This is a genomic window from Pelagibius sp. (assembly GCF_028289705.1).
Lineage (GTDB): Bacteria > Pseudomonadota > Alphaproteobacteria > Kiloniellales > Kiloniellaceae > Pelagibius.
Map to the genome: position 1 here is coordinate 1 of NZ_JANQOI010000035.1, position 50,174 is coordinate 50,174.

Below are 50,174 nucleotides of genomic sequence, written 5' to 3' on the forward strand. Positions count from 1 at the left end.
GACTGTCGTCCCGGCACTCGTTGCCGGGGCCCATTGTCATGGCTAGCCATTCGTGCGGTCGTAGAGATTATCCCAGTCCGGATTGCCGCGCGCTGATGCCATTGGGTCCCGGGGTCAAGCCCCGGGTCGACAGCCTTGTCTATGGTTGGTGGGTTTCATGTCCTGACGACAGTCGAGAACGCTATAGGCCCTTCTCGGACCGTCACCCGCGGACCTGCGCGACCGACCTTATACGAAACCGATGACTGTCGTCCCGGCACTCGTTGCCGGGACCCATTGTCCTGGCTAGCCATTCATGCGGTCGTAGAGATCATCCCAGTCTGGATTGGCGCGCGCTGACGCCATTGGGTCCCGGGGACAAGCCCCGGGACGACAGTCTTGTCTATACCTGGCTTGTCTATAACTTGAGTGTTGCATGTTTTCACGGCACCGGCCCGCTACCCCACCCGACCACCCATAGGATACCGGTGCAGGGTGGCCGGGTGGGGAGTGGGCCGGAACCGATTCGACGTAAGTCGAAAGCGCTATAGAACGGCCGCTACACGTCCTCGATGACCAGCCGCGACAGTTCGCCGGCGGCCCGGTGCAGGTGGTCGAGATTGGCGTAGGCCCGGTCCAGGGTCAGGCGCTGGGTCGGCGCGTGGAAGGAAAGGGTGGAGAGCAGCCGGCCCTGGTCGTCGCGGATCGGCACCGCCAGGGCGATCATCCCCTCCATGAACTCCTCGTTGTCCTGGGAGTAGCCCCGCGCGCGGGTGCGCTCGATCTCCTCGTTGAGGCGCGCGCGGTCGGTGATGGTTCTGCCGGTGCGCGCCTCCAGGCTCGCGGCGCCGAGGTAGCGTTGCAGGTGCGCCGCGTTCAGGGTCGAGAGATACATCTTGCCGCTGGCCGTGCAGTAGAAAGGCACATGGGTGCCCACCGGAAGCTGGATGCGCAGCGGCCACTTGGTCTCGACGCGGTCGAGGTAGATCATGGCATCGCGGTCGGGCACGGCGATGTTGCAGGTCTCGCCGATCTCCTCGGCCAGGGCGTTGAGCACGGCCAGGCGGGCGGTGCGCACCCTTAAGGAGGAGAGCACGTTGGTGGAGAGCTTGCGCAGCCGCCGGCCGGGCGTGTAGGAGCGCCCGTCGAGTTCGCGCTGGAGGAAGCCCTCCGCCTCCAGGGTCGCGAAGAGCCGGTGGATCGTGGGCTTGGGCAGGCCGATCCGACCGTTCACCTCGGTCGGCGTGACCGGCACGCCGACCTGAGCGATCTCCTCCAGGATCAGCAGCAGGCGCAGATTGGTCGGAATCGTGTCGCTCTTCTGCTCTGGCTCGACGATGGTCACCTTTCTCCTCCGTCACCCTCAACGATTCGGCAGCAGGATCGTCGTCAAGTCAGGCGTCATGGCGACGATGAACCAGACTGCAATCAGCGAGAAAAGATAGGGCACCGTATACCTTAGCAGGCGGAAGTAAGGAACGCCCGTCACCCCGCTGGCGACATAGAGATTGAGGCCATAGGGCGGCGTAACGAAACCGATGGAGGCGCCGACCAGGAAGATCACCGAGAAGTGGATCGGGTCGACCCCGACCGAGGCCGCGATCGGCGCCAGGATGGGGGCAAGGATGATGGTGACAGGCAGGCTCTCCAGGATCATGCCGGAGACGAAGACGATCGCCATGGCGGTGAACAGGACCGCGTAGTAGCCGCCCATGCCGGTGACGAAACCGCCGATCACCTCCTGCGCGCCGAGCAGCGAGAGAATCTGCTGCATCACCACCGAGACGGCGATCAGCGGCGCCAGAATGCCGGTGATCTGGGCCGAACGCATGGTGATCGCGGGAATCTCGGTCAGCTTGAAGCCCTCGACCACCAGCATCTCGCTGTAGCTCTTTTCCACGGGCGGCCGGTTGGGGTCCATCGACCCCATCATGCGGTAGAGCGGCAGCGAGATCACGCCGACGATGATGCAGAAGCCGACGGTCACGCCGGCGGCCTCGGTCGGCGAGAATTTGCCCGTATAGATCCCCCAGAGGACCAGCCCGATGGCGAAGAAGCCGAGCCAGGCGCCGAAAGCGGTCTTCAAGACCCGGTTGAACTGAAGGGAGATCAGGTGTCCCCAACCGTTCATGCGGCAGATGATCCAGCAGGCAAGTTGCATGCCGAAGACCATCATGGCGCCGGGAATGATACCGGCAACAAAGAGATCGGAGATCGGCAGGTTGCACAGGTACTCGTAGACGATGAAGATGAGCGACGGCGGGATGATGATGCCGACGGTGCCGCCGGCAGCCGCCGTCGCCGCCGAGAAGCGTTCGTCATAGCCGCCCTTAACCATCTCCGGGTGCAGCATCGATCCGATGGTGGCGGTGGTGGCGGAGTTGGAGCCCGAGATCGCCGCGAAGAGGCCGCAGGCGCCGATGCTGGCCATGGCCAAGCCGCCGCGCAGCCAGCCGAGGCAGGAATAGGCGAAGTCGGAGAGTCTTCGGGCAATGCCCGACTTGTTGATCAAGTCACCCGTCAGAATGAAGAGTGGCATCGCCAGCAACGCGAAGCCGTCGGTGAAAACGTCGGACAGCGCGGCGCCCACGTTGTCCAGTGTCATGCCGAGTACGAAGCTGCAGCCGATCACCCAAAAGCCGATGACCAGAAAAACCGGCACGCCGAGCATGAAGAAGATCGTCACGCCGATGGAGATGAGGGTGACCCAGGTTCCGTCAGTCATAGCGCGCGCCCCTATTCGCCGCCAATTACGGCTTGCTTGAGCAAGGGCTCACCGGAACGGAAGTTGCCGATGTCCTCGAGCAGGTTTTCCAGAACGCGCGCGGCCATGAGAACGAAACTGATCGGCACGGTGAGGAGGAACCACCACTGCAGCACATTGTCGGTGCCCAAGAGGATCTGGAAATTGGCGGCCGAATTGGCGGTGACGCGGGCCGCGGTCACAACGACGATCCAGCAGAAGGTCAGCCAGAGCACGGCATCCAAGGCCAGACAGAACATCTGGCCGGCCCGCGGCATCTTGAAGCGGAATTCGTTGAAGGCCAGATGGGTGCGCAGCCGAACGTTATAGGAGCAGCCGAACCAGGTCATGATCAGGAAAAGGAAGGGTGGGAGGGTGGTCGACCAGGGCACCTGCTCGTTCAGGACGAAGCGCCGGAACACCTCGACGAAGATGATCGCGCCGATGATCAGGTAGGTCCAGACCATGACACTGCGCTCCAGGTGCCGGTCGACCAGCGGCACGAGGCGGTAGATTGCAAGAACCGCTGCAGCCCCCAGAAGCGTGGCGACCAACCCGATCAGCCAGGCTCCTTCCTTGCGCATCGCTTCGCTGATCATCCAGGCGTCGTTCGTGAAGAAGGCGCTGAAGATCGCGCCGGATTCGGCAAGCAGGGACCCCATTGGTTTTCCTCCAGCGGCGCCGGTTCATGCCGGCTTCCGTCGCTTATTGAGACCGGGCGGCCGCTTGCGGCGACCGCCCGTCATCTTTGCCGAGAATCAGGCTGAACGCCACCAGCGCCGCGGCTCGACGTTCTCCGGCAGCATGTCGGCCGGAATCTCGCGTGCCACCTTGTGGATCTCGGTGTAGGTGTCGAGGCCACCGGACCAGTTGTTGAGACGCTCGCGCCACTGGGCCCAGGGCTCCGGATTGAATTCCGGCGAGCACATCTCTTCGGCCATCTTGATCTGGTCAGGCGCCAGGAATGCCGGACGCACATCGTTCTCGGCGAAGATGGTGCCGGGCAGCTGCGGATCGGAGAACCCGACCGTTTTCACCAGTGCCGCCTCGTTCGCCGCCTGAACGTGAACCTGCGCGAGATAGGCCGATTCCATCACGGCGTCCTGCAGATGCGGCTCCAGGCCATCGAAGACCTTGGCCGACATCGCGGTGTGCTCGGTGCCGCAGAAGAACTTCAGATCGACCGACTGGGAAACCACCGGCGCCATATTGGCGTAGGCGACGGCCGAGGCCCAGGTCTCGGCGCCGTCGATCAGGCCCTGCTTCAGACCGTCGAGGGTCTCTTCCCAGGCGACCGGCACCGGATTGAGGTTGAGAAGCTGCATGGCGATGCGGCCAAGCTGCGTGCCGGTGACCCGGTTCTTGGTGCCGAAGAGTTCTTCGAGCTTGGTGACCGTCGGCTTGTCTTTTGCGTTGAGGCCCAGCTGGATGCCGCGCAGCTCGGCGTGGGAGAAGAGGAACTTCAGGCCGTGACGCTTTTCCAGGGGATCGCGCAGGACCTTCTGACTCGCCGGGCTGTAGAGGAAGTAATACTGCGAGGCCCGACCCGGGAACATGAAGGCATAGTCGAGGATGTTCAGATAGGGCGCGCCGCCGGCGGAGTTCTGAGTCGAGGCGGCATAGATGTCGACGATCCCCAGCTGGGTCTTCTCGACACAGGAAAGCTGGCCGCAGATCTGGTTGTCGCCGATGAACTCGACGCGGATCTCACCCTCGGTCCGCTCTTCCAGATCGCGCGAGAATTCGAGACAGCCGGCCCGCTCGATCAGCAGGTTGCGGGCGTTGAAGCCGGCCGCGCCGAACTTGAGGGTGTGCTTGGCCTCCTTGGCAAAGCGCTTCTGATAGGTCGACTCCGCGGCGCGGGCCAGCGAGGTGAAGCTCACCGCGCCGCCCAGGCTGCCGGCGGCCAGGAGGGTCGAGGTGATACCGAACTGGCGCGTGAGCTTCAGGAGATCGCGGCGCGACACGCCCGTGAGATTTTCCGAGACCTTCATGAATTCCTCCCGTTCTGATTTATTAAAAATGAGACTTGTAGTCTCAAAAAAAGCATACTACGGTTAAGAATGCAAGCGCGAAAGCGCCAATTCGGGAGGGATTAACATCCAATGGTTGAGCTGGAGGCCGATTATATCGTTGTCGGTGCCGGGTCGGCCGGCTGCGTCCTGGCCAACCGGCTGAGTGCCGACCCCTCGGTGCGGGTGATTCTCCTCGAAGCCGGCGGGCGCGACCTCAACCCCTGGATCCATGTGCCGGTCGGCTACTTCAAGACCATGCACAATCCCAGCGTCGACTGGTGCTACATGACCGAGCCGGACCCGGGGCTGAACGGCCGCCGTCTCGACTGGCCCCGGGGCAAGGTCCTGGGCGGCTCCTCGTCGCTCAACGGGCTGCTCTATGTCCGCGGCCAGCGCCAGGACTACGACCGCTGGCGCCAGATGGGCAATCAGGGCTGGGGCTGGGACGATGTCCTGCCGCTGTTCAAGCGCGCCGAGGACCAGGAGCGCGGTGCCGACGACTACCACGGCGTCGGCGGCCCGCTGACGGTGTCCAACATGCGCCTGAAGCGGCCGATCTGCGATTCCTGGGTCGCCGCGGCGCAGAACGTCGGCTATCCCTTCAATACAGACTACAACGGCGCAGAGCAGGAGGGCGTCGGCTACTTCCAGCTCACCGCCCGCAAGGGGCGGCGCTGTTCTTCGGCGGTTGCCTATCTCAATCCGGTGAAGAAGCGGCCCAATCTGGAAATCGTCACGCGGGCGCATATCAACCGGGTGGTCATCGAAAGCGGGCGGGCCGTCGGCGTCGCCTATCTCGACCGGGCCGGTCGGGAGCGGATTGTGCGCGCCAAGGGCGAGGTGATCCTTTCGTCCGGTGCCATCGGCTCCCCTCAGATCCTCATGCTCTCCGGCATCGCCGAGGCCGAACACCTGAAGGCGCAGGGGATCGACGTCCTGGCCGACCTGCCGGGCGTCGGCAAGAACCTGCAGGACCATCTGCAGGCGCGCCTGGTCTACAAGTGCAACGAGCCCACCCTGAACGACGAGGTGCGCAGCCTCTACGACAAGATGCGGATGGGCCTGAAGTACTTTATGTTCCGCGCCGGGCCGATGACCATGGCCGCCAGCCTCGCCACCGGCTTCCTGAAGACCCGGGCAGAGCTGGAGACCCCGGACATCCAGTTCCACATCCAGCCCTGGTCGGCCGACAGCCCGGGCGAAGGCGTGCATCCCTTCTCGGCCTTCACCATGTCGGTCTGCCAGCTCCGCCCCGAAAGCCGGGGCGAGATCCGCCTGAAGGACCGCGACCCGAGGAGCTATCCGGCGATCTACCCGAACTATCTGGCGACGGAAACCGATCAGCGCACAATCGTCGACGGCGTGAAGATCGCCCAACGGATCGCCAAGCAGGCGCCGCTCTCCAGCAAGATCGCCAGCAGCCATCAGCCCGCCGCGGCGGTGGAGAGCGACGACGATCTGCTGCAGTGGGTGCGCGACACTGCGACGACGATCTACCACCCCACCGGCACCTGCAAAATGGGCCCTGACCCCCAGGCTGTGGTCGATGCCCGACTCAGGGTTCACGGAATCGGCGGGCTCCGTGTTGCCGACTGCTCTATCATGCCGGAGATCGTCTCGGGCAACACCAATGCGCCGGCGATCATGATCGGCGAGAAGGCCAGCGACATGCTGCTCCAGGACCGCCATGCCTGAGTGCTGGCCAGAGCCACGCGGCTGGCTCCATAGGGCCGTTTCATCTGGCTCTTGGGGCCGGTCGGCCTCTGCCGTATATCATGGCCGCAGAGGCCGCGGGCACGGGCGCGGCCGTGGGGCTATGGGTACGGTAGGATTTTATGGGGCGATGCCCGGCAGCCGAGTGTCTGCCGTCCGCCCAGCGACACCACATTTCGCCGCAACGCTGGCCTGGCCGGGCCCGATACGCGGCGGCGCTATTCGACACCAGGGTTTGCGCGCAGGCGCGCGCAGCGGTTCCGCAGGGAAAGGATCTCAGAGATGAAAATGACCACGGAAGAAGCCTTTGTGAAGGTTTTGCAGATGCATGGGATCGAGCACGCCTTCGGGATCATCGGATCGGCGATGATGCCGATCTCGGACCTCTTCCCGGCGGCCGGCATCACCTTCTGGGACTGCGCGCACGAGACCAACGCCGGCATGATCGCCGACGGCTACACCCGGTCGACCGGCAAGATGTGCATGGCGATCGCCCAGAACGGGCCGGGCATCACCAACTTCGTGACGCCGATCAAGACGGCCTATTGGAACCACACGCCGATGCTGCTGGTGACGCCCCAGGCCGCCAACAAGACCATCGGCCAGGGTGGCTTCCAGGAGATCGAGCAGATGGCCCTCTTCGAGGACATGGTCTGCTATCAGGAAGAGGTCCGCGATCCCGCGCGCATCGCCGAGGTGCTGAACCGGGTGATCGAAAAGGCCTGGCGCGGCTGTGCGCCGGCGCAGATCAACGTGCCGCGGGACTACTGGACCCAGGTAATCGACATCGAGCTTCCCCAGACGGTGAAGCTGGAGCGGCCCTCCGGCGGCCGCGAGGCCATCGCCGCTGCGGCGCGGCTGTTGTCGGAAGCGAAGTTCCCGGTAATCTTGAATGGTGCCGGCGTCGTCATCGGCGGGGCCATCGGTGCCTCCAAGGCCTTGGCCGAGCGCCTCGACGCGCCGGTCTGCTGCGGCTATCAGCACAACGACGCCTTTCCCGGCTCCCACCCGCTTTCGGTCGGGCCGCTGGGCTACAACGGCTCCAAGGCGGCCATGGAACTGATCGCCAAAGCCGACGTGGTGCTGGCGCTGGGCACCCGGCTCAACCCCTTCTCGACGCTGCCCGGTTACGGCATCGATTACTGGCCGAAGGACGCCACCATCATCCAGGTGGACATCAACGCCGACCGCATCGGCCTCACCAAGAAGGTCACCGTCGGCATTCAGGGCGATGCGAAACAGGTGGCCGAGGCGATCCTCGAGCAGCTCTCCGATACGGCGGGCGATATCGACCGCACGCCGCGCCGCGAAATGATCGCCGAGACCAAATCGCGCTGGTTCCAGGCGCTCTCCTCCATGGACCATGAGGACGACGATCCGGGCACCAACTGGAACGAGCGTGCCCGCAACCGCGAGCCGGAGCGGATGTCGCCGCGCATGGCCTGGCGCGCCATCACCGCGGCCATGCCGCGCGAAGCGATCATCTCTTCCGACATCGGCAACAACTGCGCCATCGGCAACGCCTATCCCTCCTTCGAGGAAGGCCGCAAGTATCTGGCGCCCGGTCTGTTCGGGCCCTGCGGCTACGGCTTCCCGGCCATCCTCGGCGCCAAGATCGGCTGTCCCGATGTGCCGGTGATCGGCTTTGCCGGCGACGGTGCCTTCGGCATCTCCATGAACGAGATGACGGCCTGCGGGCGTAATGACTGGCCGGCGATCACCATGGTGATCTTCCGCAATTACCAGTGGGGCGCCGAGAAGCGCAACACCACGCTCTGGTTCGACGACAACTTCGTCGGCACTGAGCTCAACCTCGGCGTCGAATACGCCAAGGTGGCGGAGGGCTGCGGCCTGAAAGGCGTGCAGGTGCGGAGCATGGACGCGCTGACCGAGGCGCTGAGGACTGCGGTCAAGGAGCAGATGGAGGACAACGTCACCACCTTCCTCGAAGTCGTGCTCAATCAGGAACTGGGCGAGCCCTTCCGCCGCGATGCCATGAAGAAGCCGGTCTCGGTTGCCGGCATCAGCCGCGAGGACATGCGCCCGCAGCAGGTCGCCTGAGGAAAGCAGAGAGCGGCGGCCGATGTATTCGGCCGCCGCATTCTCCTGAGGCCCTTTCAGCCGGGGACGAAGATGTGCTCCGGCTCCGTGAAGCCCTTCAGGTCGAAACGGCCCCGGTCCGTTAGGCGCTCGCTCGCTTCGGCGGCGGCACCGGCGCTGAGGCGCACCGCGCCAAGCTCCGCGTCCTTGATGTTGCAGAGGCGGGCGGCGCGGTTCACCGGTGCGCCGATCACCGTGAAGTCGAGGCGCTCGACCGCGCCCACATTGCCGAAGACCACTTCGCCGAAGTCGATGCCGACCCGGTGGCGGAGAGCCGGCGAACCGCCGTCGGTCTTCTTCGCCAGGGCATCGGTGGTGGCCAGCGCCGCCGCCAGGGCGGCGTCGCAGGGGTTGGCATAGGCCTCGGTGTCGCTGGGAAAGATCGCCAGCACCGAATCGCCGATGAACTTCAGCACCTCGCCGCCGCGCGCCAGAATGTCGCTGCAGACCGTGTCGAAGTAGCGGTTCAGCAGGTCGATGATCTCCCGCGGCGAGGCTGCGGCGTAAAGCGTCGAGTAGTCCGCGATGTCGGAGAAGAAGACGGCGCAGCGGATCACCTGCAGGTCGCCGCGGTGGATCGAGCCGGCCAGCACCTGCTGGCCGGCGCGCCGGCCCACATAGGCATCCAGGATGTTCCCGGCGACCCGCTTCAGCGCATAGATCTCCGCCAGCCGCGCCAGCGGCACGGCGACCCGTTCCAGCGCGGAGATCTCCTCCACAGAAAAGCCGGTCGGCCGTTTTGTGGCGAATCCGACCACATGGCACTTGCCGTCGGTGAAGGGCAGGGGCAGGGCGAGATAGTCGGTGAAGCCCTCGCCGTGAAGCTCCTGCAGAAGGGGAAAGGCGTCCTCGGCGGGCCTGGTCTCGAGACGCTGGCGGAAGGCGGCACGGCTCTCGATGACCTGGTTCACGGGACTGTTCAGATAGATGGCGTCGCTCGGCGTGCCCAGCGGCGCCTCGGAAATTCGCACCCCGCGGCCTTCCTCCCAGAGCATGCGCCGGCCGTGAACGTTGGGATGCAGGGTGCTGACCAGCACCGACACCCGCGCCACCGCGACGCCCGCCGCCAGCAGCCGCTCACAGAGCCCCAGCAGTACCGCATCGGGTTGCGCGGCGCCAGGCGCACCGGCACGGAGCCAGTCTTCTGGGGACTGGGGCGTTGCTTCGCCCACACCAGCGCGAACCGTCATGGCTTCCAAGATCTATCGACCAGCATTTGGACCACTGAATCTAGCATCGGGTGGCGGTCAATGTGCAACACCGGATGTACCTGAATTGGTCCGGAGAACTGGTCGTAGGATGTCGGGGAAGACGAGCGAACGGAGACTGCCGGAGATGTCGATCTGAATCAGGGATCGCTCGACATCTCCAAGGCAGTGTAATGGGATCTAGCTGCCGGAACCGACAACGACTGCCGGTCGGGCCACCGAACGGTTCACTACGGCGACGTTGGTTGTGGACGCCGTTCCGATCTTCTTCTTCGCCTTGTCCTCCGCCGTCACGGTGACGGTGAGGGTCGTTCCCGCGATGAGATTCCTTAGCGCAATGTTATGCACCCGTTCTGCGCTTGAGCGCAGGAAGCCGTCTTCGCCCTCGAAGGAAGGAGCGCGGACGACATCCGCGCCCGTGATCGAAACCAGATACTTGTGGGGGGCGATCTTGTTCTCGTCTTTGTCTTTCTTGCATCCGCTGTTGCGCTTTACGGCCACAGCGAGGGTCCCTGTACCTTCGGCACCGATTGGGAGAACCTTGGTGCTGGTCGATATGAGATAAGGCTGGCAGTCCGTGGCTTTTTCTGTCTTCTCAGTGAATAGAACATTCTTGATGACAAGCTTATTGTCTGTGACCAGCCCAGAACCGTTCGCGGTTTTCGCTGTCCATGGACCTTGCTTCTGCCGGACAACAATACAATGGTTAACTTCTGGATCAGTAAGTGAAACTCCATGAATCATTCGAGCTTCTTTCTTTTTCTTCTGAGGCAGGTTCTCGAAGACTGCAGTGATCTGCCGGTCGGTCGTTGTAACGGCGCTGGATAGTATGCTGGCAAGAAGATCGCCCTTGGCGGCCATGCCACACTTGTCCTTTGTTGTCTTCGTTATCCTCCACACTAGGTTTAGAGTCTGTGCTGATAACCTGTACGGTTGATTGATCGCTGCGGTTGCTTTCGTACCCTCTGCAACAACGAACACAGTCTGCTCCGCTGTTTCTTTGTCGTTGGTCAGGCTATCGGGAAGCTGGCGAGGCAGGTCGAAGCTGAGAAAATCGCGACTAGTCAGATCGGCATAGGCAATCACAATTTCCGCCCAGAGATTGGGCAGTTCGTCCATGTTGAATTTTCTACCGCCTATTTCGGGTTCGAGGCAGTCTTGGACGTGCTTTCTGAAAAGGGGATAATCACCTTGTTGGACCGGATCGGCGAGGCGCCCCCTCACGAAATCTGCAAACGTCTCTTTGCTGCCGCATTGGTGTTTTTGCGAGCGCTCCCTCCATGACTTGCTCAGCTTGAAGGTGTCGCCAATTGCGCCAAGGCGCGCGATGGTTGATTTTCGCCCCTCTTGCGGCAGCGCCGTTCCTTTGGTCGCGTGCCTCAAGGTCTGACTTGAGAACACCTCGACTTTGCCGAACTGGCAGTCGCTAGCCTCTATTTTGGACGGCTTCTTTACGAGCAACATGAGCGAGATATTCTGCGTGCGCGGAACCATCTCGAAGTTGGCGTCGTCGACGGTTCGCCGGGCACCAATCCTGATGCGCAGGACGTTGTCGCCTGCACGCGTAACCGTGAAGAGGCCGTTCAAATCGCGTCCAAAGGCACGCTCGAGCCTTTGATCCAGATTGCTGAGGGCTGCATTGACGCCGACATTTAGAACTGTTGCCTGAAGCGCCAGAGCTAGTTCCCGAAGCAATTCCGACGATCGGGCTTCGTTCCCGAGTTCTAGGTTGTCAGTGACGAGAAGGGGGATGACGGGGGCGGGGATTGGCTGAGCGCACTGCTTATCGGAAAGCGCTTTGTCTAGGGCCTCGTTATTCTTGTAGTTAAACCGATTTATGAGAGAAGGATTTGCACTGTCGTCGCTCTTGAAGAACTCCGAAAAGAATGCGAAGTCGGCATAGATGTCATAGGGTAGATTGCGTCGGAGCGGGAGTGCGGCAAGCTGCAACCGCACGAAATAGGGTTGGTAGCCAAGCCGTCTTGCAGGATTGGCCAAATAGCGGTTCAAGATCTGGACCTCCTGGTAAAGTGAGGTCGCGTTCTGGTATCGCAAAATCGGATCTGTTCCGAATTGGATCGATGTTGTCGGTGGTTGTAGGGCCGTCGGTGAAACCTGATTGGCAGCCGGTAACTCAGGGACGGTGCCGCTGGCAGACGTGCTGGTTTCTGTCGTGCTTTGGGTGCCCGTTGTTTCAGGAAGTCCCTCCGCTGGTATCGTTGTTGTCGCCTGGGACACCGCTTCAGAAATGGTAGATGAGGTCGGCAGGCCCAGGGCTAGGCGAAGCTGCTGAGCCCTACGGACCGCTTCGTCAAACGAACTCGTGACCGGCAATGATTGCTGCAGCGCATCCGCCGTTGTCAGCTGGAACTGTGGCTGGATCGCCGCAACAAACTCTTCCCAAGGCGCGACAGTGATCGGTGCAACATGGGTTGTCGCCGCTTCTGCGGCGTTTCTTGGTACACTCTCCTGAAAGATCGGCCAGTTGTCGGAGCATCCGGCAAGCGCCATGAGTGCGCAAACGCCAGCGAAGGATCTTAGCGCAATCCACAATGATTTGTTGCTATTTCTGGATTTTCCCTGTCGTGCCATGGCTCGAACTCCCCCTCGAATTTCTAAGTATGATAGTGCCCGCTATGCGGGAAGTTCTACAGAAATTTTGTTATCTTGAGTTAGCGTTGAGCCCGGTGTGCCAATGACACAACGGACATGCAATCCGAGGCCCCCGCTCGTGGACAGGGTTGGACCCATCGTTGCCGCGCCAGTGTCTTTGAGAAGACTGGTAGTGGGAACGGTCTAAGATTACGTTGGATGGTTTTCGAGGATGGGGAGCGGGGCTTTGGTCACCTCAGCCCGGTCGGCTGCCGCTACTCCGCCGCGCTGGTGACCTCGGCCGAAGAATCTTCACGCTCGGCTCTTTCGTGGACGCTGCGCTCGGCGGGCAGGTGCAGGGTGACGGTGGTGCCTTCGCCGGGTTCGCTTTCCAGCTCCAGTCTGCCCTGGTGCATCTCGATCAGCGACTTGGTCAGCGGCAGGCCGAGGCCGGTGCCCTCGTATTTGCGGTTGAGGGCGCCGTCCACCTGGCCGAACTGGCGCAGCGCCTCGGGGATGTCCTTGGCGGCCATGCCGATGCCGGTGTCGCGCACCTGGAAGACATAGCCGCCGTCGTCCCGGCACCAGATCTTCAGGTCCACCGCGCCGCCCTCGTCGGTGAACTTCACCGCGTTGCTCAACAGGTTCAACAGGGCCTGCTTCATCTTGCGTTCGTCGGCGCGCAGCTTGGGCAGTCCGTCGGCGCCTTGGAAGACGAGCGCGACCCCGGCCTCCTCGGCGCGCTGGCGGATCACCCGCAGCACCGACTGGGCGATGGCGCCGGCCTCTACCACGTCCTCGTGCAGCTCGCTGGCGCCGGCCTCGATTTTCGAGAGATCGAGGATGTCGTTGATCAGGGAGAGCAGGTGCTGGGCGGCACCGAGGATGTCGGTCAGGTATTCGCGCTGCTGTTCCGAGGTTTCGGCGTCCGGCAAGGTCGCCCGCATCACCTCCGAGAAACCGATGATGGCATTCAGGGGTGTGCGCAGTTCATGGCTCATGTTGGCGAGAAACTCGGACTTCGTGCGGTTGGCCGCTTCGGCCAGCTCCTTGGCCTCCCGCAGGGTTCTTTGCAGCATGACCTCGGCGGTGATGTCGCGCCCGATCCCGCGATAGCCGCGAAAGCGGCCCTCGCGGTCGAAGGCCGGCGTGCCGCTGATGGAAAGCCACACCACTTCGCCGTCCGGCTTCTCGCGCGGATGGACGAAGCTGCGGAACGGGCGATGGGCGTGCAGGTCGCGCAGGTGCTGGTCCCAGACCTCGGCATCGACCCCGGGAATGCCGGTCTCCTCCCGCGTCTTGCCCAGCAGCTCGCGCTCGTCGACCCCCGTCACCTCGGTGAAGCGGTCGGAGAAATAGGAGAAGCGCAACTTGCGATCCATCTCCCAGAACCAGTCGGAGCTTGACTTGGCGAAGTCTCGGAACCGCTGCTCCTGCTCCAGCAGGTCGCTGCGCCGCAGGTCGGAGAGGCGTTCCAAAAGGGCGTTGAGGACGGAAACCGTCTCGCCGATCTCGTCGCGCGAGCGGATGTCCAGCCTGTAGCGGTCGGCATGTTCCGGGTCGCCGTGGGCGGCAGTCAGGTTGCGGTGGATCGCCAGGACCGGGGTCAGCACCTCGCGCCCCAGGATCGCGATGGTCGCCGCGGAGACGAAGCTGGCGACGATCAGCACAAGCAGGCCGATGCGCAACAGAAAGGCCCAGAGTTCGCGATCGATCTCCGCCGTGCTGAGGCGCGCCGACATGGCGAAGGGCAGCGCGGTGGATGATGCCGGCCAGAAGATCGAGAAGGAGCCGTCGCCGCGGTCGAAGCGCCGGTGGACCTTCGGTCCTTCCTGCCCCACCTCGGCAATACGGGGGTCTGCGCCGGCGGCCGGGTCGCGGCGGACCGGGGTATCGCCTGGGCCCGCCACTTCGGGGATCAGCAGGACGGGATCGCCTTTGGCGGTGAGACGCTGGCCCTCGGGATTGTATAGAGCGAGCCCGACGACGCCGATCCTTTGAAAGGTCTGCCAGCTTTCTTCCAGCAGGACGTCCAGGCTGTCGTGATCGTGCAATACGAACGACAGCTCCGCTGCGGTCAGGACATCGCTCTGGACCGAATCGTAGAGCTTGGTCTTCAGATTGAGGTAGGAGGGAATGATGATCGCGGCTTCCACGGCGAAGATGCTCAAGGAAACCAGCAAGGCGATCCTACGGCTAAGCCGGGCCTTCAACAGCTCGAAGGTTTGCGCCAGCAACGGAAAGCGCATCGTCATGCAAAGGGCCCTGCCGCGACCGTGGTTGTGACCTTTGTATGAACTCAGCCTTCATAATTGGTTAATCAAAGGCGCTAGATGCAGCTAAGCGCATGTTCGAGAGGGCCCATAAGGGGACCATTTTCCTGACGCTTGCCCCGGCGGCGAGCCAGGTCCTTACTTGAGCCGCAGGCCACCGAATCCGAGACGCTTGGCGATGGAGAAATCCTCCAGCGCCAGGGCCCGCTCGCCCATCATTTCATAGGCGGTGCCGCGGTTGGAGTAGGCCCCCGCGAAGCGCGGGTTCAGGGAGATCGCCACGTCGAACTTGACCACCGCTGCTTCGTAGTCCGCGGCGGCGAGAAGCTGGCGCCCCTCCTCATTGAACTGCTTGGCCAGGTCGGCGCGGGTCAGGCTGCCGCCGGCCAGGGCGGAGCGGTAGGGCAGCAGTTCCGCGTCGATGCGCGCCCGCCGGGCCGCCGGGTCCTCGGCCGGCGGCTCGGCCGGGCTGTGCACGTCCGGATCGTCGAGCAGGTCCCGGTCCATGATGACGTCAGCGGGCAGTCCATCGGTCCGCGGCCGCACTTCGGTCTGCGCGGGCGTATCCGGGGGTGGCGCAGCCGCAGGTGGTGAAGCTGGGGGTGCCGGCGGCCGGGCGGCGACCTGGGGCGGATCGGCGTCCTCTGGCGGATCGGCGGCCTGCGTCGGCTCGGGATCCGGCGCGGTCTCTGGGATCGCATCAAGCGGCTTCAGCTTGGGCGGCACCGGCGGTGGCGGCACGACGATCTTTTCCCTGGCCTTGCCCGCGGCCGGTGGTTCGCCCTCTTCCGGCGCAGCATCCCCGGGGGCGGCCTGCGGGACATCCGGGGCCGTACCCGGCTCTGCCGGCTGGTCGTTGCGCAGCGAGGCAAAGGCTGCGGCGACGCCGCGGAGCTCCGCCAGGAGCTTGCGGCTCGGTTCCGGCGGGCCGCTCAGCAGGGCGAAGTCCTGATAGCGTTGGATCGCATCGACGGTCGCCTCGTCCACCACGCCGTCGACAGGGCCCGGGTCGAATCCGAGGTCGCTCAGCAGGCGCTCCAGTTCCTGCAGATCGGATTCGGTCAGTGTTGGTTGGGCCAGCGTCGCCTGGGCCAGCCGGATCTGGCTTGGCGCCGCTGGTACAGCAATAAACATCAGAGCAGCCGAGGCAAAGACGGCAGCCCCGAGCCGGCGCAGACTTCCATGCATCCGGGCATTCTAGTTGATTTGCAGTGGCAGGCCAGCACGCGAAAGGCTTGATTCTGCCCCTTTTGGCTGAGTTGAAAAGGCCTTGATGTGGGTCGAATCGGCGCCAGTCCGCGCCCGCCCGGCGCCGGGAACCCCAAGCTATTCCGGCAGGGTCGCCGTGATTTCGATGGAGGCGTACCAGGCCGCCAGGTCGGCCATGTCCTGATCGCTCAGGTCCTTGGCGATCACCGTCATGATCTCGTGGGTCCGTTTGCCTGAGCGAAAGGCCTTGAGCTGGGTGACCAGGTAGATCTCGCTTTCGCCGGCGATGTGGGGGGCGATGGGGATTTTGGCAATCCCGTCGATGCCGTGGCAGGTCTGGCACTGCCGCGCTTTCTTGCGCCCGGCCGCAGCGTCGGCGGCCTCGCTGGGTAAGGCGGGAATGCAGAGTGCGGCGGACATGGTCGCGACTAAAGTGAAGGATACAGCAGAGCGTTTCATGGCGCTGATGGGTCGGTTCTCGGCGGGCAGGTGTTGCAGGAAGCGGCGGCCGGACCGAAGGAAGCCCGGCCGCCCAGTGCAGGGACCATGCAGCGCTAGTTTTCGTAGGAGATGCGGTAGAGGGCGCCGGCCAGATCGTCGGAGACCAGGATCGAGCCGTCGCGCAGTTGCGCCACGTCCACTGGCCGGCCGAGATACTCGCCGTTCTCGTCGATCCAACCCTCGGCAAAGGGCCGGCTTTCGCCCACCGATCCGTCCTCGTTGATGGAGGTGAACATGACCCGCGCACCCACCGGTGTGGTGCGGTTCCAGGAGCCGTGCTGGGCCGAGAAGATGCCGCCGCGGTACTGCGCCGGGAACATGCGGCCGGTGTAGAAGGCCATGCCCAGATCGGCCGCGTGGGCGATCATGTTGACCGCCGGCATCACGTTGTCCGCCGGCGGCTCCGAGTTCGCGTACTCGTTGGTGCGGGTATCGCCGCCGCCGTACCAGGGAAAGCCGAAGTGCTGGCCCATGGCGGTCTGTCGGTTCAGTTCGCCCGGCGGGATGTCGTCGCCCATGCCGTCGACCTGGTTGTCGGTGAACCAGAGCTCCCCGTTGGCCGGATTGAAGTCCATGCCCACCGAGTTGCGGACGCCGTAGCTGTAGACCTCACGTCCGGTGCCGTCGCGGTTCATGCGGATGATGCCGCCGATGCCGGTCTGGTTATAGAGACCCATCTTCTCTTCGGGGAAGACGTTGAAGGGCTGTCCCAGGGAGATATAGAGCTTGTCGTCGGGCCCGATGCGGCAGACGCGGGCGGTGTGGTTGTAGCTCTCTTCCTCCACCGGAACCAGCTTGCCCTGGGGCACCACGTTGAAGGCTGCCACGTCCGGGCTCTCGTAGAAGAACTCGGCGGCCGGATAGACCAGAACCCGGTTCTGCTCGGCGATGTAGAGGAAGCCGTCCTTGGAGAAACAGGGCCCGTTGGGAATGGCAAAGTCGATTGAGGGCGCGAAGCGCTTGACCTCGTCGGCCACCCGGTCCTTGTTGCGGTCGGTCACCGACCAGACGTCGGTCTTGCGGGTGCCGACGAAGGTGACGATGCCCTGAGGCCCGACCGCCATGTGACGCGCGTCCGGAACGATGGCGTAGAGCTCGATCTTGAAGCCGGGGGGCAGCTCGATGCGCTTCAGCGTTTCGCGGATCGCTGCGGCGTTGTCGCCGCCTTGCTCGACGAATTCGATCTCCGTCACGCCGGTCGTCTTGAAGGCGCTGAGCTTCTCCAGATTGCTCTGTGCCAGCGCGGGCGCGGCGAGCAGCATGGCAGCGACAGAAACGGCGAGGGACCTGGCGGGCATGACTGTGAACATCACGGTATTCCTCCCGTAGTTTCTTATGGTTGTGCTCCTAGCCTATCGGGATCGATGAGGGGCAGGTAGTAGACCGGTACTACGTTTCGGCATTCGCGGAAGCGCTGTTTCGCGGCTGAATGAGTTCGGGAGGAACAGCGAGGGCCCGGCTCAGGAGAGCCGGGCCCCTCACGCTGGATCAGGCGGCGCGGTTACCGGACGAGGCGCCGGGTCGCTGCCGGGGGCGGGCAGTCGTAGGGGCATCCGCCGGGCGCGACCAGGGCAGGGACCGGCCGCTTTGGTGCCTGCTGGACCTTTACGGTGGCGGTATTGGCGCGCTGGCGCAGCAGCCTGCCGAGCGGCCGCTGCGGTGCAACCGCAGCTTTCATCGCCGGGGTCTTGAGCTGCAGGGCCGGTGCAACCCTCACACCGCCTAGGAGCTCATAGCGCACCCGGGTCATGGGGCGCATGTGGCCATCGTCATCGGTGCTGTCGTAATAGAGGAACGGCAGGCCGGAGCTGGGCTGGCTGGGATCGCAGCTCGCATAGAACTCGGTGCGGCTGTCGAGCACCTTGTCGAGGCTGACGTAGACCGGCCCGCTGGTGCCGGCATCTTCCAGCGCCTCGCCGCCGGCATCGACCACGGCGTCGAACTTCCAGGGCTCCTGCTCCAGCTCGTAGGACCAGGTGTTCTGGTCGAAGGCCACGTCGCCGGGGCCAACGATTTCGAAGTTGTAGTTCACAACGTCATCGCCCTTGACCCGGATGCCGGCCTCGTGGACGCCGTAGCCTTGCGGGCAGTTCACCGTGAAGCGCAGCTTGATGAACTTGTTGAAGCTGGTGCCGACGGCCTCATAGCCGCTGCTCGCCTCGGCGAGGTTGAGGTGCCCGGTGAAGCCGGAAGTCTGCTTCAACTGGGCGAAGTTGGTGTTCTGGCCACCGGGAATGGCCACCGATTCCGCGCCCGTGTAGGGGCCAGCCTGGGTGAGGCCGGTGGTGGAGAGAAGCACGGCAAAAGCCGCTGCCAGGGCCTTGGGCCGGGAGAAACGGGTCTGGGTCATGGGGCTATCCTTTCCATCAGGAGACCGCGCCCAATTGCGGCGGGTTCACCCCTTGGGTCGGAAGGCGCCCGTCCAAGGTTCAATAAAAATCGGAATGGCGGTCCGGCGACCGGCCGGACCCATTTGCAGCCCAGCTCGGCAGCTCCGGTGGTCTGAAGGGCAGGCCGCCTTTGGGAGTTATCGGGGTTCGGAGGGCCGTGTCGCGACGTAGAGGGCGCCGAGCAGGATGAGGCCGAGCCCGACGCCGATGATCGTGATCGAAGACGAGAGCAGCACCAGGATCATGGCCGCCAGGAGCATGCCCAGATAGGCGGCAAGCTTGGACTTCGGTCTGATGACGCCCTGAGTCAGGAAGTCTTCGACCGCCGGGCCCACGCCGGGCCAGGCAAAGATCCGGCGTTGCATGGCCGGGCAGCTCTTGGCGAAACAGGCGGCGGCGGCGATCCAGAAGATCGTGGTCGGCAGGACCGGCAGGATCAGCCCGGCAAGGCCGATGACGAAAAAGCCATAGCCGGCACCGGTCCAGGCCCAGGCGAGTCGGCTGCGCGCGGCTTCCTCGGCGCTCTTTGCGCCGGCCCGGTTCCGGACCTCCTGTGCTGCTGCGTCGCCGTTCATGAGTCCTGACTGAATTTTGGTTCCGGTCTGCTGCCGGCTGCCCTGCCCGCGGGCGTCGAGAGTAAGATGGGCAAAGAGCTCAAATATTACCAATCGTTTCTTTAGATAGGGTTGATCTGCGCCACCGATGGTGGGGCGCAGGCGTAGAGGTTAAGGGCGCGCGGCTGCGTGATACGGTTGCCTGGCATGCCGTCGCATTTCACCTTGCTGCAGAGCTTTGCCCGGCATTTTGACGTTGCCAAGCGTGCTGGCGGGCGCTCATCTTGCGCACGCAGCAAGGGAGAACTCGTCTATGTATCGATCGGCCGTAATCCTCCTCATGACGCTCCTGGCCAGCGGTTGCGCGACCGTCGGCCCGCAGACACAAGAGGACAGCACCGCGATTCTTCCACAGGAGGTCCTGGCCGCCCTGGAACCGGGGAAGGGGGACTTCGCTCCGGACCAGGTCTATCGGACGGCGCAGGCATCCGCCGGCCGCTACGACAAGATTCTGCTCGATCCGCTGCTCTATTTTGCGCCGCTCGAGCAGATGCGCCTGGTTTCGCCCGGCGACCGCCAGGTGCTCCTGAACAACTTCTACATTCTCCTCAGCCGGGAACTGGCCAAGGACTTCACCCTGGTGCGCTTTCCGCAGGAGGGGGCGGCCCGGGTTCAGTTCGCGGTGCTGCCGGCCACCCCGGAGCCGGTCGCCATGGACACGGTCTCGATGGTGGTGCCGGGCAAGGGAGGTGACGAGGTGGTGCGCGATACCTTGGCCAGCCCCTTGCTGAAGGGGCGCGAATTCGTTGTCGAAGCCGAGTGGACCGACTCGCTGAGCGGTGCGGTCCTTGGGGCCACGGTGGATCGGCATTTCGGTCGGCAGGCGGTGGAGGGCGATCGGCTGAAGAGCTGGGCCGACGTCAATCGTGTGCTGCAGGACTACGCGGTCTTGATCCGCTATCGCCTCTGCCGCTTCCGCGGCGCAGCGGACTGCGTCTCGCCGCCGGACAGCCTGCGCTAGCGCCGCGTCCCGCCTGCGCGGCCTCGTTTGCCACGGACGGTAGCATGCCTTGGTGTGGACGCCCGCAAGGGTCGCGACCTGCCGGGGGCCGACACTGGTCTGCCGTGCCGACTCTTGGGGACTGATCCGCCAAAGCCTTGGTATTCAAGACATTAACCATCCCTGTTAACGAGGTTCACTCTTTAGGGTTATACTGCGCAGACGACTGGGGGAGCCGTCAGGCCAGGGTGCTTGACGCTGGCCTGGGCATTCGGCCGGTGTGGACTGGACTGACGGCGGAGACGTTGTTTGCAGGGGGACCGCTTGACCTTTCTCGGCAAGCTTGCCGGCGGTGTGCTGCGCGGACCGGGCTGGTCCCGTGATGCCCCGCTGGTCCGCGGCTGCCTCTCGGCGGCCGCTCTGGTGGCCGCCGTCGACGGCGATCTTTCGCTGGCCAAGCGCAATCGGCTGGACCAGATCCTCGACGAACTGTCCGGAATCCAGAGCTTCGATCTGCACCGTGCGCTGGAAGCCTTTCAGAGCGAACTGGACCGGATCCGCGCCGACGGCCGCGCCGGGCGCGCGGTGGCCATGGCTTCGGTGGAGCGGTTTGCCGGCGACCAAAAGGCGGTCGAGCTGATCTTGCGGGTTGCGCAGGCCATCGCCGTTGCCGATGGCGACGTGTCCCCCCATGGGCGGGCGATGATCGGCGAGATCGCCGGCGCCCTGGCAGTTCCCGTGCCCGACATCCCGAAAGTCGACCTGCCGATGCCCAAGGGCAGTGCGCGGGTCATTGTCGTCGGGAACGAAAAGGGCGGGACAGGAAAGTCGACGACGGCAATTCACATCGCAACCGGCCTGGCCATGGGCGGGCGGAAGGTGGCCTGCCTCGATCTGGACGGACGCCAGGCGACCCTGTCACGCTTTATGGAGAACCGCGCGGCCGCCACCGAGACCTCCAGCGACCGTCTCGTGATCCCCCGATACCAGCGCATCGAGCCCTCGCCGGCCGAGCAGCGGACCCAGGCCGACCACGAAGAGCGGGAGCGTTTCGACGAAGCCATGGCGGAACTGGAGGGCCAGGATGCCGTGGTCGTCGACACGCCGGGGCACAGCAGCCATCTCGCGCGTCTCGCCCATGCCCGCGCCAATGTGGTGATTACGCCCATCAACGACAGCTTCATCGACATCGATGCGCTTGCCGACATCGACCGCGAGCGCCGTCTCGTGCGGGCGCCCAGCAGCTATTGCCGGATGGTCTGGGAAGAGCGGGAAAGGCGCCGCAGCGAAGGGGGCAGCGGGCTGGACTGGATCGTCACCCGCAACCGCGTCGGCCACCTGGACAGCCGCAACACCCGCGAGATGGCGGCGCTTCTGGAGGTGCTGTCGCGGCGCATCGGGTTTCGTCTGCAGCCCGGCTTCAGCGAAAGGGTGGTCTTTCGGGAGCTGTTCTTCCGCGGCCTCACCCTCTTCGACCTCGCGGAGGACTCCGTCGCCCACAACGCCCGCAACAGCCTGCGCCGCGCCAAGCTGGAGGTGGAGGACTTTCTGTCGGCGGTCGCTAGCCCGGCAGATCGTAGTACCAGGGCGCAAACAGACTGAAAGCGATCCAGACCAGCAGGATCAACGGCATCCCGACCCGCACGAAATCCATGAAGCGATAGTTGCCAGGGGTCATGACCACAAGGTTGGTCTGGTAACCGATGGGCGAGGCGAAGGAGCAGTTGGAGGCGAAGATCACCGCCACCGCGAAGGGTTCGATGGGCAGGTTCAGGACATAGGCCAGGTCGACCGCGATCGGTGTGAAGAGCACCGCCGTGGCCTTGGTGCTGAGCACGTTGGACAGCAGTGCAAGAAGCAGGAAGAAGGCCGAGAGAATCTGGGCCGGTGAGGCACCGCTGAGCGCCGTCATCAGGGCTTCCGCCAGGAAGTGTGCGCCGCCGGTTTCCTGCATTGCCGCGCCCAGCGCCAGTGCCATGGCGATGGTCAGCACGATCTTACGGTCGAGCACCCGCAGGGCATCGCCCATGGAGAGAATGCGGGTGGCGATCATTGCCGTCGCACCGCAAAAGGCGGCGAGCGCGATGGGCAGGACACCGCTGGCCGAGCCCGCGATCACACCCAGGAAGATGATCGCCGCGGCGCGCTGGTGCTGTGGCGTCACGAGGGGCTGGCGCGACCATTCCATCAGCACGACGCTGCGTTCCCCGCGCAGCCGGTCGACGTCGTCGGGGCGCCCTTGGATCAGCAGCACGTCACCGTCTTTCAGGGGGATGCGGGTGATGCGTTCACGCAGCATGCGGCTGCGCCGTTCGATCCCCAGCACGATGCAGTGATGCTTGTAGCGGAAGCCGATCTCCTCGAGGGTGCGGCCGACGATCTCGGAGTCCGGGCGCACCATGACTTCCGCCTGGAGCTGATGTCCGCCGGTCAGCCAGGGTGGGGGCTTGCCTTCCTCGCCGGGCTCTTCGCCGGAGTGCTGGCCGCGGAAGGCATCGGCAACCAGTTCCGGATGCAGCAGCTCCGGCTCGCCCTTGGCGAGGTCGGCCAGGGCCGCGCGGGTCGCCGCGATCACCACCAGATCGTTGACCTGAAGGACGACGTCCTCGAAGGGCGGCAGGACGGCCTGTTCGCCGCGCTGGATCATCAGGATGGTGATGTCCCGCAGCTCCGGGAAGATGCCGCCTACCGGGCGGATCCCCACCAGCCGCGAGCCGGCAGAGACCGAGACCTGGGCGACGAAGTGGCGGCCCTGATCCTCGGCGCCGCCGTGATCCGTCGGGCGGTCCGGCAGCAGGCGCGGTGCCACCAGCAGCAGATAGGCAAGGCCGCAGCCGGCCAGCACCAGCCCCGGCACGGTGAAATCGAAAAATCCGAAGGGCTCTTCGCCCAGATCGTCCAGTTCCAGGGAGACCAGCAGATTGGTGGAAGAGCCGATCAGCGTGGTCATCCCGCCAAGCACAGAGGCATAGCTCAGCAGCATCATGTAGCGGCTGGGCGACTCGCGGAAGCGCCGGGTCAGGGCCTGCATGATGGGAATGAAGAGGACCACCACGGGGATGTTGTTCAGCACCGCGCTGGCGACCATCACGACGAGCAGGAGCAGCGTGACGGCGACGAAGGGGTTGGACTTGGTCCAATGAATGACGGAATTGGCGGCAAGATCCAGAACGCCGGTGCGCGTCAGGCCCTCGCCCAGAACCAGCAGCGCGAGCACGGCGATGAGCGCCGGGTTGGCGAAGCCGGAAAACAGTTGGCGCAGGTCCAGATTGTCGGTGCCGTCGGGGCCGAGGGCGGGAAAGAAATGGAAGAAGAGAATCAGCAGGGCGATGACCGACAGCGATGTCAGCTCGATGGAGACCGCCTCGGTGGCGAGCAGGCCCAGCGCGACGACGATCAGCACGAAGAGAAAGCCCATCTGGAAGGGCGCCAGGATATCGATGGGGATCATCGGTCGGGATCGGGCCTGGAGCGTGCGGAGTCCGGCGAAGGGTCAGGCGAGAATGCGGGCACCGGCAGGTTGTCTCACGGTTGGTCTCAGCCTTTGAGTGTACCGCAGTTTGCTGATCCAGCGAGGCCTCATGTCAGCGCCCCTGCCGCGTGACTGAGCCATAGAACCAAAGGAGCAGGGCGCGGATCGTTGCAAGGCCTAGTGTTGCCCGGTTTTACCAGATGCCCGTCAAGGCGGCGTAGATCAGCGTCAGCACGGCCATGGTCACCAGGGTGTAGGGCAGGTTCCACTTCCAGGCCAGTTCGATCCCGCTGTAGCCGCTGGCCCGGGACAGCATCAGCGTGCCGGAAGCGAAGGGCGCCCCGGTGGTGCAGATGGCCGTGCCCGCCGCAATCGCCAGGGCTGCCAGAGTTACGTCTGCCGGCAAGTTCTCCAGTTCGGCGACGAGGCTGCCGAGGAAGACGGCCGTGGTGATGGGGCTGAGGGCGACCTGTCCACCGAGCCAGATGAAGGCGCTGAGCCCGGACAGAAACAGCCAGGCCGGCATCTCGGCGAAGGAGAGGGCGGCCGCCAACTGCTCGGCCGGAACCAGCCGCGCCGCCACCGTTCCGATAAAGCCGGCCGCCGCCAGCGAGACCGCCTCGCGGATGAACGACGGCAGGCCCCGGCTGGTCACGCCGGCGAGGCGACTGAATGTCGCGCCTAAGCGTGCTGACAGGGGCTTTTGCTGCTGCTGGGCGAAAACCCAGACCGTCAGCACCAGAGGCGCGGCCAGCATGACGCCGGAGACCAGCGAAACCGATCCCCAGGCCGCGAAGCCGAGGGAGAGGCCACAGAGCAGGGCCGAGACCCAGCCCAGACGCCCGAAGGCCGAACGGGGCAGAACCGCTTCCCGGCGTTCCGGAAGGCGGCCGGCCCTGCGCAAGCGCCGGCGCAGCGGCCACCAGTGCACCATGTCTTCGACCCAGCTCACCAACAGCATGATCAGCGCGACGATCAGGCCGATGACGATCAGGCGCCCGGCCTCGATGCCCGGGATCAAGGTCGGCAGGACAGCCTGGGTGACGGCGGTTGGCGCCCAGATCAGGAACCAGGCAAAGCCGCGCAGCAGGGCCGTCAGTTGGCGCCGTTCGCGGACCAGATCGATGTCGTCCAGCGGCGCACCGGCGGGCCGTTCGCCACGCACGCCGCGCTGGATGATGGGGGCGAGCAGGGAGAGTGCGCCCAGGTTGATCAGTGCCGAGAAGAAATGGCTGCCGAGGAAGACGGCGAGAAAGCGCCGCTGCGGTGGCTGCCGGGTAATGTAGGCGCCGCAGTCGCGCACCGCAGGCGAAGTGATGCCGCCTTCGCGCAAGAGGCCCATGAGCAGAATGAACGACGACAGAAAGGCGGCTCGCTCGAGGCCGAGCAGCAGGGTCTCGCCGGGCTCCGGCAGGCGGTACCACGCCAGGAGCAAGAGCAGCAGCGACAGGCCGAGAAGATAGGCTTCGCGCAGCCGCAGGCGGGCGAAGCCGACCAGCGGCATGGCCAGGACCAGGAGCTTGCTGGCCGTTTCGGCAAAGCTGCCGGGCACGAAGAGCGACAGCAGTTCGCAGCCCATCAGGACCAGCAGCAACGGGCCCAGGACCGGTGCGGCTGGCGGTGCGTCTTCCTTCGCGGCAGGCCTTTCGCCGTCGGTCATCCCGGCGCCAGCCGGCCCAGCGCCTCGGCATAGCGCCGCGCGCAGGCCAGGCCGAAGTCGCTCGGCTGCAGGGCCGGGGCGCGGTCGTGGACGGCAATGCCCAGACGCAGGGCGGCAATGCGCTTGCCGTAGCACAGCAGCGTCTCGATGGACTGCATGACAAAGGTGATGGCCGGCAGGATCTCCCGATAGAGCGCCTCCGCGGCCGCTTCGTCTTCAGGGTCGCCGCTGCGCATCAGCTCGAAGATGCGGATCTGACGGTCGAAGCAGTCCGGCGCCGGGATCATCCCGGCACAGCCGGCGCGCAGATTGTCCGGCAGCTCCAGCCCGCCACGCCCGTTGAAGACCGTCAGCCGGCCCTCGGTCTCTTCGATCATGCGCCGGATGGTCAGCGCCGGGCCTTCGCCCTTCAGCAGGCAGATGTTGGGGTGCTGGCGGTTCAACTCGAAGAGGCCCGCCGCCGAAAGGCCGATTCCGATATAGTCCGGCGCGTTCTGGATGGCGATGGGCCGGTCGACCTTCTCGGCGACGGCCCCGAAGAAGCGGACGTATTCCATCTCCGGCAGGCCCTTGACCGGCGGCGGCTGCAGGATCAGCCAGTCGGCCCCGGCATCGCGGGCCGCTCGCGCCATCTCCACCTGCTGGGCGACGGAGTTGCCGAAGATCGTCAGCGCCACCGGGCAGCGGCCGGCGACGTCGCTGCAGACCCAGTCCATCACCTGGCGGCGTTCCGCTTCACTCAGCTTGGAAACCTCGGTGGCAAGCCCGAGGGCAGCGATGCCATGGGTGCCCTGCGCCAGACAGGCCTCCACCTGGCGCGCCATGGCCGCGCGGTCCAGCGCGCCGCGCGCGTCGAAGAAGGCGTAGAGCATGGGATAGATCCCATGAAAGCGCGCCGCACCGTCGCGTTGCGGTTCTGTCATCAGGCCTGCTCCAGATGGGGCGTGTAGAGCGCTTTCGCCGCCAGGCGTTCGCCCGGCGCAAGGGTTCTGAGGCCGGTATCGCGGCGCCCCTGCGCTGCCAGGTTGACGGCATCGGTCATGGCGGAGACCGGCTCCACGCAAAAGAAATCCTCCCCGGGTGGCGTGAAGACCACCAGGAAGCTCAGCACCGCGTCCGCCTGCAGGGTCAGCCTGGCCCGCCGTTCCGGCCATTCGATCACGGCCCGGCCGGCGAAATCGGTGAAGCAGGCGTCGAGCGCGGTCCTGGCCGGTTCGACGCCACGGCTAGGGTCCTGGTCCGCGGGTGGGGAGACGCGCCTTGTCGGCATCACCTCCGCGTCGCTTTCCCACATCTGCCCGACGGCAGCGGAGAGGCGGCAGGCGGGGGTCCGCGGGAAGTAGGGGTGCAGGCCCAGGGAGACCGGCATGGCCCGCTCGCTGGTGTTGGTGACGGCGATCTCGATCAGCAGGTCGGTTTCGCTGAGTTCGAAACGCTGTTCGGCCCGGTAGGCGGCAGGCCAGGCATCGCCGGACCCTGCGTTGGGATGGTCGTAGGTCAGGGTCGCCGTGGCGGCGGTCTGTTCCGCGATCTGCCAGCGCCCTTGCCAGCCGTGGCCGTGGATGGCGTGGCGCTCGGGCGGGAAGTTGAGAGCCAGCTGGTAGGTCTCGCCTTCGAACGCAAACCGCCCCTCGCGGATGCGGTTGGAATAGGGAACCAGCGGAAAGCAGGCTGTGTCCGTCGGCGCAACGTCGGCCCCGGCCGGCGCCGGGCGCATCCAGTCGACCGGGCCGCCGTCGCGTTGCCAGCGAAAGGCGGTGATGCACCCGCCGGCCGGCGAGAGCTCCAGTTCGGCATGGCCGGCGCGTAAGGTCAGGCGGCCGTCCCTGCCAGCCTCAGTACCGTCCTGCATGGCTTCGATCCCCGTGCCCCAGTTTCAAGCGGCGGCCAGATCCAAGGGGGGCCGGCGCCCGGCCGACTTTCACCGACCGACCGCACTTTGTCGCAGGAGGAACAGGCGGGCAAGACCGAGCCGCCTGTGGGTTTGGCGTGACCCTTTCGGGTTAGCCCGGGATTGCAGTCTTCCAAATCGCGCTCCTCGGCTATTGCTGCTGCACGGCGACGCTTCCGGACACCTGGATTTGCGGTTTCAAGCTGCGTAAGCTGAAGACGCGGCGTTCGGGGGTTCGCCACCTTTGTTCGATGAGAGACGGCCCGTGATGACGGCGTGGCGGTCTTTCGTACGGGCAAGGCCGATCCACCGGGGAGACCGCCGCGGCGATGACGGCGGCCCTGACCAAAAGGGGGCATGAGATGCCGACGCCAGCATCCGCTGCGGGTTCCGCTTCAAATCCTGTCTACGACTGTATCGTTCTCGGTGCCGGGATCAGCGGCGTGACCGCAGCCCGTGACCTTCAGCAGGCGGGTTTCAAGGTGCTGCTGCTGGAAGGCTCCGACCGCATCGGCGGACGCATGCGTTCAGTGCGCGACTTCGTCAAGAAAAGCGGTACGCCCGTGCCGGTGGAAGGCGGGGCCGAGTACATCCACATCGCCGAGCAGTACCGCTACCGGGAGTTCTGGCAGGAGGTGCGCAAGCACGGCTTTACGACCTCGCCGTTCCACAAATGCGGCATGGGCTTCCTCAAGATTCCCCGCAACCGCATGTACTTCAGCCCCTGGAAGCGCACCAAGATGCTGGCCGAGGTGATCATCCAGCCGGAGTTCTGGGACCTTCCCAAGGCGATGAAGGAGATTCAGGACTTCGATGCCGAGACCAAGGCGGACATGACCGCCGAGACCTTCATCAAGCGCTACCATCAGAGAAACAACCTCTCGCCCCGCGCCCTCGATCTTCTGAAGTACACGCTCTCGGCCCACACGCCCGGGCCGCTGAACGAGATCTCCGTCGCCGGCCTGAAGACCGACGCCATCATGGACCAATTGATGGAGCGCAAGGAACTGCGGATGGAGCACGACGACGTCAAGCCCTTCAGCCTTTGCGGCTTCGACAGCCTGCCGCGCGCGATTGCCGAGGAGTTCCGCAAGGCCGGCGGCAAGCTTGAGAAAAGCCGGGCCGGGTCCACCAACCGCAAGGTGGCGCGGGTCGAGCGCCAGTCCGACGGTACGGTCAAGGTCACCACCACCGGCGGTGCCACCTTCGTTGGCCGCACGGCCATCTGCACCTTTTCCGCCGGCATGCTGAACCCCGACGACGGCGAGGGGGATGCGATCTTCGGGCGGCTGCTGACGGCGCGCAAGCGCGAGGCCTTGGGCCTGGTGCGCATGGGGGCGATCACCAAGTTCGCCCTGCAGTTTAAGAAGAGGATCTGGGTCGACGACGGCGGCGAGTCCGCCGGGCATATGTCGGTGCTGAGCAATCCGCAGGGCAAGTCCCGAACGTTCTTCTCCTCCTTTCCCAAGGAACACAAGGGCCCGCACGTGCTGACCGGCCTGCTGATGAACCAGGACCACGACCAGATCGCCGAGATGGACGATACGGCGGCGGTGAAGCATGTGTTCACGGCCATCGGACAGATCTACGGGCGGCACAACCGCCCCTGGACCCAGGAGTCGGTGCTGGTCGGCAAGAAGCGGCGTGGCCAGCCCTTCCAACCCAATTACCTGCGTGCGGACTGGTCCAAGGATTGCTTCGCCAAGGGCGGCAACTCCTATCTCGCCCACGCGCCCCGGCGCCCCGGGCGCATGCTGGCCAAGGAGGCGCGCGAGGCGCTGAAGGACCCGCGGCAAACGCTGCCGCTGTTCTGGGCCGGGGAGGCGGTGGCACCGGCCTACGACCGCGACTACCAGCCGCTGGCCGTGCACGGCGCTTATATCTCCGGACGCCGCGTCGCCGAGGACGTACACCACTTCTTGAAAGAAGTAAGCGGCGATACCGCCCGCTTCGGACGCTACTACAAACAGAAGTATCTCTAGAGTCTGTTTGAAACGGACGGTACCGCTGCGACTTGAGTCGCACGCGTTTCAACAAAAGAGTTGAACTGAAGGCATCGGCCCGCGCAGAGTTCTCCTCGGGTAACCGCATTCAAAGGCCGCCAGTCCGTCAGCTTCGGACGTTGGGGGCGCGACGGAGAAGGACGGAATGCCGGAGGTCAATTGCCTGTGGCCCGCTGCGGCGACGCTGGGGGAGGGCCCTGTCTGGTGCGCGCGCGAGGGCTGCCTCTACTGGGTGGACATCAAGGCGCCGGCGCTGCATCGCTACCGCGTTTCAGACGGCGACACCACCTCCTGGGTGATGCCGGAACGTGTCGGCTGGGTCATCGAACGGGCCAACGGCGAGGGCTTCGTGGCCGGATTCAAGAACCGCGGTTTTGTGTTCCTGACGCCGGGTAGTATGGCGGTCGAGGCGATCGGCCAGCCGGAGCCGGACTATCCCGATAACCGCTTCAACGACGCCAAGGCGGATTCCGCCGGGCGGATCTGGGCCGGCACCATGGACGACGCGGAACGCGAGGCCAGCGGCAACCTCTACCGCCTCGACCCCGATCTCGACTGGCAGCGGGTCGACAAGGGCTATGTGGTGAGCAACGGGCCGGCGCTCAGCCCCGATGAGCGCGTGCTCTATCACACCGATACCTTCGAGGGGACGATCTACGCCTTCGACGTCTCCGCCGACGGCAGGCTGACGGGCAAGCGTGTCTTCGCCAAGATCCCCGAAGGCGACGGCTATCCCGACGGCATGACCTGCGATGCCGAGGGCGGGCTCTGGGTGGCCCACTGGGCCGGCTGGCGTATCAGCCGTTTTCTGCCCGATGGCACCTTGGACCGGGTGATCGAAATGCCGGTGGGGCTGGTGACAAGCTGCGCCTTCGGCGGCGAGAACCTCGACCGGCTATTCGTCACCTCGGCCTCTATCGGCCTGAGCCAGGAAGACCTGGAAGAACAGCCGCTGGCCGGCGGGCTCTTCGAGGTGGCAGCCGGCGCCACCGGTCTGCCCCCCGGCCAGTTCGGCGGCTAGATCTCTATTTCTTCTTGGGCTTTTTCCTGGCCTTTGCCTTCGCCTTCTTCGGCTTCTTGTCCAGATCGATGCCGTTGAAGTTGGCGACGGCGTCGGCGAGCATCGGCATGTGCTTGTCGCCGCGGCCCATGGCCAGCGCCATGGTGTAGCTCTGCTGCACCGCCGAGGAGAGCACCGTGGTGAGCTGCGCGGCATCGGCCATCTGGTTGAAATAGCCGATGTCCTTGCGGCAGTTGGCCAGGGTGAACTCATGCGCCTTGGGATCGCGGCCGATGATCCACTTGCACATGTTCTGGAAGAAGATGCTGTTCATGCCGCCGGCGGAGACCACCTCGTGCAGCTTCTCCAGCGGCACGCCGGTCTTGGCCGCGGCGGTGAAAGCCTCGGCGAAGGTGGCGGCATAGCTGAGGGAAATGAAGTTGTTGATCAGCTTGATCTTGTGGCCGGCGCCTAGCGGGCCGACGTGAATGATGTTCTCGGCCCAGGTTTCCAGGATCGGGCGCACCTCCTCCAGGGTTTTCTTGTCGGCGCCGACGAAGGTGTTCAGCACGCCCAGTTCGGCCTCCTTGGGCGAGCGCCCCAGCGGCGCGTCGATGAGGCGCACGCCCAGCGGCTTCAGTTCCTCCGCCAGGGCCAGGGTCGAGTTGGGGTCGGCGGTGGAGCAGTCGACGATGATCAGCCCCTCATGGGCGCCGGCCTTGATGCCGTCGGCCCGGCGGATCAGGTCTTCGACCTGCAAGGAGGAGGTCACGCAGAGGAAGATCACATCGCTGTTGCGCGCCATCTCGGCGGGCGACTTGGCTTCCTTGGCGCCGCGCTTCACCAGGTCCTTCACCGGCTTCTTGTTGCGGTGGCCCATGACGGAAAGGGGATAGCCCTTTTCGACGATGTTCTTGGCCATGCCGTGGCCCATCAGCCCGACGCCGATGAAGCCGACCGCTTGCTTTGCAGTAGTCACGTGGGTGGTTCTCCCGTTCCTTGTTCGGTGGCGAGGATGCCCTTCGCTCTTTGACTGCTGGTGCTTTAGCTGCTGGCGACCCTAACTGCTGGCCACCACGTGCTGGCGCTGTTCGCCCAGGCCTTCGATGCCCAACTGCATGGCATCGCCCGGCTTCAGATAGGTCTGCGGCGTCTGCCCCATGCCGACGCCCGGCGGCGTGCCGGTGGTGATGATGTCGCCGCTCTGCAGCGACATGAAGCGGCTGACATAGCTGATCAGGAAGGCCACCGTGAACACCATGGTCTTGGTGTTGCCGTCCTGATAGCGGTGGCCGTTGACCTCCAGCCACAGCGGCAGGTTCTGCGGGTCCGGCACCTCATCGGTCGTCACCAGCCAGGGGCCGACCGGCCCAAAGGTGTCGGAGCTCTTGCCCTTCACCCACTGGCCCGTGCCCTCGAGCTGGAAGGCCCGTTCGGAGACGTCGTTGACGATGGTGTAGCCGGCCACATAGGACAGGGCGTCGGCCTCGTGGATATGCTGGCCCGGCTGGCCGATGATCACGCCGAGTTCGACCTCCCAGTCGGTCTTTTCGGAGCCGCGGGGGATGATCACGTTGTCGTTGGGTCCGCAGATGCAGGAGGTCGCCTTCATGAAAATGACCGGCTCCCTCGGCACGTCGACCCCGGATTCCTTCGCGTGGTCGGCGTAGTTCAGGCCGATGGCGATGAACTTGCCGGCGTTGCCGACGCAGGGACCCAGGCGCGGAGTCCCCTGCACCTCCGGCAGGCTCTCCAGATCCAGCGCCCTCAGCTTATCCAGGCTCTCCGGAACCAGGGCCGGGCCGTTCACGTCGTCGATCTGACCAGAGAGATCGCGGATCACGCCCCTGCGGTCCATCGCCCCCGGCTTTTCCTGCCCCGGGGCTCCATAGCGCAACAGCTTCATACCTCATTCTCCCTTTGATTTGTCCGGCCGGACTTCATTGCACCGCTGTCAGAGCCGGCTTGCCGGCGAAGTGCGCCCGCAGGTTCTGGACCACGAGATCGCCCATGGCGTGGCGGGTTTCCACGGTGGCGCTGGCGGCATGGGGCTGCAGCACCACCTGATCCATCGACAGCAGAGGTTCGGGGACCTGCGGTTCCTCGAGGAAGACGTCCAGGCCGGCGCCGCCGAGCCGACCTTCCTGAAGGGCCAGCACCAGTTCCGCTTCGTCGACCACGGTTCCGCGGGCCACGTTGATCAACACGCCTTCGGGCCCGAGGGCGTCCATCACCTGGCGATTGACCAGGTTGCGGGTCGCCTCGCCGCCGGGACAGATCGCCACCAGGTAGTCGCTGTCCCGCGCCATCTCCACCAGGTCGCCATAGTAGCGATGGGGCACATCGTCCTGCGGGCTGCGCCCGTGATAGAGGATCTCCACACCGAAGACCGAAGCCTTGGCCGCGATGTCCTTGCCGATCCGTCCGAGGCCCAGGATGCCGACGCGCTTGCCCCGGATCCCGCGGGTCAGCGGCATTTCGCCGTGCTGCGGCCACTTTCCGGCGCGCACGTAGCGGTCGCCGACACAAATCCGGCGGGAGGTCGCCAGCAACAATGCGATCGCCATATTGGCGACGTCGTCGTTCAGCACCTCGGGCGTGTTGGTGACGATGACGCCGCGTTTTGCGGCATGGGCCAGGTCGATGGAATCGACCCCGACCCCATAGCAACTGATGATCTCCGCCTTCGGCAGGGCGTCCATGAGTGCCGCCGTGGCGCCGATGTTGCCGCTGGTGGCGATGGCGCGCACCCGCTCGCCGACATCGGCCAGCAGGGCGTCGGGATCGGCGGTCTCCCACAACCTGTGCACCGTGAAATCTTCGTCCAGCGCTGCCATGACATGCGGCATCATCGGGCCGACCAAAACAAGCTCCGGCTTCACTCTGCTCTCCGTACTTCTCGGTTGCCTGGGGTGAAAGGGCGCCGCGCTCGGGCGGCTTTCCAACGACGGACTGTCGCCCCACCTCGGCGGGACATGCATGATCAATAGCAAACCTTCTGTCCAGCGCCAAGTTGGCTCGTCCGTCGACTGTCCCCTGCGCCGTCTTGTTCGCGCATTGCGCAAGCCCGGTCCAGAGGCCACAATCTGCGCCCGCGCGAGGCGGCCGCAGCAGAACGGGGAGGAGTGGTTGTGAAAGTTGTCATCACCGGAGGGGCAGGCTTCATCGGGCTGCGTTTGGGCGCCGAGTTGCTGCAACGCGGCAGCCTGACGGCGCCGAACGGAGCGCAGGAAGCCATTGACTCTCTTCTGCTGTTCGACGTCAACGCGCCGGCGGTTCGCCCGGATTGGGCCGACGAGCGGGTTGTCTTTCAGACCGGTGATATCTCAGACGCCGCCACCGTCTCCGCGCTGATCGATAGGGATGACATCTCTGTTTTCCATCTTGCATCGGTGGTCAGCGGCGGCGGCGAACGCGACTTCGACCTGGCCATGCGGGTCAACCTGCACGGCGGCCTCAACGTCTTCGAGGCCTGCCGGGCCAGGGCCGGCCTGCCGCGCGTCGTCTTTGCCAGTTCCATCGCCGTCTTCGGCGGCGCTTCCATGCCGGGCGTGGTCGGCGACACGGTGAAGCAGACCCCGCAGACCACCTACGGCATCACCAAGTCGATCTGCGAGCTGCTGGTCAACGACTACAGCAGAAAGGGCTTCTTCGACGGCCGCTCGGCGCGTCTGCCGACGGTGATCGTGCGCCCGGGCAAACCGAACCAGGCGGCCTCCAGCTTCGTCTCCGGTCTGTTCCGCGAGCCACTGAACGGTGAGGTCTGCAGCATTCCGGTGGCGCCGGAGACGCCCATGCCCCTGCTCGGCTATCGCTCCATCGTCGGCGGCTTCATCGCCCTGCACGAGGCCGAGGGCGCGGCGCTGGGCGATGATCGCGCCGTCAGCCTGCCGAGCTTCACCGTCACGGTCGCGGAGATGATCGAGGCCCTGAAGCGCGTGGCCGGCGAGCGGCCCCTGGGAGAGATCGTCTTCGAGCGCGACCCCTTCATCGAGGAGATCTGCGCCGGCTGGCCCAAGGACGCCGCCCATGACCGGGCGACGGCCCTCGGCCTGCCCAAGGACGCCAGCCTGGATGCCATCGTCGAGGATTACATCGAGGATTATCTTTGAGCGCTGACGCCGCCCCGCGCCCCGTCATCGCGGTGGACTGGGGCACCTCGTCATTTCGCGCCTATGCCCTGGGCCCTGCCGGCGAGGTCCAGGCGCAGAAGAGCTCGCCGCGGGGAATCCTGCGGGTGGAGCCCGGCGGCTTTCCGGCCGCGCTTCACGAGGAAATCGGTGGCTGGCTGGCCGACAGGCCCCGGGCCCTGGTGATGATGAGCGGCATGATCGGCAGCCGCCAGGGCTGGCGGGAGGTGCCCTATCGGTCCTGCCCCTGCGATCTCACCGGTCTGGCGGAGGGGCTGACCCGCATCGACTGGGCCGAGGGATCGGACTCGGACGCGGAGGTCTGGATCGCCCCCGGGCTGAGCGACCGGATGGAGAGCGCGTCGCCCGATGTGATGCGCGGCGAGGAGGTCCAGGTCTTCGGCGCATTGGGAGAGCTTTCCGGGGACAGCGCCTTGGTCTGCCTGCCCGGCACCCACAGCAAGTGGGCGACTGTCGGCGCCGGCACGGTCCGCGGCTTTGCCACCTACATGACCGGAGAGGTCTACGACCTGCTGCAGGCGCATTCGATCCTGGGGCGCCTGATGACGCCGGACGGGGTTGCGGCGGACGACTGGTTTGCCGAGGGGGTGCGCCAGGGCGCGTCGGACCGGGCCCTGCTGCACCTGCTGTTCTCGGTGCGCAGCCGGGTTTTGAGTGGCGAGATGCCGCAAGAGGGCGCCCGCGCCTACCTCTCCGGCCTCTTGATCGGCAAGGAGGTTGCCGCGGCACTGCGCTCGGCGGACGAGGACGTGGCGGACGAGGGCGTAGCGGAGGTGGTGCTGATCGGGGCGGCGGGTCTCGTCGGGCTCTATGAGGCCGCGCTGGCGCAACAGGGCCGCTCCGTCCGGGTGATCGGCGGCGACGTGGTCGCCCAGGGCCTCTTCCAGCTCGCCCGGCGGCTGCAGGATCAGGCATAGAGGAAGGGGACTTCGGCGGTGAACGATTTCGCTTACTGGTTGGACGAAATGCCCCTGGTGGCGATTCTGCGCGGCGTCAAGCCGGAGGAGGTGGTGGCCATCGGCGAAGCGTTGCTGGCGGAGGGGATCGGCATCATCGAAGTGCCGCTGAACTCGCCACGGCCCTTCGACAGCATCGCCGCCCTGGCGGAGGCCTGCGGCGACAAAGCGCTGGTCGGCGCCGGAACCGTTCTGAACCCGGGGGACGTGGATAACGTGGCGGCGGTCGGCGGCCGGCTGATCGTCACCCCCAACGCCGGCCAGGCGGTCGTCGCCGCCGCCAAGGCGCGGGGCATGGTGGCGGTCCCCGGCTTCGCCACGCCGACCGAAGGGCTCGCCATGATCGAGGCCGGGGCGGATGCGGTGAAGCTGTTCCCGGCGGAGGCCAACCCGCCGCCGGTCGTAAAGGCCATGCGTGCGGTCTTTCCGCCGGCATTGCCGGTCTTTGCCGTGGGCTCCATCACGCCGCAGAAGATCGGCGGCTACTGGGCGGCGGGCACCCGCGGCTTCGGCCTCGGCGGCAGCCTCTACAAGCCCGGCGACGACGCCGAGGCGGTGGCGGCCAGGGTCCCGGGCTTCCGCGAAGCGGTCGAGCAGGCGCGGTCGCAAACCTCTTGAGCAGTTTCAATCGGTTTGATTACTCGCCGACGGCGAAGTTGCTGATGCTGGGGTCGGCGTTTTCGATGTAGCGCAGCAGCGGCGCCCAGTCGTCGCGCAGGTCTTCGTACTGCTTGGCCGGCAGATCGAAGATGCTGAGGCCCTGGCTGGCAACCTCGGTATAGATGGTGCGATGGCGCAGGCGCCCGACGCCGGTGAAGCCGACCCCCAGCATGAAGCGGTCGAGATGCGCGGCCGAACGCGTGCCCAGTTGCACCCGGTTGCGCACTACGGCGACGGCGGTCTTGCTTTTGCGGATCGGCTTGAGGTCGTCCAGCTTTTTCAGGAAGGCCCGGCTGACGCCGACATCGAAGCCTGAGGGCAGCACCGGGACAACGATCACATCCGCCTGGCGCAGCAACTCGTCGATCTTGCCCAGCTTCATGGCCGCCGGCGAGTCGATGATCAGACGGTCGACGGGTCCCGGCAGGTCCTTCGGCCCCTGGCGCCAGTCCTGGGCCATGATCGGCGCCGCTTCGTCGGGGCGCTGGCGGAGCCAACGCAGGGAACTGCGCTGCCTGTCGGCATCCGCCAGCGCGGTCCGCAGGCCGGCGCCGGCAAAGGCGGAGGCCAGGTGCGTGGCGATGGTGGTTTTACCGCAGCCACCCTTCGGATTGGCGACGAGAACGGTGATCATGCGCTGAAGTGTACCCCAACTGCAGGAGTCGGCTCGACAGCTTTCCGAGGGACTCTCCGCCAAGGAGGCGCCGGATCACTTGCCGCTGCGGTTCCAGAACGGCTTGGTCTTGGCGAAGGCCTTCCAGTTCCGGCACATCTCGGGCTCGAACTGGGTGACGGCATGGGCGTACCAGCCGATCACCTTGCCCACCGAGCGGTCGAGGCCGGCCGGGCGCCGCCGTCCTTTCTGCGGCTTGGCAAGCTCCGCCAGGAGGGTCTCGGCCACGGCCACATCGTTCAGATGGCCCAGACTCTCCTGCAGCCCGCGCATCGCCTTGATGTAGGGCCGCGCGGCCTTTGCCGGATAGAGATCCGAAAAGAATTCAGTGGTATAGCGCAGCTTCTTCATGGCGATGCGCACCTTGTGGCGGTCCTCCACCGGAAGCCGCGCGAAGTGCTTGCCGCGCTTCAGGGTCTTGCCGTGGCGCCGGCTCAACAGCTTGTTGGCCAGGGTGAGCAGCGGCTGGTCCAGCCAGACCGCCTGGGCCGGCGTCAGCGCCGCGCAATGCCAGCCGCGGTCTTCCAGCCAGCCGCCGAGTTGCAGCAGGAAGCGCGTGTAGCGCGGCTCGCTCAGAGCCTCGCGGACCTGCACGTAGGCGGCGGCGCGGCGCTCCTCGGCGGCCTGGCGCAGGACGCCCAGGTCCTTGTCGTCGGGCCGCTCGGCCTCCACGGGCGCCAGCAGGTCGGCCAGAAAGACGTCCCAGTCCCGCGCCGGGCCGAGGGCGCCTAGGGCCCAGCGAGCTTCGCCGTTCAGCCAGGTGGCATGCTCTTCCGGCAGCAGCTCGGAAAACACCGAGATCGCGGAGCGGAAACGCCGCAGGCCGACACGCATCTGGTGCACGCCCTCGGGATCGCTGCCGTCGAGGGCGGCCGCTTCGTTCGCGGTCCAATGAAGCAGGCAGGTTTCCAGCACCGCCGTCAGGGCGTCGTCGACGCTCATCTGCGGCTTCAGGGCCAGGGGTTTGGCGCGATGCCAGGCCGGCCGACGGCCGGTGGCCAGAGCATAGCCGCGCGCCGACTTGCTGCGGGTCTCGAGTTGCGTCGGCGCGATGTCCTGCAGCGAGAGGGCAAGGTCGAAGAGCGCCCGCGGCGCGCCCTGGACCAGCTCCAGTTCGATCTCCGAGAGCGGCTGAACCACGCCGGCTGCCTCGATCTCGCCCCGGTCGAAGGCCGCCTCGATCATCTTCAGCCGCCCCAGGGAATCGGTACCGTTGACCTGCTGCACCTCGCGATGGACCCGGGTGGTGAAGACCGGCCGCAACTCCCCGGGCAGGATGAGCCCCAGGGCGGCGCGGATATCCGGATCGCCGATCACGTCGAGCCGCGGCTCGAGGGATGGTACGGGCCCTTCCCATTCGCCCCGGCTGAACAGCCCGGCAGCCTCGGTATCGCCGGTTTTGACAGTTTGTATGAAGCGGGTGCCGTCGCGGCGGATGCGGAACGCCAGGCCGCGCTTGCGCAGACGCAGGTCCGCGGTGTCGTAGTAGACGTTCTCCAGTTCCTTGACCTTGGGTGCCGCGCCGTCGGCCCCGCGGAGTTGTGGCGCCTGCCACAGCCGCTCAAGGGTTTCCGGATCTGCTCTGAGTTTCAGTTCGACTTCGGTTCCCATCGAAGGATCGGCCGCCATCGGTAGTGTCGCCCTTCCTGTGTACCATTGCATGACCGGGCTGGCGCAAGCGGAGACCGTGGTTCTTGGTTCTATGGGAAGACCACTGGGTTGTTTGCGGGGCGCTCAACGACTCTGCGAACCCTGCGCTTTCTTGCTTTCTCGGCTTACCGTGTTATGGATGCCAGCCCTTGATTGATTTCGGCAACGCTGCAACACCCAGCATAGTTGCAGCGCCTCCGTTTCGTTTTTATGAAACTATACAATTGCGGAAATTCATCCACCGGTGCAAGTGGAAATGCCTGCGAAGGCAAAGACCAGGCGCCGCTTCTTAAGTGTGTTGCATCCGAGCGGTGTCAACCGAAGGTGACCAAATGCCACACCTGATTCTGCTGCGGCACGCCAAGTCGAGTTGGGACCGCCCTCAGTTGGACGATTTCGACAGGCCCCTGGCGCCCCGCGGCGAGCGGGCCGCGCCCCTCGTGGGCCGTTGGATCGCCCGGAAGACGTGGCGCCCGACCCTGGTGCTCTGTTCCACTGCCCGGCGCGCCCGGGAAACCCTGGCGCTGGTGGCGGCGGAACTGCCGGAAGCGCCGCAGGTCCGCTACCTGAAGACGCTCTATCTGGCTTCGCCCAGCCGCATAGTGGCGCTGCTGCAGCGCCAGCCGGCGCAGACCGCCAGCATCATGGTGGTGGGTCACAATCCCGGGATGGAAAACCTCTCCCTGCACCTGACAGCCGGCGAGTCCTCGGCGGCCTCGCAGTCGATGGCGGAGAAGTTTCCGACGGCGGCCTTGGCCCACTTCAAGGTGCCGTCATGGCAGGCGCTGGGTCAGGAAGGGGCCACCTTGAAGCACTTCATCCGCCCGCGCGATTTGGAATAGCGGGAGGTCCCGGCGTATCGGCGCAGAGGTTCGCCGGAGCGCCTGCGTTCGGCGGTTGAGCCGCAAAGACGATGCAGCGCGGGCGGCAGGCTGCTAGCTTTATGCCAAGGAAGATTCAGGAGGACCCTGCCCCGTGAAGATCGCAAAAATGGACCGGCGCCTGCGCAGCCAGAGCTGGTTCGATAACCGGGATAACGCGAGCATGACCGCGCTCTACCTGGAGCGCTATCTCAACTTCGGCATCACCAAGGAAGAGCTGACCGGCGGCAGGCCGATCATCGGTATCGCCCAGACCGGCAGCGACCTGTCACCCTGCAACCGCATCCACGTGGACCTGGCGCGGCGCATGCGCGACGGCATTCGCGATGCCGGCGGCGTGGCCTTCGAGTTTCCGGTCCACCCGATTCAGGAGACCGGACGCCGGCCGACGGCGGCCCTGGACCGCAACCTGGCCTACCTCGGGCTGGTGGAGATCCTGCATGGCTATCCTCTGGACGGGGTCATCCTGACCACCGGTTGCGACAAGACCACGCCGGCCTGTCTGATGGCCGCCGCGACGGTGGACATGCCGGCCATCGCCATGAACGGCGGGCCGATGCTGAACGGCTGGTGGAACGGACGGCGCGTGGGCTCCGGCACCATCGTCTGGGAGGCGCGCAAGCGCCTCGCCGCCGGCGAGATCGACTTCGACGGCTTCATCTCCCTGGTGGCGGCCTCCACGCCCAGCGCCGGGCATTGCAACACCATGGGCACTGCCTCCTCGATGAATTCCCTGGCCGAGACCCTGGGCATGATGCTGCCGGGGGCGGCGGCGATTCCCGCGCCTTACCGCGAGCGCGGCCACATGGCCTACGAAACCGGCAAGCGCATCGTGGAGATGGTCTGGGAGGAGCTCACGCCCTCCAAGATCATGACCCGCGATGCGTTTCTGAACGCCATCGCCGTCAACTCGGCGATCGGCGGCTCCACCAACTGCCCGCCCCACATCACCGCCATCGCTCGCCACATGGGCGTGGAGTTGCACATCGAGGACTGGCAGACCCATGGCCACGACATCCCGCTGCTGGTGAACCTGCAGCCCGCCGGGGAATATCTGGCGGAGGACTACTACCGCGCCGGCGGCGTGCCGGCGGTGATCGGCGAGCTTATCCGCGCCGGCAAGATCAATAGGGACGCCATGACGGCGGCCGGCAAGACCATCGGCGAACTGCACAGCGACCGGGTCGCCAGCGACCCGGAGGTCATCCGCCCCTACGACAAGCCCCTGATGGAAGAGGCGGGCTTCGTGGTGCTTTCCGGCAACCTCTTCGATGCGGCGATCATGAAGACCTCGGTGATCAGCCCGGAGTTCCGCCAGCGCTATCTCTCGACGCCGGGCCAGGAGAACGCCTTCGAGGGGCGGGCCATCGTCTTCGAGGGGCCGGAGGACTATCACGACCGCATCAACGACCCGGCGCTGGCCATCGACGAAACCTGCCTGCTGGTGATCCGCGGGGCGGGACCCATCGGCTATCCCGGCTCGGCGGAGGTGGTGAACATGCAGCCGCCGGACGCCCTCATCAAGGACGGGGTGCTGGAACTCCCGACCATCGGCGACGGCCGCCAGAGCGGTACCTCCGGCAGCCCCTCGATCCTCAACGCCTCGCCGGAATCGGCGGCCCGCTCGGGCCTGTCCATTCTGCAGACCGGCGACCGCCTGCGGGTCGACCTCAACGAGCGGCGGGTCGATATCCTGATCGACGAGGCCGAGATGGCCGCCAGGTGGGAGGCCTATGAACCGCCGGCCCTGGAGCACCAGACGCCCTGGCAGGAGATCTACCGCGGCATGGTCGGACAGCTCTCCACCGGCGGCTGTCTTGAGCCGGCGGTGCAGTATCATCAGGTGGTGAAATCCCTGCCGCGGGATTCGCACTAATCGTATTGGCTCAGGTCCGCGCCGCAGGGCGCGCTGTCAATGGAAGAGGGGAGAAGCGACCATGGGGGATCGCCTGGCAGGGAAGACCGCGCTGGTCACGGCGGCGGCGCAGGGTATCGGACGGGCCATCGCGCTGGCCTTTGCAGCGGAAGGCGCGAAGGTCATGGCCGCCGACATCAATGTCGACGCTCTGGAGGCGCTGAACGGCAGCAGCGGTATTGCGGTGCATCGCCTCGACGTCACCGATACCCAGGCCATTCACAGCCTGGCCGCCGAACTGCCGCCGCTGGACGTGCTCTGCAATGTGGCGGGCTTCGTGCACAACGGCACCATCCTGGACTGTCCGGAGGAAGACTGGGACTTCTCCTTCGACCTCAACGTGAAGTCCATGTACCGCATGATCTCCGCCTTCCTGCCGGCGATGCTGGATGCCGGCGGCGGCTCGATCATCAACATGGCCTCGGTGGCGTCCTCCCAACGCGGCCTGCCCAAGCGCTGCGTCTACGGCGCCAGCAAGGCGGCGGTCATCGGCCTCACCAAGTCGGTGGCGGCGGACTTCATCAAGCAGGGGCTGCGCTGCAACTGCATCTGCCCGGGCACCATCGAGTCCCCCTCCCTGGAGGACCGCATCGCCGCCTTCGACAACCCCGAGGAGGCGCGCAAGGCCTTCATCGCCCGCCAGCCCATCGGCCGTCTCGGCACCGCCGAAGAGGTGGCGGCCATGGCGGTCTATCTGGCCAGCGACGAGTCCGCCTATACCACGGGCACCGCAATGGTCGTCGACGGCGGCGTCACGCTTTAACAGGCTGCTGAAAAAGCAAGTTGGGTGATTGACCTCGTGCTTCGAGACGGTCGCTGCGCGACCTCCTCAGCATGAGGTCAATCAGTCCAATGCACTGAACCTCACCCTGAGGAGCGGTTCGCAGAACCGCGTCTCGAAGGGTGTCGTGCTTCCTACAGACACTCTTTGAACAGCCTGCTAACCGCCCAGGAAGCGGTCGCGGGCGCGCACGGCGGCCTTGATGTGCTCCACGGTGAGGCCGCAGCAGGCGCCGACGATCCGGGTGCCTTGCTCCAGCCAGTCCAGGAAGAACCCTTCCATGCGCTGGGGGTCGATGACGTCGACGAAGCGCCAGTCCGGCATTTCGAAGTAGCCGCTGTCCGGGTATGCCATGAGGGCGCCGCCGAAGCTTTTGCGGGTTTCGGCCTGGGCCGCGGCGATGAGATCGGCGCCCGAGTGCATGCAGCCGGCGGCATCGACGCCGGCGCCCGGCAGCAGGTCGGTCACGGCGCTGAGCGGCAACTCTTCGCGATGATAGAAGCTGATGACCTCGCCGTCGTCGCCGCGCCGGGCGCTGAGGCCGAACCAGATCGGCAGGCCGGTCGCCTGGGCCGCCTCCAGGGCGAGCCTTGCGCGGACTGGGTGGTACATCATCTCCAGGATGATCAGCTCGGCGCCGGCGTCCTTCAGGATGCCGGCCAGTTCGTGGAAGGCCTCCGACATCTCGGCGTCGCTGGGCAAGGCGCTGAGGTCGGTCTTGGAAGAGCCTTCGGTGATCGGGGCCATGTGGGACAGGGAGCCGGCGACCACCACGTCGCGCCCCTCCGGCGCGCTGTCGCGGGCGCGCAGGGCCGCTTCCACCGCGCGCCGGTTGATCTCCGCCACCCGGTCGCCGTAGCCGGCCGGCGACAGCATCAGCCGCGAGGAGGCGAAGGTATTGGCGGTGATCACCTCGGCGCCGACGGCGATGTAATCGCGGTGGATCGCGCTGAGGATCTCGTCGTTCTCCAGGGTCGCCACGCCGCACCAGGCAGCCGGGTCCATGTCGACGCCGCGGCGCTGCAATTCGGTGCCGGTGGCGCCGTCCAGGATCACCACGGCGCCGTCTTCGAGGCGTCTTTTCAGTTTGGCGTAGGACATCGTTGCTTTTCCGGGACCTCCCCAATCCTTGTTCGTTCGTCTATCCTCTTGCGGCTGCCATCATGGAGTGCGAGCCCTTGCCTGACATCTCTTTTTCTAGCGTATTCGCCGGTTCAATCGAGCACCTCTATGCCGCTGCCTTCATTGCCGGGGTCTGGACTGTCACGGTGCTGAGCCCGGGCCCGAACCTGCTGGCGACCCTCCATGCGACGGCACGCGGGGGCGCGCGGGCCGGGGTGACCACGGCGGCGGGCATCGGCCTGGGCACCGCGATCTGGGCGGGTCTCAGCCTCGCCGGCCTGGCGGTGCTGTTCGAGACCGTCGCCTGGGCCTACACCGCGGTGAAGCTGGTCGGCGCCGCCTACCTGATCGTCGTCGGCCTGAAGCTTCTCCTGCAGCGCGGTGCGACAGCGCCGATAGTGCCGGGCGGTGCGCCCGCCCAGGGCCACCTGCGCCGCGCCTTTCTCTTCGGCCTGGCCACGGACCTCTCCAATCCCAAGGCGGCGGCCTTCTTCGCCTCGCTCTTCGCGGTCTCGATCCCCGCCGGCGCCCCTCTGGCCTTCCAGGCGGGCATCTGCGCCTTGGTGGTGGGCATCGCCGCCGGCTGGTATGCCCTGGCGGCGGTGATCTTCGCTCGGCCGCGGGTTGCTGCCGCCTATGGCCGTGCGCGGCGCTGGATCGAGCGGGTCACCGGCGCGCTCTTCGTCGCCGCCGGCCTGCGCCTCGCCGCCGACCGCCCGTGAACGCAAGGGGGCCGGAACCGATTCGACGCAGGTCGAAAATGCTCTAACCGGTCGAATTCAAGGAATCCCGCACCAGGACCAGGATCTGTTTCGGGCCGAAGGGCTTGGGCAGGGCATGGGTGGCGCCCAGCACTCTTGCGTGTTGAAGCGGCACCTTTTCCGCGAGGCTGCCCCCGCCGGAGATGGCGATAATCGGCAGATCGGGGTCGAGCTTTCGCAGGGCTGCAATAGTCTCGATCCCTTCCATCTGGGGCATGATGATATCGGAGATCACGAGATCCACCGCTTCGTCGCGCGCCGCAGCCATTCCCACAGAGCCGTTCTCGGCTTCCATGACTTCGTGGCCTTCGGATTCGAGAATGCGGGCGAGGGTGTAGCGTGAGAGGCTGTCGTCGTCGATGATCAGTATCCTTGCCATCCGCGTTCACCTCCCAGCGCCGGGGTTCTCGTCGGCCGCCCGCGGCAGATAGACGGAGAACCGGGTGCCTTGGCCCACTTCGCTGGCAACGGTGATCGTCCCGTTGTGGCCCCTGACGATGCCATAGGCGACTGTAAGCCCCAGGCCGTGGCCTTTGTTGGCTGGCTTGGTGGTGAAGAACGGCTCGAAGATCCGCTCGATCGTGGCCTGATCCATGCCGCGGCCGGTGTCGGTTACATCGATCCGGAAATAGGGTCCGGGTTCCAGATTGGCGAGCTTTCCGGTATCGAGCTCAACGGCGGAAATCCCGATCCGGAGGACGCCGCCCGACTGGATCATCGCATCGCTGGCGTTGGTCGCCAGGTTCACGATGACCTGTCGAATCTGCGTCGCATCCACAAAAACGAAGCCGGTGGCATCGTCCAGTTGCTCGATCATCTCGATGGTGCTCGGCAGACCGGCCCGAAGGAATCTGATCGCGTCATGCACGATCTCCGCGATGTCCGCAGGGCGACGATCGGGGGGGTCTTGACGGCTGAAGGTGAGAAGCTGGCGCACCAGATCCTGGGCGTGATAGGCGGCATCAAGAACCTTGTGGAGGTTGGTGCGTTCTTTGGACTCTTTCGGCAGAAGCGGCGCGGTCAGCTCGGTCAATCCGATGATCGGAAGGAGAGCGTTGTTGAAGTCGTGGGCGATGCCGCCGACGAGGTTGCCGAGCGCATCGATCTTCTGGGCCTGATAAACCTGTTGCTGCAATGCCATCTGAGCCTTTTCGGCCTCCTTTCGTTCCGTCAAGTCTCTGTTCACGCCAATCCTGGCGATCAGTTCACCGCTTACGTCGTACAGCGGCAGCACATGGGTCTCGCAGACGCCTTGGCTGCCGTCCTTGCGGACGAAGTTGATCTCGCCGCGCCATTCGCCGGTGCGATTGACTCCCTCGACGATCTCCAACCGCAATTCCTCCGCTTCAGCCGGATGATGGAGAATGGATGGCGTGTTGTGCAGAACTTCTTGCCTGGTGTAGCCGAACATGTGTTTCGCTGCCGGATTCCAATCGCTGATTCGCCCTTCGAGGTCGGTGACAATGATCCCGTCGGACATTTGCTCGAAGATCAGCGCCTGACGGCGCAATGCCTCGATGGTGGCCTTGCGTTCCGAGTTGTCGCGCATCACCCCGACGAAGAGCTGGGTTTCGCCGTACAACACTTCGCCCACCGACAGCTCGACCGGAAACAGGGTGCCGTCCTGTCGCAGGGCGGTGACTTCGCGGCCAGTTCCGATGATCCTGGCCTCACCGCCCTCGCGGTAGCGGCGCAGATAGGCATCATGGTCCCGCGAGAAGGGCGGCCCCATGAGAACGCTCACGTTCTGCCCGATCAGGTCGACTGCTCTGTAGCCGAACATGCGGCAGCATGACGGATTGCAATCGCGCACTATGCCGTAAGCGTCGGTGATGATCAGCGCATCCACCACCGTGTCGAACACCGCGCGAAGCTGTGCTTCGCTGCCGCTCAGCGCGTCTCTCGGTTCGCCTCTTGCGCCGGCCGCCGACGCGGGAGCCTGCTTCACACCGGCCGCGGCCCGATTCCCCTGAGGGACACCCGGTTTCAAGGCGCTTTGCGACCGGGGTTGAACGGTCCGTTCCGTCTTGGCGTGTAACAGCAACGAGGCAGTGAGCCAAATCGCCAGGATGGCGAACCCGCGGTTGGTCAGGGCGGCCCAATCTTCGGCCGGCGGGGGGCCGTAAAAGTAGCCCGCCGCCGCCAGCAACGAACAAAGGGCGGCGATGGCGATCAGACAGAGGACGCTATTGAGCCACCAACAGAGCAGCACGACGCCGACATAGGGAATGCCGACAGCCACACCGAGCGGCATCGAAATGTCGGCAAACAGGGCTGCGGCTGCAGCAGCAGCCACCACGACGAATGACCACGACCTCATCCGCTGCATCGCGGTAACCGCAGGCGCGAGATCAAAAGAGGTCCGTTCTCTCCGCTGGAGACGAGTCGGCATTGCCTTGAGGCTGCAACCTCGGTGCTATTTTGGGTGTCGCAGAAAGCTGCGTCAGGTCGGTCGACAAGGGTGATAATAGAAGTTGAAATAAGCCGTGTCATTAAACTAAAGGGGGATCAACTCTTAGCACTGCTGAACGCATAGCGTGCTCCCGGTGCAACAGTCGCCGTAACCGTTCCCCAAAGCCTGCAAGGCCATCGGCCTGTCCGGAAGGCGCTGTCCTGTGGGACAGGGAAATCTCCGGTTAGGCGCTTGCGGCCGCTGAGCCTCATGATCCGGGCGGTCGCTCGGCGCAGATCAATTCGTGGCAGAGGCGCAGAACCTCGGCGCAGTTCTTCAACTGCATGTGGAGGTTTGCGATCTCAGCGGGATCCGCGATCGTCCTGGAGGTGATCGACTTGAGATCGGCCAGCGTTTCCTCGATGAGAAGGCAGGCAACGCGGTATTGCGCGTCGCCGCCGTTTGCGTTCATGCACCCCAGAGTCCACTCGAGGGTTCGGATCGTTTCGCGCTGCATGGCGAAAGCGAGCTCCAGCTCGCTGTCGCCAGTACCGGAGGCCGCATTGATGCGGTCCTCGCCGACGGGGAAAGCGACAACATTTGTCGTGCCGCAGGCTGGCTTGCCGGGCGCGGCTGCGCCCGGACCCATCGTGATTTTCATTTCTGCCTCGCTGGACTTCGGTTCGGGCTGCCTTTGCCAAGGGGCCAAGCGCAGGGCAAGCTTGCCTGGCCCCTTGCGCATGGGCTCAGAGCGCGCGCACCTCAACGAGAAAACCGTCGACCTGGTCTTTCAAGGTCGTCATCTGCTTCGCCAACTCGCCCGCGGATTCGAGCACCTGGCTTGCCGACTGACCTGTCTCGGAAGCGGCCTGGCTGAGCCCCGAGACGTTGTTGGTCACCTCGCCGGTGCCGGCTGAGGCCTGCTGGACGTTGCGGGCAATCTCCGCCGTCGCCGCCGTTTGTTCCTCGATCGCCGCGGAAACACTGGTGGCGATTTCGTTCATGTCCTGGATCGTCTTGTCGATCTCCTGGATCGCCTTGACCGCGTCGTTGCTGACCGACTGGATCGAGGAGATCTGGGCGGCGATTTCGCCGGTCGCCTTGCCGGTTTCGGTCGCGAGGCTCTTGACCTCGTTGGCAACCACGGCAAAGCCCTTGCCCGCATCGCCGGCGCGCGCCGCCTCAATGGTGGCGTTGAGGGCCAGCAGGTTGGTCTGCTCGGCGATGTCGTTGATCAGATCGACGACCTTTCCGATCTTGTTGACGGCCTCGGCCAAGCCCTTGATGGTCTCGTCGGTGCGTTTGGCCTCGGTGCTTGCCTTGCTGGCGATCTCGGCCGAATTGGCGACCCGGTCGCTGATCTCCTTGATCGAGGCGGACAGCTCCTCGGCCGCGGAAGCCACGGTCTCGACGTTGGTCGAAGCCTGCTGGGCGGCTGCTGCGACACTGTTGGCCTGACTGTTGGACTCGTCGGCCACGCTGGACATGGATTCGGCGGTGGACCGCAATTCGGTCGTGGCCGAAGATGCGAGCTCGACCACGCTCTTGACGTTGTTCTCGAAGTTGTTTGCCAGTTTCACCTGGCCGGTGATCACGCTCCAGCAAACCATCGGGCCGAGATACTCGCCGCTTTTGTCCGTCACGGCGCTGACGTTGAGGGAGAGTGTTTCCTCGCCCAATTCGATCTTTGCATTGTGCGGCAGGTTTTTCGGGTTGGCCAAGATGCTGCGTTGATGCGTTGGGTTCTTGTGGAAGACATCGATGCACTGGCCCATCAGGGCGTCGACCTGGCAGGGCAGGAGGTGCTCGATAGACTGGAGTGTCTTCCGGCTGGTCGCATTGACATAGTTCAACTTGAACTCCACCGGATCGCACATCATGACGTTGATTGGCATGTTGTCGACCATTTGCAGCAGACGGTGTGCTTCGGCGTCGGCCTTGACCTTCTCCGTGATGACGCTCCAGGTCACCATGGGGAAAATGTAGGTGCCGTCGCTGTCGTAGACGGCGGTGACCAGCAGGTCGAGGATTTCGCCGCCGATCTCGATGTTGGCCTGGTGCGGCAGGTTCTTCGGATTGGAGAGCAGGCTGCGCTGGTGGGCCGCATTCTTGTGAAACACGTCGATGCAGGTGCCGACCAGTTGGTCGGCCTTGATGTCGAGCACGTGCTCTAGCTGCTTGAGCGCCTGGAGCGTTGCCTTGTTGGCGTAAATGATCTGAAAGTTCGCCAGATCGCAGACCATTACGTTAATGGGCATGTTCTCGACCATCTGCCGTAAGGCTTCGCAGTCGATGGCGGCTTCGCCGGTTGATGGCTTGTTGGCCTTCTTGGATTTTGCCAGGAACTTGACCATTGATTTGGCTCCAGGATTCTGTGTTAGCGGCGGGCGCTGTTCCGATCGTCTCAGTAGGCCCGAGGGACGATTTGATTTCCGAAGTATTTTTCAGAAGATCTGTTTGTGGTTTAGATAAAAATGGTTGTTTAACCCTAAATTATTTGCACGTAATTATAGTAGTTAATATAATTATCAGTGAATACTCTAATGGCGTTAAATAACGATCATAATTGCTAGCTATCTGGTAAAATTGATAGGTGCCGCTTTCGATTGTCCGGTGCAGCCACGCGCAAGGTGTCCGGCGCTTGGCGCACGCATCCGGCGTCGATTTACGAAAGGGGGCGGGGTGCGAGACCGCGCTCAACGCTCCCGCCAGCCGAACTTCAGGGCCCTGGTTACGACCTGCGTTCGGTTGGATGCGTCGAGCTTCTGGCAGAGTCTGCGCACGTGGAAGGCCGCCGTGGCTTCGGATATCTCCAGATCGCGGGCGATTTCCTTGTTCGAGAAGCCCTTGGTCAGAAGCGCCAGAACCTCGGCCTCCCGGGGCGATATCCGGTTCAATGGATTTCCCGCTTCCCAAGACGCTATCGGATGGCGGTGTCTGGCATCTTCCTCGGATGTTCCGCCCTTGGGGAGCGACCCGGGTATAAACCGGGAGGGTACGTAGGTCTCTCCGGTAAGCACGAGTTCGAGCGCCTTGATGACGGCGGGGGCCGACATCTGCTTGGGCACGAACCCGGCCGCGCCGAGCTCGAGGGCGCGTGAAACCACCTCGTGATCGCCAAAGCCCGAGAAGATCACCACGGGAAGGTCCGGGAAGCGCTGCTGAATTCGTATAAGGCCATCGAGGCCGTTCATGCCCTGCATCTTCATGTCCAGAAGCACAAGGTCGATCGGGCCGTGTCTGCCGATCCACTCGAGCGCCTCGTCGAGGGTTTCTGCCTGTTGGACGAACGCGTTGGGATTGTGGGCCTTCAGGTATTCGGCGAAGGTATCGGAAACCAGCCTATGGTCGTCGGCAATAAGAACGCGCACGTCGTAAACCCCCCTTGGGATTGGCCGCGCCTGATGCACCAATCCAGAGGACAAAGTTTGATCCTGCATTGATAGGAATCAAACCACTTCGTTGAATGGAAATCGGGGCGGTTCGCCAGGTTTTCGAGATCGTGGACCGGCAAGCGGTGCTCCCGCAGCGCGCGATCGTCCCGTGTGTCGGGCCCGCGATCCGGAGAATACTCTCAAGGCCAATCGACGTTGCGAGATGGCCGGTTGTCGTTTCCGGGCCGTCTGCCGGACGAGCGCCCGGGCTGTTACCGACCGGGCTGTTACCGACCGGGCTGTTACCGATTCGACGAAAGTCGAAAAGAAACCTAGACCGCCACCGCCTTCACCTTGCGTTCGCGGTAGAGCAGGTAGAGGCCGCTCATCAGCACCACGGCGGCACCGACGATGGTCCAGACGTCGGGCAGATCGCCGAACACCAGGAAGCCCAGCAGCACCATGGGCACGATCTGGGTGTAGTTGAAGGGCGCCAGGACCGGCGCCGGCGCCAGGCGGTGCGCCGATATCAACAGCCAGTGCCCGATGCCGCCG

40 protein-coding genes and 2 pseudogenes are annotated in these 50,174 nt (G+C 65.0%); 13 read left to right on the forward strand and 29 right to left on the reverse strand.

Translation table 11 applies throughout. The features are described from left to right. Positions 1-538 precede the first annotated feature (538 nt). From Q0996_RS04540 to Q0996_RS04555, 4 genes are all read right to left on the reverse strand, one after another. Positions 539-1,324, reverse strand: a complete 786-nt coding sequence (locus Q0996_RS04540; protein ID WP_299616492.1) for an IclR family transcriptional regulator — start codon at positions 1,322-1,324, stop codon at positions 539-541. Positions 1,325-1,342: 18 nt separating this feature from the next. After that, a complete protein-coding gene (locus tag Q0996_RS04545) occupies positions 1,343-2,704 on the reverse strand; it encodes a TRAP transporter large permease (protein ID WP_299616494.1) in 1,362 nt (453 codons plus the stop codon). Between the two features lie 11 nt (positions 2,705-2,715). Further along, positions 2,716-3,384, reverse strand: a complete 669-nt coding sequence (locus Q0996_RS04550) for a TRAP transporter small permease (RefSeq protein WP_299616496.1) — start codon at positions 3,382-3,384, stop codon at positions 2,716-2,718. Between the two features lie 96 nt (positions 3,385-3,480). After that, positions 3,481-4,716 (reverse strand): TRAP transporter substrate-binding protein, encoded by a 1,236-nt coding sequence (locus tag Q0996_RS04555; protein ID WP_299616498.1) that lies wholly within the window; start codon positions 4,714-4,716, stop codon positions 3,481-3,483. 111 nt (positions 4,717-4,827) lie between these two features. On the opposite strand from Q0996_RS04555, the gene Q0996_RS04560 reads away from it, so the two are divergent. Together Q0996_RS04560 and xsc are read left to right on the forward strand one after the other, a co-directional pair. Next, positions 4,828-6,432 (forward strand): GMC family oxidoreductase, encoded by a 1,605-nt coding sequence (locus Q0996_RS04560; RefSeq protein WP_299616500.1) that lies wholly within the window; start codon positions 4,828-4,830, stop codon positions 6,430-6,432. 300 nt (positions 6,433-6,732) lie between these two features. Beyond that, complete coding sequence (gene xsc, locus Q0996_RS04565) at positions 6,733-8,511, forward strand: sulfoacetaldehyde acetyltransferase (RefSeq protein ID WP_299616502.1); 1,779 nt, start codon at positions 6,733-6,735, stop codon at positions 8,509-8,511. 56 nt (positions 8,512-8,567) lie between these two features. Here xsc and Q0996_RS04570 read toward each other — a convergent pair whose 3' ends face one another. The 8 genes from Q0996_RS04570 to Q0996_RS04605 all read right to left on the reverse strand — a co-directional run bounded on the left by Q0996_RS04570 (position 8,568) and on the right by Q0996_RS04605 (position 19,298). Then, positions 8,568-9,740 (reverse strand): adenylate/guanylate cyclase domain-containing protein, encoded by a 1,173-nt coding sequence (locus Q0996_RS04570; RefSeq protein WP_299616503.1) that lies wholly within the window; start codon positions 9,738-9,740, stop codon positions 8,568-8,570. Between the two features lie 198 nt (positions 9,741-9,938). Next, positions 9,939-12,350: a hypothetical protein gene (locus Q0996_RS04575; protein WP_299616505.1), complete on the reverse strand. Its 2,412-nt coding sequence runs from the start codon at positions 12,348-12,350 to the stop codon at positions 9,939-9,941. Between the two features lie 275 nt (positions 12,351-12,625). Then, entirely contained in the window at positions 12,626-14,605 is a 1,980-nt protein-coding gene (locus Q0996_RS04580; RefSeq protein ID WP_299616507.1) for a PAS domain-containing sensor histidine kinase, read from the reverse strand. Between the two features lie 156 nt (positions 14,606-14,761). Next, entirely contained in the window at positions 14,762-15,757 is a 996-nt protein-coding gene (locus Q0996_RS04585; RefSeq protein ID WP_299616509.1) for a peptidoglycan-binding protein, read from the reverse strand. A gap of 192 nt (positions 15,758-15,949) precedes the next feature. Further along, the gene (locus tag Q0996_RS04590) at positions 15,950-16,291 is read right to left on the reverse strand and encodes a cytochrome c (RefSeq protein WP_299616511.1); all 342 of its coding nucleotides are present in this window, start codon (positions 16,289-16,291) and stop codon (positions 15,950-15,952) included. Positions 16,292-16,386: 95 nt separating this feature from the next. After that, positions 16,387-17,643, reverse strand: coding sequence for a PQQ-dependent sugar dehydrogenase (locus Q0996_RS04595; protein ID WP_322096637.1), 1,257 nt, complete (start codon positions 17,641-17,643; stop codon positions 16,387-16,389). 191 nt (positions 17,644-17,834) lie between these two features. Continuing rightward, positions 17,835-18,683: a hypothetical protein gene (locus tag Q0996_RS04600; RefSeq protein ID WP_299616512.1), complete on the reverse strand. Its 849-nt coding sequence runs from the start codon at positions 18,681-18,683 to the stop codon at positions 17,835-17,837. Positions 18,684-18,860: 177 nt separating this feature from the next. Then, entirely contained in the window at positions 18,861-19,298 is a 438-nt protein-coding gene (locus Q0996_RS04605; RefSeq protein WP_299616514.1) for a YbaN family protein, read from the reverse strand. 292 nt (positions 19,299-19,590) lie between these two features. Between Q0996_RS04605 and Q0996_RS04610 the strand changes: the two genes are divergently transcribed. Both Q0996_RS04610 and Q0996_RS04615 read left to right on the forward strand, forming a co-directional pair. Further along, complete coding sequence (locus Q0996_RS04610; protein WP_299616516.1) at positions 19,591-20,298, forward strand: DUF3313 domain-containing protein; 708 nt, start codon at positions 19,591-19,593, stop codon at positions 20,296-20,298. A 303-nt stretch (positions 20,299-20,601) separates the two neighbouring features. Then, on the forward strand, positions 20,602-21,879 hold the full coding sequence (locus tag Q0996_RS04615; RefSeq protein WP_299616518.1) for a division plane positioning ATPase MipZ: 1,278 nt from the start codon (positions 20,602-20,604) through the stop codon (positions 21,877-21,879). Here the strand turns inward: Q0996_RS04615 and Q0996_RS04620 are convergent. The 4 genes from Q0996_RS04620 to Q0996_RS04635 form a co-directional block, all read right to left on the reverse strand. Then, complete coding sequence (locus tag Q0996_RS04620) at positions 21,839-23,728, reverse strand: SLC13 family permease (RefSeq protein ID WP_299616520.1); 1,890 nt, start codon at positions 23,726-23,728, stop codon at positions 21,839-21,841. The two genes, Q0996_RS04615 and Q0996_RS04620, sit on opposite strands and share 41 nt — an antisense overlap. 214 nt (positions 23,729-23,942) lie before the next feature. Further along, complete coding sequence (locus Q0996_RS04625) at positions 23,943-25,409, reverse strand: hypothetical protein (protein ID WP_299616522.1); 1,467 nt, start codon at positions 25,407-25,409, stop codon at positions 23,943-23,945. Beyond that, positions 25,406-26,332, reverse strand: coding sequence for a dihydrodipicolinate synthase family protein (locus Q0996_RS04630; RefSeq protein WP_299616524.1), 927 nt, complete (start codon positions 26,330-26,332; stop codon positions 25,406-25,408). Before Q0996_RS04630 ends, Q0996_RS04625 begins: the two co-directional genes overlap by 4 nt. Then, complete coding sequence (locus Q0996_RS04635; protein WP_299616525.1) at positions 26,332-27,261, reverse strand: aldose 1-epimerase; 930 nt, start codon at positions 27,259-27,261, stop codon at positions 26,332-26,334. The genes Q0996_RS04630 and Q0996_RS04635 overlap by 1 nt, the downstream gene beginning before the upstream one ends. 401 nt (positions 27,262-27,662) lie before the next feature. Between Q0996_RS04635 and Q0996_RS04640 the strand changes: the two genes are divergently transcribed. Next, complete coding sequence (locus Q0996_RS04640; RefSeq protein ID WP_299616527.1) at positions 27,663-29,282, forward strand: NAD(P)/FAD-dependent oxidoreductase; 1,620 nt, start codon at positions 27,663-27,665, stop codon at positions 29,280-29,282. 166 nt (positions 29,283-29,448) lie between these two features. Beyond that, positions 29,449-30,324: an SMP-30/gluconolactonase/LRE family protein gene (locus Q0996_RS04645; protein WP_299616529.1), complete on the forward strand. Its 876-nt coding sequence runs from the start codon at positions 29,449-29,451 to the stop codon at positions 30,322-30,324. Positions 30,325-30,328: 4 nt separating this feature from the next. Here Q0996_RS04645 and Q0996_RS04650 read toward each other — a convergent pair whose 3' ends face one another. The 4 genes and pseudogenes from Q0996_RS04650 to Q0996_RS04665 form a co-directional block, all read right to left on the reverse strand. Next, on the reverse strand, positions 30,329-30,820 hold the full coding sequence (locus Q0996_RS04650; RefSeq protein ID WP_299616562.1) for an NAD-binding protein: 492 nt from the start codon (positions 30,818-30,820) through the stop codon (positions 30,329-30,331). Next, positions 30,794-31,294: pseudogene (locus Q0996_RS04655) on the reverse strand (NAD(P)-dependent oxidoreductase); the annotation flags it as partial. The gene Q0996_RS04650 and the pseudogene Q0996_RS04655, both read right to left, overlap by 27 nt. 69 nt (positions 31,295-31,363) lie before the next feature. Beyond that, on the reverse strand, positions 31,364-32,209 hold the full coding sequence (locus Q0996_RS04660; protein ID WP_299616531.1) for a fumarylacetoacetate hydrolase family protein: 846 nt from the start codon (positions 32,207-32,209) through the stop codon (positions 31,364-31,366). Between the two features lie 34 nt (positions 32,210-32,243). Further along, entirely contained in the window at positions 32,244-33,185 is a 942-nt protein-coding gene (locus Q0996_RS04665; protein ID WP_299616533.1) for a 2-hydroxyacid dehydrogenase, read from the reverse strand. 249 nt (positions 33,186-33,434) lie between these two features. On the opposite strand from Q0996_RS04665, the gene denD reads away from it, so the two are divergent. The 3 genes from denD to Q0996_RS04680 are packed head-to-tail and all read left to right on the forward strand — an operon-like array spanning position 33,435 to position 36,028. After that, on the forward strand, positions 33,435-34,415 hold the full coding sequence (gene denD, locus Q0996_RS04670; protein ID WP_299616535.1) for a D-erythronate dehydrogenase: 981 nt from the start codon (positions 33,435-33,437) through the stop codon (positions 34,413-34,415). After that, positions 34,412-35,371 (forward strand): 2-dehydro-3-deoxygalactonokinase, encoded by a 960-nt coding sequence (locus Q0996_RS04675; protein WP_299616537.1) that lies wholly within the window; start codon positions 34,412-34,414, stop codon positions 35,369-35,371. The genes denD and Q0996_RS04675 overlap by 4 nt, the downstream gene beginning before the upstream one ends. Positions 35,372-35,389: 18 nt before the next feature. After that, positions 35,390-36,028 carry a 2-dehydro-3-deoxy-6-phosphogalactonate aldolase gene (locus Q0996_RS04680; RefSeq protein WP_299616539.1) on the forward strand — a complete coding sequence of 213 codons (639 nt, stop codon included), beginning with the start codon at positions 35,390-35,392 and terminating at the stop codon, positions 36,026-36,028. A 19-nt stretch (positions 36,029-36,047) separates the two neighbouring features. Here Q0996_RS04680 and Q0996_RS04685 read toward each other — a convergent pair whose 3' ends face one another. Beyond that, positions 36,048-36,704, reverse strand: a complete 657-nt coding sequence (locus Q0996_RS04685; RefSeq protein ID WP_299616541.1) for a ParA family protein — start codon at positions 36,702-36,704, stop codon at positions 36,048-36,050. Between the two features lie 75 nt (positions 36,705-36,779). Continuing rightward, positions 36,780-38,372 (reverse strand): CYTH and CHAD domain-containing protein, encoded by a 1,593-nt coding sequence (locus Q0996_RS04690; RefSeq protein ID WP_299616543.1) that lies wholly within the window; start codon positions 38,370-38,372, stop codon positions 36,780-36,782. A 353-nt stretch (positions 38,373-38,725) separates the two neighbouring features. Here Q0996_RS04690 and Q0996_RS04695 point away from each other — a divergent pair, with 353 nt between their 5' ends. The 3 genes from Q0996_RS04695 (at position 38,726) to Q0996_RS04705 (ending at position 41,952) form a co-directional block, all read left to right on the forward strand. After that, complete coding sequence (locus tag Q0996_RS04695; protein WP_299616545.1) at positions 38,726-39,235, forward strand: histidine phosphatase family protein; 510 nt, start codon at positions 38,726-38,728, stop codon at positions 39,233-39,235. A gap of 148 nt (positions 39,236-39,383) precedes the next feature. Next, complete coding sequence (locus Q0996_RS04700) at positions 39,384-41,150, forward strand: IlvD/Edd family dehydratase (protein ID WP_299616564.1); 1,767 nt, start codon at positions 39,384-39,386, stop codon at positions 41,148-41,150. 61 nt (positions 41,151-41,211) lie between these two features. Beyond that, positions 41,212-41,952: an SDR family oxidoreductase gene (locus Q0996_RS04705; RefSeq protein ID WP_299616546.1), complete on the forward strand. Its 741-nt coding sequence runs from the start codon at positions 41,212-41,214 to the stop codon at positions 41,950-41,952. A gap of 177 nt (positions 41,953-42,129) precedes the next feature. Here Q0996_RS04705 and Q0996_RS04710 read toward each other — a convergent pair whose 3' ends face one another. Further along, entirely contained in the window at positions 42,130-43,071 is a 942-nt protein-coding gene (locus tag Q0996_RS04710; protein ID WP_299616548.1) for a homocysteine S-methyltransferase family protein, read from the reverse strand. Positions 43,072-43,148: 77 nt separating this feature from the next. Here Q0996_RS04710 and Q0996_RS04715 point away from each other — a divergent pair, with 77 nt between their 5' ends. After that, entirely contained in the window at positions 43,149-43,814 is a 666-nt protein-coding gene (locus Q0996_RS04715) for a LysE family transporter (protein ID WP_299616550.1), read from the forward strand. 43 nt (positions 43,815-43,857) lie between these two features. On the opposite strand, the gene Q0996_RS04720 is transcribed toward Q0996_RS04715, so the two are convergent. From Q0996_RS04720 to Q0996_RS04745, 6 genes and pseudogenes are all read right to left on the reverse strand, one after another. Beyond that, positions 43,858-44,232: a response regulator gene (locus Q0996_RS04720; protein WP_299616552.1), complete on the reverse strand. Its 375-nt coding sequence runs from the start codon at positions 44,230-44,232 to the stop codon at positions 43,858-43,860. A gap of 6 nt (positions 44,233-44,238) precedes the next feature. Then, on the reverse strand, positions 44,239-46,182 hold the full coding sequence (locus Q0996_RS04725; RefSeq protein ID WP_299616553.1) for a PAS domain-containing sensor histidine kinase: 1,944 nt from the start codon (positions 46,180-46,182) through the stop codon (positions 44,239-44,241). Positions 46,183-46,513: 331 nt separating this feature from the next. After that, positions 46,514-46,906, reverse strand: coding sequence for a hypothetical protein (locus tag Q0996_RS04730; protein ID WP_299616555.1), 393 nt, complete (start codon positions 46,904-46,906; stop codon positions 46,514-46,516). An 85-nt stretch (positions 46,907-46,991) separates the two neighbouring features. Then, positions 46,992-48,599: a methyl-accepting chemotaxis protein gene (locus Q0996_RS04735; protein ID WP_299616556.1), complete on the reverse strand. Its 1,608-nt coding sequence runs from the start codon at positions 48,597-48,599 to the stop codon at positions 46,992-46,994. Between the two features lie 342 nt (positions 48,600-48,941). After that, positions 48,942-49,685 carry a response regulator transcription factor gene (locus Q0996_RS04740; RefSeq protein WP_299616558.1) on the reverse strand — a complete coding sequence of 248 codons (744 nt, stop codon included), beginning with the start codon at positions 49,683-49,685 and terminating at the stop codon, positions 48,942-48,944. A 266-nt stretch (positions 49,686-49,951) separates the two neighbouring features. Further along, positions 49,952-50,174, reverse strand: a pseudogene (locus Q0996_RS04745) (EamA/RhaT family transporter); the annotation flags it as partial.

Excerpts from the sequence above, each read along its gene's own strand:
- Q0996_RS04545 (WP_299616494.1), bottom strand. The coding sequence starts at position 2,704 with ATGACTGACGGAACCTGGGTCACCCTCATCTCCATCGGCGTGACGATC.
- Q0996_RS04550 (WP_299616496.1), bottom strand. The coding sequence starts at position 3,384 with ATGGGGTCCCTGCTTGCCGAATCCGGCGCGATCTTCAGCGCCTTCTTC.
- Q0996_RS04555 (WP_299616498.1), bottom strand. The coding sequence starts at position 4,716 with ATGAAGGTCTCGGAAAATCTCACGGGCGTGTCGCGCCGCGATCTCCTG.
- Q0996_RS04560 (WP_299616500.1), top strand. The coding sequence starts at position 4,828 with ATGGTTGAGCTGGAGGCCGATTATATCGTTGTCGGTGCCGGGTCGGCC.
- xsc (WP_299616502.1), top strand. The coding sequence starts at position 6,733 with ATGAAAATGACCACGGAAGAAGCCTTTGTGAAGGTTTTGCAGATGCAT.
- Q0996_RS04570 (WP_299616503.1), bottom strand. The coding sequence starts at position 9,740 with ATGACGGTTCGCGCTGGTGTGGGCGAAGCAACGCCCCAGTCCCCAGAA.
- Q0996_RS04575 (WP_299616505.1), bottom strand. The coding sequence starts at position 12,350 with ATGGCACGACAGGGAAAATCCAGAAATAGCAACAAATCATTGTGGATT.
- Q0996_RS04580 (WP_299616507.1), bottom strand. The coding sequence starts at position 14,605 with ATGACGATGCGCTTTCCGTTGCTGGCGCAAACCTTCGAGCTGTTGAAG.
- Q0996_RS04585 (WP_299616509.1), bottom strand. The coding sequence starts at position 15,757 with ATGTTTATTGCTGTACCAGCGGCGCCAAGCCAGATCCGGCTGGCCCAG.
- Q0996_RS04590 (WP_299616511.1), bottom strand. The coding sequence starts at position 16,291 with ATGAAACGCTCTGCTGTATCCTTCACTTTAGTCGCGACCATGTCCGCC.
- Q0996_RS04595 (WP_322096637.1), bottom strand. The coding sequence starts at position 17,643 with ATGTTCACAGTCATGCCCGCCAGGTCCCTCGCCGTTTCTGTCGCTGCC.
- Q0996_RS04600 (WP_299616512.1), bottom strand. The coding sequence starts at position 18,683 with ATGACCCAGACCCGTTTCTCCCGGCCCAAGGCCCTGGCAGCGGCTTTT.
- Q0996_RS04605 (WP_299616514.1), bottom strand. The coding sequence starts at position 19,298 with ATGAACGGCGACGCAGCAGCACAGGAGGTCCGGAACCGGGCCGGCGCA.
- Q0996_RS04610 (WP_299616516.1), top strand. The coding sequence starts at position 19,591 with ATGTATCGATCGGCCGTAATCCTCCTCATGACGCTCCTGGCCAGCGGT.
- Q0996_RS04620 (WP_299616520.1), bottom strand. The coding sequence starts at position 23,728 with ATGATCCCCATCGATATCCTGGCGCCCTTCCAGATGGGCTTTCTCTTC.
- Q0996_RS04625 (WP_299616522.1), bottom strand. The coding sequence starts at position 25,409 with ATGACCGACGGCGAAAGGCCTGCCGCGAAGGAAGACGCACCGCCAGCC.
- Q0996_RS04630 (WP_299616524.1), bottom strand. The coding sequence starts at position 26,332 with ATGACAGAACCGCAACGCGACGGTGCGGCGCGCTTTCATGGGATCTAT.
- Q0996_RS04635 (WP_299616525.1), bottom strand. The coding sequence starts at position 27,261 with ATGCAGGACGGTACTGAGGCTGGCAGGGACGGCCGCCTGACCTTACGC.
- Q0996_RS04640 (WP_299616527.1), top strand. The coding sequence starts at position 27,663 with ATGCCGACGCCAGCATCCGCTGCGGGTTCCGCTTCAAATCCTGTCTAC.
- Q0996_RS04645 (WP_299616529.1), top strand. The coding sequence starts at position 29,449 with ATGCCGGAGGTCAATTGCCTGTGGCCCGCTGCGGCGACGCTGGGGGAG.
- Q0996_RS04660 (WP_299616531.1), bottom strand. The coding sequence starts at position 32,209 with ATGAAGCTGTTGCGCTATGGAGCCCCGGGGCAGGAAAAGCCGGGGGCG.
- Q0996_RS04685 (WP_299616541.1), bottom strand. The coding sequence starts at position 36,704 with ATGATCACCGTTCTCGTCGCCAATCCGAAGGGTGGCTGCGGTAAAACC.
- Q0996_RS04690 (WP_299616543.1), bottom strand. The coding sequence starts at position 38,372 with ATGGCGGCCGATCCTTCGATGGGAACCGAAGTCGAACTGAAACTCAGA.
- Q0996_RS04695 (WP_299616545.1), top strand. The coding sequence starts at position 38,726 with ATGCCACACCTGATTCTGCTGCGGCACGCCAAGTCGAGTTGGGACCGC.
- Q0996_RS04700 (WP_299616564.1), top strand. The coding sequence starts at position 39,384 with ATGGACCGGCGCCTGCGCAGCCAGAGCTGGTTCGATAACCGGGATAAC.
- Q0996_RS04705 (WP_299616546.1), top strand. The coding sequence starts at position 41,212 with ATGGGGGATCGCCTGGCAGGGAAGACCGCGCTGGTCACGGCGGCGGCG.
- Q0996_RS04710 (WP_299616548.1), bottom strand. The coding sequence starts at position 43,071 with ATGTCCTACGCCAAACTGAAAAGACGCCTCGAAGACGGCGCCGTGGTG.
- Q0996_RS04720 (WP_299616552.1), bottom strand. The coding sequence starts at position 44,232 with ATGGCAAGGATACTGATCATCGACGACGACAGCCTCTCACGCTACACC.
- Q0996_RS04725 (WP_299616553.1), bottom strand. The coding sequence starts at position 46,182 with ATGCAGCGGATGAGGTCGTGGTCATTCGTCGTGGTGGCTGCTGCTGCA.
- Q0996_RS04730 (WP_299616555.1), bottom strand. The coding sequence starts at position 46,906 with ATGAAAATCACGATGGGTCCGGGCGCAGCCGCGCCCGGCAAGCCAGCC.
- Q0996_RS04735 (WP_299616556.1), bottom strand. The coding sequence starts at position 48,599 with ATGGTCAAGTTCCTGGCAAAATCCAAGAAGGCCAACAAGCCATCAACC.
- Q0996_RS04740 (WP_299616558.1), bottom strand. The coding sequence starts at position 49,685 with ATGCAGGATCAAACTTTGTCCTCTGGATTGGTGCATCAGGCGCGGCCA.